Origin of the sequence: Streptomyces sp. NBC_00631 (assembly GCF_045206895.1) — a bacterium.
Lineage (GTDB): Bacteria > Actinomycetota > Actinomycetes > Streptomycetales > Streptomycetaceae > Streptomyces.
This window is the reverse complement of sequence record NZ_CP107734.1, coordinates 1-57,671: the sequence shown is the minus strand read 5'-3', so window position 1 is coordinate 57,671 and position 57,671 is coordinate 1. Positions and strand designations below refer to the sequence as shown.

Genomic DNA, 57,671 nt, shown 5'->3' with positions numbered 1-57,671 from the left:
CGGCCAAGCTGTCCTGTTCGAGGACCAGGCGGACTACGAGTACCTCGTGGGCGGTCCCCAGGGCCCCGCCGAGGGATGGATCAACAGCGTGACCATCCGGTCGACCGGACGGGCGCTGGCCTATGACGTGCGTCCGTTCATGCGCCGGATCAGCCCGACGCCTCTGCTGATGGTCGTCGCCGACGACGACCAGACGACTCCGCCCTCGCTCGCTCTGGAAGCCTATGACGCGGCGCTTGAGCCCAAGGAGCTCATGATGATCTCCGGGGGACACTACGGGGTGTACTGGCCCCACCTTTCCCGGGACCTCGTCACCGATGCCGCAGCCCGCTGGTTCGAGACCCATCTGGGCAAGGGCACGCATTGAGTGATGGCGGGGCGGAGACCGGCCGGCGAAGTCGCCCGGAGGTTCGGGGGCGGCCTCGTCGGCGGGCTCGCGGCCGGAAGGCGACGCCAGTGGTCGGCGCGTGACGCGGCAGTTCACCGCACTCGTCGCCGAGCGTGCTGACGCCGCACGCGACACGGCTCCGCGTCGGATGGCCGACGGCGTATCCGTCGCGCTGCCGAGATCTCGCGGGAGTACCGGCGCCGGCAGGCACAGGCGCTGAAGGGCGCACTGCGAGGCCGACCGAAGATGAAGGCGGATGGACGCGCAGATCGCGGAGAGGGTTTTCGTCATCACGGCGGCGGTAACGGGATCGGGCGGGAAGCGCTGCCCGGACTCGGCAGCCCGAAAAGATGCGGCCGCCACCGGCCGGGCATCACCGCATCGTGGGGCACCCCGGATGTGAATGACGACGAGCTCCACCCGGCGCCGGGCGCCAGCGGGCCCCTGGTCCATCCCCGAAGGCGGCCGGTCAGCCGATCAGATGCAACCCGTCGCCGAAGTCGATGCGCGCGAGGTCGGCGCGCGAGACGATACCGAGCTTGGGGAACACATTCGCCAGGTGGTGACCCACCGTGCGGGGACTGATCAGCAGCTGTGCCCCGATCTCCCGGTTGGTGAGCCCCTGCGCGGCCAGCCGTGCGACTCTCAGCTCCTGCGCCGTGAGGATGGCGGCTGTGTCCCGGGCCGGTGCGGAGTCGCGGCGCGGGTGCTGCCCGGCCAGCTCCAGTTCGGCCCGGGTGCGGGCGAGCAGGGGCGCCGCGTCGAGTCGCTGGAAGGTTTCCGCGGCTTCGGCGAGCTGTGTCCGGGCGTCGGTACGGCGGCAGGCCCGCCGCAGCCACTCGCCGTACAGCAGGCGGGTGCGGGCGTGGTTGAAGGGCCGAGACGCGGCTCCGGGGACCTCCAGCGCAAGCCGGAACTGCTTCTCCGCATCGGCCCCCGACGCCAGCAGTGCGTGGACGAGGTGCGTCGCGGAGATCGCCCACGCCGCCTCGGTCCGTTCGGCCCAGCGTCGCAGCAGCCGCGCCTGTTCCTTGGCCGTCGCCCGCTGACCGGCCTGGAGGGCGGCCTCGGCGGTGTCCGGCGCGGCGAGCACCGCGACGGTGGCGTTCGCCGCGTGGTGCCCGTGCTCGCTCAGCCGGACCAGGCGGTCCAGCGCCTCCTCGGCCCGGCCGGCGAAGAGCGCTGACATGCCGAGGTTCCACTCCGCGCAGGCGTTGAAGACGCGCACCCCACGCGGCACCCATACCTCGACGAACCGGGCGGCGATGTCCGCGACGGTCTGTTCATCGCCTCGCGCGGCCGCCAGCCATCCGAGACCGGCGCTGCACTGCGCCGCCAGGTGGTCGTCGCCGGTTTCCTCGGCCACCTGGATCCCCTCGAGAGCGTTCGCCGTGGCCAGGGTCCAGGAGCCCTGCGCGATGTCGAGCGCCACGGTCTGGGCCAGCGTCTGAGTCAGGGCAGTGACCTGGTCCGTGTGCCGCAGCATGTCGGTCTCGCGGCGGAGCGCCTCATGCAGGGCCGACTCGATGCCCCAGGCCACCGCCAGCGGTGCCGGTGGCATCAGGAGCCAGGACCTGCCGCTGAGCCCGGTGAGGACGTCGGCGACGGGGGCCACGATCTGGTCGCGGTCATCGGCGCCGCCGCCCCGTTCCTCCGTCCACCACTGCCGCAGCAACGGCAGCAGATCGGCGTCCGGGAAGTTCCCTCGCGGGAGCCGCCGCTCGAGCCGCTGAAGCGCCTCGCGCTGAAGTGCATCATGACTGGCCGCCCATGCCGCCCGCAGTGCCATGTTGCCGAGCCTGAACGCCTGCCTGGGATCGGCCACCCGTTCCATGTCCCGGGTCAGCTGACGGCAGGCGGTCTCCAGATCGCCGTGTGCGTACTCGATCAGCCCGCGCAACCCCTCGCTGAGATCGGCGACCGTGGATGCGGAGGAGAACTCTTCGGCCCGCTCCAGCATTCTCCGCGCCACATCGCCGTGGCCGGCCTCCCAGGCCGCCCTCGCTCCGTGAGCCAGTCGTCTGGCCGCGTCGACCGTGGAGGGGGACAGTTTCGCCGCACGCCGCAGGGCACGGGCCGCCGTGGCACAGCCACCGCGCGCCCACGACCGGTGGGCCGACTCCTCGAGCAGCCGGGCCACCTCCTCGTCGGGTCGGCCCACGGCGTCCCAAGCCGCGGCGAGGTGCCAGGGGCGCAGCTCGTCGGCGTGCTCACCGGTCAGTACGGAGGCGAGCGCGTGATGAACGGCCTGGCGGCTCGCCGGCGGCGCCTCCTCGTAGACCACCGCCTCCATCAGTTGGTGGCGGAAGCGGAGGCGGCCGTCCGAGCGCGTGGTGAGCAGGCCCGAGTGCAGAGCCTCGTCCCACGCGCTCGCGTCGAGGCCGAGCACAAGTCCGGCCTGCCACATGGCGTTTCGGTCGCTGCGGTCATCGGCGGCGGCGAGAAGGAGCGCGGTGCGGGCAGGCGCGGACAGCTTCTCGATCCGGGCGCGGAAGGCGCGGCGCAGGCGTGGCCCGACGGCGATCCGCTCATCGGCGAGAGGGTGCGTCGAGATGTCGTCAGCCGCCACGGACGTGGTCAGCTCCTGGAGTGCGAGGGGATTTCCGGCTGCCGCGCGGATCGTGCGGCGGATCACCGCCTCGTCCGCGTGCGGAGCGACGGCACGGGCGAGGAGCCGGGCGTCCGAGTCGCCCAACTCCCGGACCTCCAGGGGCGCCAGACTCTCCCAGGGGCCGTCGACGGGGTCGTCGTGTCCGGTCAGGAGCATGACGACGGGTTCGTTGCGCAGTCGGCGCGCGACGAAGGCCAGGCACTGTGCGGACGGCTCGTCGAGCCATTGGGGGTCGTCGGCGATGACGAGCACCGGCCGTTCCCTGGCCAGCTCGCCGACGAGCGTCAGTACGGCCACCCCGATCAGGAACCGGTCCGCCATGTCGTCGCTGGTACCGAGCGCCCCGTTCAGGGCCTTGGCCTGCGGCTGCGGGAGGGTGCTGATCCGCTCCTTCACCGGCCACAGCAGTTCGTGCAGCGCGGCGAAGGCCAGCTCCGACTCGAGACGAGTACCGCGCCATCTCAGGACGGTGAAGTCCGCAGCGGCTGACTCGGCCACGTATTCGAGCAGGGCGGTCTTACCGATGCCGGGTTCGCCCCACAACATCATGGTCGCTCCGGATCCCTGACGGGCGCCGTCAAGGATCCGGTCAAGGGCTGCCTGTTCTTGGCGCCGTCCGTACAAGTCCATTTGCTTGAAAGCTTAATGGGTTGCGGTAGCCCGGAGCCACTGCCGGTGACCCTTCACGATATCAGCGCACATCTTGACGGACATGGTGACCGATCCGTTTTCCTCGCTTCCTTCGTAGCGTCGGGCGTGATCAGTGCACTCGCGCCCCACCGCAGGGGGAGGACAAGGTGACGGCGATCCGGTCGGGAGCGTCGGCAGGACAGTGGCTCGGCTCGTCGTGACCGACGCCGTGATCGCCGCGGCGGCCACGGACCCGAGACCGAGGCCGCGCCACACCGCCGTCCCGCCCGCCGGCCGCGTCAGCACGTTATGCCGCCCCGCCCCGCCCGGCTCTCGGCAAGCAGCGCCGCGCACCCGGCCGGCTGACCCACTCGTCCGTCAAGCCGATCGGGGCCTCGAAGCTGCAAGGAAAAGCACGACATGACCACGGGTCTGCCAGACCTGGTCCTGGGCGTCGTCCCTGCCGGCTGAGGGCGCCCCGACGCACACGCCTGCCTGACAAACCGTCAGCATCACCTTTGGAGCGAACGATGACGCAACCCAGCACGATCAGCGTGGAGCGGCTGACACCGGGAATCCGCACGATCACATTCTCGAATCCGCCGGTGAATCTCATTGTCGGGGAGACGGTGTACCGACTGGTCGAGGTCGTCACGGAGCTGAGTGAGGACCCGCAGGTTCAGGTTGCCGTCTTCACCAGCAGCACACCCGGCTACTTCTTCAACCACTTCGATCTCGACCGGGTCGCCGACTTCTTCCCGTCCGATCCGGAGGCGACGCCGGCATGGATCGATCTCGTGATACGGCTGTCCACGGCTCCGTTCATCAGCATCGCGTCCATCCGCGGACGGACCAGGGGCGGCGGGGACGAACTGGCCCTGGCCTGCGATCTGCGCTACGCCAGCCGCGAGCACGCGGTGTTCGGCCAGCCCGAGGTCGGCGGCGGGATCCTTCCCGGCGGCGGGGGCACGGAACACCTGCCCCGCCTCATCGGACGGGACCGGGCACTCGAAGCCATCCTCAGCAGCGATGACTACGACGCCGACACGGCGGAACGCTACGGATGGGTGACCCGCACCGTCGCCGACGCCGAGCTGGACGGTTTCGTGGACGGTATGGCAACCCGGCTGGCGTCGTTCGACAAGGCGGCGCTGGCAGCCGCCAAGGCGCAGGTCAACCGGGCGACGCTCCCGCCCGATGCCGACCTGCGGGCGGCCTACACGCAATTCCTGAGCTCCCTGACCTGGCCAGGCCCCCAGGCATTCCAGTCCCGGTTCGAGAAGCTCCTTGCCGAAAAGGGTCCCGAAGAGCTGGAACTCCGCTTGGGCCACTACCTCGGCATCGCGCGTCAGGAGAGCCGGTGAACACCGACCGCGAAGACCCGTTCCCGACCAGCGGGTGACGCCTCCGGGTCACCTACGGCGCCACGATCGCCCCCACGTTTCCGGACCATTCACGGATCTTGCCCGGATTGCCGGGCGTGACCACTTGCCATTGGCTGACGATCGCCATATGGTCGTACGAACGTAAGACATACGGATGTAATGCAAATCCAAGGGAGCTCGTGATGGTGGCAACTCGACCGGTGGTGCTCGTGACGGGTGCCTCATCGGGGGTGGGCAAGGAGACGGCCCGCGCCTTCGCCGCGGCGGGTTTCGAGGTGATCGGAACCGCTCGCAACACCGCGCGGGTCACCGCGCCCGCCGGGGTGGGCTACCTCGACCTCGACGTGACCAGCGACGAATCGGTCGCCTCCGTGGTCAAGCAGGTGATCGACCGGTTCGGGCGTATCGACGTCCTGGTCAACAATGCCGGCGTCGGCGCCAACGGCGCCGCCGAGGAGTTCTCCGTGGCCCGGACGCAGGAGGTCTTCGACGTCAACGTCTACGGCATCATGCGGATGACCAAGGCGGTGCTGCCGCACATGCGCGCGCAGCGGAGCGGACGCGTCATCAACGTCTCCTCGCTCAGCGGGTTCGTCCCCAGCCCGTTCATGGCCATCTACACCTCCACCAAGCACGCGGTCGAGGGCTACTCCGGGTCGCTGGACCACGAGGTCCGCGAGCACGGCGTGCGGATCCTGCTCGTCGAGCCCGGCCCGATCAACACCCCCTTCGGCGACCACAGCGTCCAGGGCGACACCCCCATGCCGCTCTACGCGTCGGGACGGCGCACCTTCGACGAGGTGCTGGCGACAAACACCAGCGGCGGCGACGATCCCGCCACCGTGGCCAAGGTGATCGTCGCGGCGGCCACCGACAAGAAGCCGAAACTGCGGCGCACCGCCGGCACGACCGCCGCCGGCATCAGCGTGTTCCACCGCGTCCTCCCGGCCCGGATCTTCGACCGCATCGTCCGCCGGTTCAACCGGATGCCGAACTGACGCCCACCTTCCGCGCCCCCGAACCCGCCCGAAAGTGACGGCGCGTCTTCGACGAGGTGACAGCGGATGCGGTGAAGGACGGCGATGACCCCGTCGTCATCGCCGAAACGATCGTCACGTCGGCCGGCGACAAGAATCCGAAGCCGCGCCACACCGCCGGCCCGGGCCTCACGCGTCACCACGGCCCGCCACCTAGTCCCCGCCGGAACGTTCGACCGGCGGATCCGCAAGAGCAACCACCTGCCCACCTGAAACCCGGGTGCCCCTGACATCCCAGGTGCCCCTGACATTCCAGACAACCATTGATGTACCGAGGAGAGTCATGCAGCAGCAACACCAGCACACGGCCCGGCGCAGTACATCCAGCGCAAGGCGCTTTCTGAGGCGGAACGTCGGCATCGCGCTGGCGGTCACCGCGACGGCGGCCGTGCTGGTCTCGGCGCCGTCCGCGTCCGCATGGACGGGAGGCTCGTACGGTGGGTCCGTGGTCACCGATGTACGGACCGCGGCGACGTTCGACTTCGCCGCCGGCGAGGTCCCCGAGAACATCACCGCCAACCCCGACGGATCGGTGACCCTGTCCATGCTCGGCAGCTGCGCGGTGTGCGAACGCACCCACGGACCGGAACTGATGCGCATCTCGCCCTCCGGAGAGCGCACGGTGCTCGTCACCGGGCAGGTGGGTGAGGCGATCAGCGGCAACGCCCGCGGCAGTGACGGCACCGTCTACTACGCGTTGTGGGCCCCGGGCAACGCGGCCAGGAACGGCGTGTACAAGCTACTTCCGGACGGTACCCCTCAGCGCGTCGCCGCTCTGCCCGCCGACTCGGGTCCCAACGGGCTCGCCTTCGACCCGGCCACAGGCACCCTCTACATCGCGGACAGCCTCAAGGGCATCATCTGGTCCGTTCCGGTCTCGAGCGGATCGGCGACGCCGTGGCTGACCGACGCCGCTCTCGCGCCGGTACCGACCGAGGCACTGCCGATCGGCGCCAACGGGCTCAGGTTCCACAACGGCGCCCTGTGGGTCAGCAACTTCAACAAGGGCACCCTGCTGCGCGTACCGATCACCCCCGCCGGCGCGCCCGGCCCCATCCGCCAGGTCGCCGGCGGCCTGCCCAACATCGACGACATCAGCTTCCTCACCCCCCGCTCCGACATCGTCTTCGCGGCACAGAACGGCTCGTCCTCGAACAACGGTCCGGACAGGGTCGTGGTCATCTACCCCAACGGCACCTACAAGGCCGTCCTGACCAGCGCGGACGGACTCGCCTCCCCCTCCGCGACCGCGGTCCGCGGCGACCGGTTGTACATCACCGACGGCGGGGTCCCCGAGCCCCACGACGCGAAACTGCAGACCGCCAGGATCAACTTCCCTGCTCTCCTCGCCCACGCGGCACACTGACCTGACCAGGCTGGCAGCCGGGGCGCAAGCCCCGGCCTCCGGCTGCCACGGAGGGAACACATCGTGCGGTACCCGAAAGAACACAAGCAGGAGACACGGCAGCGGATCATCACGACGGCCGGCCGCCGCCTCAAGCGCGACGGCATCGACGGCTCCGGTGTCGCGACCCTCATGAAGGACGCGGGCCTGACCAACGGCACCTTCTACGCCTACTTCACGTCCAAGGACGACCTCGTCGCCATGGCGGTCGCCGACCAGATGCGCGCACAGCACGAGAACATCGTCGCGCAGGCAGCACCCGGCCGCGCCGGCCTCGAACAGATCATCCGCTGGTACTTCTCCACCGACCAGCGCGACACCATCGACGACGGCTGCCCCAACGCCGCCCTGCTCGACGAGATCGCACGCTCCACGGATCCCACCAGGCAGGCCTACACCGACGGCGCGCTGGTCCTCATCGACGGCTTCGCCGCCCGCCTGGCACCCCACGATCCGCCGTCGGCGCGGCTGCAGGCACTTGGCCTCCTCGGCATGATGGCCGGGACACTGCAACTCTCCCGTGCCCTGACCGACCGGCAACTCGCCGACCAACTCCTCGAACAGGGCATCCGCAACGCCCTCGCCCTGATAGATGCCGAACAGCACAACTGAGACGCCATCCGCGTACCGATCAGAAGCTGGTCCAGCCGAACAAGGTCGGCGGCTCCCTCGGCAACCGCATACGCGTCACTCTCGACGGCGACCACCCGCCGGGTGGCCAGACGATTCCACACCCCCTCGATGAGGACCCGATGAGTACTTTCCACCCCGATCTCAGACGAGGTCGTTTCATCCCCAATGTGTCCTACGGACGGCTGTCGTCGCGCCTCGTGCGGAGAGTGAAGTGGCGCGCGATCGATCCAGGACCGGACGTCACGGTCCAGGAGATCACTGTGCCCGGGCCCAAGGGCGCACCGTCCGTCTCGCTTCGCGTCTTCCAGCCCACCGGCCTGAAGGCAGCGGCTCCGGCGCTGCTCTGGATCCACGGAGGCGGGCTGATCTTCGGCGCTCCCGAGCAGGACGACCGTACGAACATCGCCTTCGCCCGCGAACTCGGCATCACCGTCGCCGCGGTCCGCTACCGGCTGGGGCCGGACCATCCCGCGCCCGCCGCGGTCGAGGACGCCTACGCCGCGCTGCGCGGACTGGCCGAGCGCGCGGGTGACCTGCACATCGACATCGACCGCATCGCGATCGGCGGTGCCAGCGCAGGCGGCGGAATCGCCGCGGCCCTCGCCCTGCTCGCCCATGACCGGGCCGAGATCCGCCCGGTGTTCCAACTGCTCCTCTACCCCATGCTGGATGACCGCACGACGACGAGAACCGACCTGAAGAGCCTCAAGGTGCGCGTCTGGACGCCCAAGAGCAACCGGTACGGCTGGTCGTCCTACCTCGGCGACGCCGTCGCGGGCCCGGACGTCTCCCCGTATGCGGCCGCGGCCCGCCGCGAGGATCTCACCGGTCTTCCCCCGGCCTGGATCGGCGTCGGCACCCATGATCTCTTCCACGACGAAGTCGTCGAGTACGCGCGCCGGCTCAGCGACAGCGGCGTCCCCTGCCATCTCGACGTCATCCCCGGCGCTTTCCACGGCTTCGACCTCGTGTTCCCCAAGGCCGAGATCTCGCGGGAGTTCTGGCGCCGGCAGGCACGGGCCCTGCAGGGCGCACTGTGGACCGACGGAAGGTGAAGGCAGAGGGACCTGCAGATCGCGGAGAGGGTTTTCGTCCTCACGGCGGCGGCAACGGGATCGGGCGGCAAGCGGTGCCCGGACTCATTTCCCGCGGTGAGCGCGTAGCTGCCGTCGACCTCAGCGAGAGCGGGCCGGCGAGAGACGGCCCGGCTCGCGGCTGGGGCGGAGGGCCTGGCTCACTACTCACTCTCTCAACGAGTGACGGTGGTCAGACTCTGAGGTGTCGTCAACCTGACCAAGGCGTTCCTGCTCGTGTTCCTCGAGCGTCCCAGGGCCAGCCTGGTGAACGCCGCCACTATGGGAGGGTGGTGCTCCCCGGCGGTATCGCCACCGCGTCCTGGCCCAACTCGGCGATCAGCATGCCCGGTGCCGCCGGAAGATGAAGGCGAAGCAGACAGTGCCGTGCCCGCCGACAAGCACATCGTCGAAGCGGGCGAGAAGGACAGCTACCGGGTTCGCATCGGCCGGGACCCCCTGCTGCTCGACTGGCTTTCGCGGCTTGTGCGACAGCGGACCACCGTACTGATCGCCAACAAAAGGGCTATCCGGTGCTGCGTGCGGCGCTCACAGTGCCGGAACGGGGAAGAACAGGGATGCCTGTGCACCCGCTTCCCCGGTCCGCGCGCGCCCCGTGGCCCGCTCCGTCGTCCGAGTCTGGCCGTTGGCGAAGACGAACAGGCGCAGTACCAGGAAACGCCCGGTGCCGGCGAGCCCTGCGGCGGCGAGGTAGACGACCTGCTCGTAGAGCGCTCCAGCCGACGGCTGCACCGTGTGCAGGATGAGCACCGCGACGGAGGTCACCGCGTAGGCGGCCGTGGCCGATCCCGCGGACTGCCAGTGCTGGCGCCATCCGGCGTGCCCTGTCTTGAAGGTGAAGCGTGCGTGGAGCTCCGTGCCGAGCGCAGTGGAGGCGACGGTGATCAGCGCGTTCGCCACAGCCCAGGGCATCAGTCCTGCGAGCACCGCCACGGCGGCGCTGGACGCGACCCCGACACCGCCACCGAACAGGATGAACCGGGCAAAGGAGCCGAGTGGACCGGGCGCAGTCAGACCGTGTCGCGCCGCAGCCGCATCGGCCTTCGCCTGCTCCGCCTCCCGTGCTTCGTCCACCGTTACCGGCGTCAGCTTCGATGCGACCAGCGACTTCACGGGAAGTCCCTTTCGGATGGGGAGGGTGAACCTCCTGAACCGGCGGGGCTCACACACCTCTGCCGCCCGACCGCTTCCGTTAACATTACGACCATACGACTACAGCTGCCGGCCCCTGGCAAGAGGCTGGCCGGTTTTAGATTATGACCGTCCTCACATGGGCGACGCGCGACCGGAACACGGCTCGCCCATCAGTTGGCGGCGGAAGCGGAGCCGCCCGTCCGAGCGCTTGGTGAGCAGACCCGAGTGCATCGCCTCGTCCCACGCGACTGCGTCGAAGCCGAGCACAAGTGCGGCCTGACGCATGGTGTTGCGGTCATCGGCGGCGGCGAGAACGAGCGCGGTGCGGGCAGGCGCGGACAGCTTCTCGATCCGGGCGCGGAAGGCGCGGCGCAGCCGTGGCCCGACGGCGATCTACTCGTCGGCCGCGTATTCCAGCAGGGCGGTCTTGCCGATACCGGGGTCACCCCACAGCACCAGCGTTGCCCCGTCGCCTTGCCGGGCACCGTCAAGGATCCGGTCAAGGGCTGCCCGCTCCTGGCGCCGTCCGTAAAGGTCCCTTGACAGCTTCATGGCTGCTGCCGCCGGGGTGCTCGTGCTACCTGCGTTCCAAGCTTCGCCATCTCCGTGACCGACACGATGACGGATTCGCTTGCAGCTCGCTGTCCGTAGAGTCGGACGTGGTCAGCGCACTCGCGCGCACCGTGGGAGACGACATGGCGACCGCGTTCATCGAAACTGGAAGCAAGGACAGGACCGCCGGGCCGGCACGCCCCCTGCGCACAGAATGCGTCGCCGTCTTAGGAGGAGCGTGACTCGCGCGAGCGCCGGAAACCGTCGACCACAGCCAACTCACCGGAGGACCACATGGGCACGTCGCGAAGTAGCTCGCAGCCCGCAGGACACATTGCCGTCGAGGGCCACACCGGGGTGCTTGTCGCTCGTTTCCACGGAGGCCCGCATGCGCTGTTCGATCCCGAGATGTCCAAGCAGCTGAAAGAGTTGGTCGAGCGTGCAGACCGCGATCCGGACATCCACGCGGTCGTCTTCACCGGTACGCATCCTGACCGCTTCTTGAGTCATTCTGATGCGCGCTGGCTACAAGAAGGTGGCACTGGATTCCCGCCGATCAACACGCGCGTGGCCAAGCTCGTAGCGCGCCTGGGGAGGCTCATCAACCGAGTGCCGGTTGTCAGGACGCTCGCAGGGAAGACCCGGCTCAAGTCGCTTCTGCAGCTCGACAGCTTCCATGCCACCTTCCTGAAGATGAACGCAAGCGGCACCATCTTCGTTGCGGCGCTCAACGGTTCGGCACTTGCCGTCGGCGCGGAACTGGCATTTGCCTGTGATCTGCGCATCATGGCAGACGGGGATCATGCCATCGGCCTGACAGAAGTCCTGCTTGCACTGACACCGGGTGGCGGCGGCTCTCAGCGACTGCCTCGTCTGATCGGTACTCAGCAGACGTTGCTCGCCGTTCTCGAAGGCAGGCCGTTCTCGCCCGCAGAGGCTCTCGCGCTCGGTGCGGTCGACGAAGTGGTGCCACAGGAACAGGTCCTCGCACGGTCGATCGAGCGCGCAGAGTATCTGAGCCTACGCTCGAAGAAATCCCTCGGAGCCATCAAGCGATCCATCTACTTCGGCAGCTCTCTGTCGCTCGAGGACGGCTTGCAGTTCGAGCACGCCGAGTTCCTGGTCAGAGATCAGTCGAAGGAAGGTCAGGCGCGGCTGCTTCATTACATCGCCACCACGGACGCCACTGGCGAGCTCCCTCTGTTGGATCGTGAGACGTACGCGCGAGCACGCGCCACCGGGGGACTCCCCAGCAAGTAGACCGGGTCGATGTGGTGACCTCGCCCTGATCGGCGGTTCATCGCCTCGAAGCCTTGCCGAAGCCAGTGTCGGGACACATACGGAACGGTGCGACGGCCGAACAGCCGACACGTGTCGAGGGCGGCGATGACGGCGAAGCCGTACGAAATGTGGAGCGCCGCCGCCGATGACAGCAGGTTGTCTCCAGTGGAGGTGACGGTGGAGATGTCGATGGAGACCACGGGGCGGCTGTTGAACGCCGCCGGGACCTGTCCGACGACGGCATGCATGTCAGTCCCGGCAGCTGTAGTTCTTGATGGTCCGCCCTTGCACATCACGGTTGACCGAACTGGGGCGCCTTGGGTGCCCGGAGTTCCCGATGCCTTCGGCGGACATCTGGCGTTGTCTTCTGGTGGGTGTCGTCAGGGCCCTCGCCCCAAGCTGTCGCTCCGTCCCCGGTAACGAACACCTGCAACGCCCCACGCACCGAGGCACAGCGCCGTGCCCGCGGGCCTTCCAGGGTGTCGGACAGAGCTCCACCGGGGCCTCCACAGTGAGGGACTCCGGGGAGTCGCAGGTGAGCGCGGACCGAACGGCCCGGCCGTAGCCCTGTCGGTCAGCCCCGGATGCCATGAGCATGGAGATCCGCCGGCCGCCATGAAGCGGCACCCGGCCACATCGATGATCTACCGCTCCCCGCTTGCACTTCCCTCGTGCAACTTGCTCCCACTACCCAAGACCACTTGCCAACCGTCCACCTCCACGCTTAATATTACGACCATACGACAATGGGCTCTGGAGGCCACAATGACTACAACAACTCGGCCGGTGGCACTCGTGACAGGTGCGTCCACCGGTATCGGAAAGGCGGCCGCCCTCGCGCTTGCCGCAGCGGGTTTCGAGACGGTGGGAACGAGCCGGAGGACGTCGGGAGCCGACCGTCGTGACGGCGTGACGTTCCTCGCCCTCGACGTGGGCAGCGACGATTCGGTCGCTGCCGCGGTCGGGCAGGTGATCGAGCGGTTCGGGCGGATCGACGTCCTGGTCAACAACGCGGGCATCGGCTCCTCGGGTGCGTGGGAGGAGAACTCTCTCGCGCAGGCCGAGCGCCTCTTCAACACCAACGTCTTCGGTGTGATGCGCATGACCAGGGCCGTTCTCCCGCACATGCGCGCCCGGGGAAGCGGGCGCATCATCAATATCTCGTCCGTCCTCGGGTTCCTCCCCGCGCCCTACATGGCCAACTACTCGGCGTCCAAGCACGCGCTCGAGGGGTACACCGAGTCCCTGGACCACGAGATCCGCGAACACGGGGTCCGGGCCCTCATCGTCCAGCCGGGCGGCACCAAATCCTCGTTCGAGGCGAACACCGTCGCACCCGACATGCCCATGCAGATCTACGCGGAGCAGCGGCGCATCGCCGACCAGGTGGCGTTGGCGGTCAACGAGGAGGGCGACGACCCCGAAACCGTCGCGAAGGCAATCGTCGCGGCCGCCACCGACTCCAAGCCGAAGGTGCGCTACACCGCCGGCCGGCAAGCCCGGCTCGTCAGCGCGGCGCACCGTATCCTTCCCGCCGGCGTCTTCGACGGACAGATCCGCAAGACCAACAAGCTCCCCGGCTGAGATCTGCACACAGTGAACCGCCCCGGGATCGGTGGAGGCTCTGATGTGCCCCGACTTGTATGGAGTCGCGTCGCTGGGTTTCACGCTATAGGCGGTTGCTGCAACTCGTACTGGACTGGGGTGAGCATTCCCAGTGCGGAGTGCGAGGCCGGCGCCGATTCTGCCAGCGTCCCGAATCCGGCGCCAAACCCCTCTCGCACGCCACCTGCGGAGTTCCGCCCCCATGCCGGACCCATCCATCTGCGCAGGTCAGAGCGGATCCAGCGATCGCCGACAGCAACGGCGTTGAAGTCACGAGCAGCGGATTCAGTCCCGTGGCCCAAAGCCCTGAATCCGCACCTTGCTAAGACGTTTCCGCAGGTCACAGGCGTTCACGGTGGGGCGGGTGGGACTCGAACCCACGGCCGACGGCTTATGAGTCCGCCTCCGTCACGCCCTGACGAGGGGCCTGCCGTGCGCGCGGCGGGGCGCTCGCGCGTCGGTTGCATCGCAAGCCGAAACCCCCCTGGTGTCGCACAGATCCCGACCTCGACGGCATCACAGAAGCATGGATCGGTTGCGATCACCGACTGAGCCGCTTAACATTATGACCGTAATTTAATGAGCTGGCCCTCTCAGCCACGCCATTGGCGCTCTGGTCTTCACCCCCCTCCACTTCACCAGGAACTCTCCATGGACCTCTCCACCAGCACTGCCCTCGTCACCGGAGCCAACCGGGGCTTCGGCCGTGCCCTCGCCGCAGAACTGCTCGCCCGCGGCGCCACCGTCTACGCCGGCGCCCGCAACCCCGACCAGATCGACCTGCCCGGCGCCAAGCCGATCGCACTCGACATCACCGACCCCGCCTCCGTCGCGGCCGCCGCCAAGGCCACCGGCGACGTGACCATCCTGGTCAACAACGCGGGGTCCTCCACCGGCGCCGACCTGCTCACCGCCGACCTGGACGACATCCGCCTGGAGATGAACACCCACTACCTCGGCACCCTGACGGTGGCCCGCGCCTTCGCACCCCAGATCGCGGCCAACGGCGGCGGGGCCATGCTGAACGTCCTGTCCGGCCTGTCCTGGGTCAGCTTCCCGGAACTCGGCGCCTACTGCGCCGCCAAATCCGCGGAATGGTCACTCACCAACACCCTGCGCGTACAGCTCGCCGACCAGCACATCCGCGTGGCCGGCCTGCACGTCGGCTACATGGACACCGACATGGTCCGGACCATCGACGCGGCCAAGTCCGACCCGGCCGACATCGCCCGGATCGCCGTCGACGGCATCGCCGCCGGCACCTACGAGATCCTCGCGGACAACGCCGCCCGCCAGGCACAGGCCGCCCTGGCCGGAGGCGTCCCCGCGCTCTACCCGCAACTCCCCTGAGAAGCGACCGCCCAGGAACCCGCACCGAGCCGACTCGATACCGATGCCCGCTGTCGCACGCCATGCCGTCACCCGCCGGCGTCCACGTCCATTGATCCGTCGCCCAGTACGTCTGCCCAGGGAATGTAAGGAACGCCATGAAACAGCAAGGCAAGCAGCGGGTTCGGGGCGGCAGCGCCGTCTGGGCCGTGGCCATCACCAGCATGGCCGGATTCATCACCGCGCTCGACAACCTGATCGTCACCACCGCCCTCCCCTCCATCCGCAAGGACCTCGGCGGCGGCCTCGAAGACCTCGAATGGACGGTGAGCGCCTACACCCTCACGTTCGCGGTGTTGCTCATGTTCGGTGCTTCCCTCGGCGACCGCTTCGGCCGCCGGAGGCTGTTCGCCATCGGGCTCGCGATCTTCACCACGGCCTCGGCCGCCGCAGCCCTCGCACCGGGGATGGGTGAACTGATCGCCGCGCGGGCGGCGCAGGGCGTGGGGGCCGCGATCGTGACACCGCTGACGCTCACCCTGCTGTCGGCCGCCGTCCCCGCCGAGCGGCGCGGCGCGGCCCTGGGTGTCTGGGGCGCGGCCAGCGGCATCGCCGTCGCCACCGGACCGCTCATTGGCGGCGCACTCACCGAGCATCTGTCCTGGCAGTGGATTTTCTGGGTGAACGTCCCTCTCGGCCTGGCGCTGATCCCGCTCGCCCTGCTGCGGCTGGACGAGAGCCGCGGCCCGAACCCGACCCTCGACCTCGTCGGCACCGTTCTGGCCAGCGGCGGTCTGTTCGGCATCGTCTACGCCCTGGTGCGCGGCAACGCCGACGGCTGGACCAGCACCCCGGTGCTGGGCGGCTTCTTCGCGGGTACGGCCCTGCTCGTCGGCTTCGTCTTCTACGAACTGCGCGCCAAGCATCCGATGCTGCCGATGCGTCTCTTCCGTCACCATTCCTTCAGCGCCATCAACGCCGCCAGCCTGCTGATGCTGCTGGGCATGTTCGGGTCGATCTTCCTGCTCAGCCAGTACCTGCAGACCGTCGGCGGCTACTCACCGATGCAGGCCGGCGTGCGGATGCTGCCCTGGACCGCCATGCCCATGATCGCCGGACCGCTGGCCGGGGCACTGTCCGACCGCATCGGCGGCGCACCCGTCGTCACGGCGGGCATGACCCTGAACGCCGTCGGCCTCGGACTGTGGGCCATCACCGTCGAGCCCCACGAGGCCTACACCCACATGCTGCCCGCACTGATCGTCTGCGGCATCGGCCTGGGCATGTTCTTCGCCCCCAGCGCGAACCTCGTCATGAGCACCGTCCGCCCGGAGGAGCAGGGCATCGCCTCCGGCGCCAACAACGCCATCCGTGAGGTCGGCGGCGCCATCGGCGTGGCGTCGCTGGCCGCGGTCTTCTCCGCCCAGGGCGGCTACGGATCCGCCTCACTGTTCGTGGATGGGCTGATCCCCGCGCTCTGGGTCGGAGCCGGTGCCGTCGCCCTGGCAGCGGCTGTGGCGTTGCTCATGCCCCGGCAGCGCAAGGCCGACGGCCCGGCTGCCGGCCTTGCCGCGGGAGGTGCTCCGGCCGGCGCCCCGGCCGCGACCTGAAGCCCGGACCGCGGGGCGGCCCCGCGGGTTACGGCGGGGCCGCCCCTCAGCTGCCCTGCCCTGCCTGCCCTCCAGGAGGGTTCGTCGTGCGGGGTCATCACACCGTGGTCGAGGCCCCTCGGACAGCGCGCCTTTCGGGTCGGCGCTCGACCGGCTGAGGGGCACCGCTTCCCTCACCGTGGGGTCACCGGTTCGTCCTGTCGGCCAGGAAAGGCGCAAGGTGCGCCGACAGCGCCCCCGGTTGCTCCTCCGGGATGAAGTAGCCGCACTCCGGGATCTCGGCACCGGTGACGTCATCCGCGTACTCGCGCCAGATGTCCAACGTGGGCAGGCGGGCCGGCAGCCCCACGGATCCCCACAACGCCAGCACCGGCATGGTGAGGCGATGGCCCTCTGCGGCGTCGATGTCATCGAGGGCGATGTCCTCCTCGATGGCGCGGTAGTCGTCGAGACTCGCACGAAGAGCACCCGGTCGGGAGAACGAGCGTACGTAGCCGTCGACCGCGTCGGCTGTGAGTCCGTGGCGGTTGTAGGTCCACCGCTCGAAGAAGTACTCAAGATACCCGCGGATGTCGGGTCCCACCAAGCGCTCGGGCAGATCGGGCCGCATGTGGAACAGCCAGTGCCAGTACCCGGAGGCGAGCGAGGCGTCCAGGCGGCGGAACATCTCCCGGGTGGGAACGATGTCGAGCACGGCCAGTCGCTCCACCTGGTCCGGGCGGTCCAGCGCCCAGCGGTGCCCCACGCGAGCGCCGCGGTCGTGGCCCACGACCATGGCCCGCTCGAAGCCGGGCAACGTCGCCAACTCCTCCTGTTGATGACGTGAGGGACCCCTTTCATCCGGTAACGAGACCGGCCTGACACCCCTACCTACCAGAAGGACCCGGACATGAGCGCATCGCGAAACTCCTCACCCCCCTCACGAACGTCGTACAGGTTCGCGCCGACGCGCTCCGTGCCCGTTGACGGGGTGGACTTCGTCCATCGGCAGCTCGGTCCCGAGGACGGCGTGCCGCTGATCCTCCTGGTTCACATGGCCGGAAACCTGGACAACTGGGATCCGCGCGTCGTCGACGGACTCGCCGCACGACGCCGGGTGATCACCTTCGGAAACCGCGGGGTGGGCGGGTCGGGCGGCTCCACGCCGGACACGATCGAAAAGATGGCCGACGACGCGGTGCGGTTCATTCGTGCCCTCGGCTTCGACCAGGTCGATCTGCTCGGCCTGTCGATGGGCGGCTTCATCGCACAGGTCATCGCGGCGGAGGAACCGCGCCTTGTCCGCAAGGTCGTCCTCGCGGGCACCGGCCCCGCCGGAGGGCCCGGCATCGACAAGGTCCCGGCGCTGGCCATCCAGGCCACGGTCAAGGGCGCCCTGACCCGCCAGGACCCGCTGCTCTCCCTCTTCTTCACCGACACTGCCGGCGGTCGGCAGGCCGGGCGCGCCCTGGTGGAACGGCTGAAGGAGCGCACGGACAATCGCGACAAGAACGTCTCGCCGCCGTCGCTGCGCGCCCAGCTGAAGGCCGTCAGACGATGGGGCCGCCAGACACCGTCAGACCTGTCGTCAATCCGCCAACCGGTCCTCGTGGCCAACGGTGAGAACGACCGGATGGTGCCCAGCCAGAACACAGTCGACCTGGCCGCTCGTCTGCCCAACAGCGAACTTGTCCCTCTCTACCGTGACTCCGGCCACGGGGGGATCTTCCAGCACCACGAGGACTTCGTCGCAAGGGTGCTCGGCTTCCTCGAGTCCTGAGCTTCAATCGGACACACGCCGGTGGCACCCAGCCCGATCCCGACGAAACTGCCCTGAGCCACGACGCCGCGCGAACTGCGACCGGCCGAGATCGAGGAGATCATCGAGCGCTTCGCCACGGCCGCGGCCGTGTGCGAGACAGCCGGCTTCAACGGCGTACAGGTGCAAGCAGCCCACGGGTATCTCATCTCGCAGTTCCTGTCACCGCTGTCGAACCGGCGCGACGACGGCTGGGGCGGCGATCCCGAGCGGCGGATGCGCTTCGGTCTCGAGGTCGTCCGCCGCATCCGCGGCCGCGTCCGGCCCGGCTTCGCGGTGGGCATCAAACTCAACTCGGCGGACTTCCAGCGGGGCGGATTCACCGAGGACGAGTCCCAGGCCGTGCTGGCCGCGCTCGCCCACGAAGGCGTCGACCTCATCGAGGTCAGCGGCGGTAGTTACGAGTCCATGGCCATGAGCGGCTCGGCGGCCCCCAGCACCAGGGCACGCGAGGCGTACTTCCTGGAATACGCCCGCACCGTTCGCAAGCTCGTGGGCGACATCCCACTCGCCGTCACAGGCGGATTCCGCACCCGCGATGCCATGCAGCGAGCCGTGCAGGCCGGCGAATGCGACGTGGTCGGCATCGGCCGGCCGGCGATCACCACCCCGGACGCGGCCCGGCTCATCCTCGAAGGGCAGGCCGAGACACTCACGGCACACCAGGCGCGCTACGGCATGAGAACCCTGCTGGGCAAGATCACCGACCTCAAGGTCCTGGACGGGGTACTGGACATCAGCTGGCACACCGACCAGATACATCGCCTCGGCAACGGCCTGCACCCCGACCTGAACCGCGGCAGCCTCGCCGCAACCCTCGCCATGGTGCGGCGAACGGCCGAAGCTCGTTCCGCGCCAGGCGAGGCGGGTCGTGAACCCCTGCGGCTTCCACGGTCGGAGCCCGCGCTGAGCCCCTCGGGACAGGCTGCGCCACCCACGGAGCATTTCGCCGTCGGCTCCGACAGCGGTGCCTGCCTGTTGCCTGAACCCGGCTGAGACCGACGCGAACCCACCGATCCGTGATGACGGTCGTGTCGCCTCCGTGGGAGACGGTCCTGAGGGCTTGGACGGCGGTCTATGTCGCCGACGTTTCCTCCACGGTCAGCACGATCTTGCCGGTGGTGCGGCCGGTCTCGCCCAGGGCGTGGGCCTTGGCGGCCTCGGCGAGCGGGAAGGTGGCCTCGATGTGGGGGCGCAGGGCGCCGGTTTCGACGAGGTCGGCGATGGCCCGCATGCCGGCGCGGTCGGCCTCGACGAGCAGGGACTCGTAGCGGAAGCCCCGCGCGGCGATGTCGGCCAGTTCGGCGGGGTCGATGGGCAGCGGAAGGATCGAGACGAGGGTGCCGCCCGGGCGCAGAACGGCGAGGGAGCGGGCGCGGGCGGCGGTATCCAGCGAGATCGAGTCAAGGACCACGTCGATGTCCTTGACGGCCTCGGTGAAGTCGACCGAGTGGTAGTCGATGGCCTCGTCCACTCCCAGGGAACGCAGGAAGTCGTGCTTGGCGGCACTGGCGGTGCCGATGACGTACGCGCCGCGGGACTTGGCGATCTGGACGGCGAGATGGCCGACGCCGCCGGCGGCCGCGTGGATGAGGACCCGCTGCCCGGGCTGGATGTCGGCGGTGTCGACGAGTGCCTGGTACGCGGTCAGGGCCGCGAGCGGCAGCGCGCCGGCCTGGACATGGTCGATACCGGCGGGCTTGTGGACGAAGGCGCGGGCCGGGCCGGTCACGTACTCGGCGTGGGAGCCGACCCCGTGGGGGTAGGGCAGCATGCCGAAGACCTCGTCGCCCGGCTTGAACAGGGTGACGCCGGTGCCGACGGCCTCGACGACTCCGGAGACGTCCCAGCCCAGGATGAGGGGCAGTCCGGTGACGCTCATGGGCTGGGCGCGGTTCCACCAGTCGGTCGGGTTGACGCCGGCCGCGCGGACGGCGATCAGGATCTCACTCAACCCCGGCTCGGGGCGGGGAAGTTCGACTTCCTTGAGTACCTCGGGGGAGCCGTGGGTGTCCTGGCGGATGGCGCGCATGGTGGGGGTATGGGGATTCGTCATGCGTCCACCCTCGCGGCCTGCCACTCCCTGGCGCCATGGCATGAATGCCAACTTTCAACGGGATCACGCCATGACGTGCTTTCGCCGATGCATTGCACCGGCCCAGCCCGGCTCGCCGTGTCCGGCGGCTTCCGGTTGACATGGCAACGGTGACGGATGCGGAAGCAGGACCATTCACGGAGACCTCGGGCTATGCCGTTTCCTGGCGCGCTGCAGGCCGTTCAGGCGGCGGTCACAAAGGACCTCATGCGTCCCGTCCGGGCGAAGACGGGCTCCACGCATGCCCGGACCCGTATGTGGGAGCGGTCGTGTTCATGCTTCCAGACGCACAGACCATCGTCGGGCGCACGGCGGGTTCGACACCTTCGACCCCCTCTTGGACCCGGTGGCGGCGCCTGACCTCTCACTGGACGGCGACCGCCTGCCGGCAGCCGAGCCGGCCAGGGCCACGCATCCGGCGATGGGACCCCACCGCTCGCGTGCCGCCGGGAAGGGCGGAGACGGCGGGAATCGTGTCAGCAGACCGCGTGATTCGCCCAGCAAGTTGCGGTCACTGTCCGATAGCATGGCGTGAATTCCACTTTCGACGGGATCACGCCATGGCATCCACTCACCGAGTCGTCGTCCTGGCCGCAGACGGGGTATACCCCTTCGAACTGGGTATTCCCAGCCGGGTCTTCGAGGCCGCGGACGGCCGCTACGAGGTGTTCACCTGCAGCGTCGACGGCCTACCGGTACGCACCAACTCCGACTTCTCGGTCACCGTCGAGCACGGCCCCGAGGCGCTGCGCACCGCCGACACCGTCGTCATCCCGCCCTTCGTCGCCCCCGACGCCACGGCGGAAGTGCCGCAAGCCATGGTCCAGGCGCTCGCGTCCGTGGCACCAGGCGCCCGCCTCGTATCGATCTGCACCGGCGCCTTCGTCCTCGCCGCCGCCGGCCTCCTCGACGGCCGGCCCGCCACCACCCACTGGATGGTCGCCGACCTCTTCCGCGCACGCTTCCCACACGTCGCACTCGATCCCGACGCCCTGTTCATCGACGACGGAGATGTGCTCACCTCCGCCGGTGCCGCCTCCGGGCTCGACGTCTGTCTGCACATCATCCGCAGGGACCACGGCAGCGAAGTCGCCAACCAGGTGGCCCGCAGATGCGTCGCACCCCCGTGGCGCGACGGAGGGCAGGCACAGTACATCCAGCACCCGGTACCCGAACCCACGGCCAGCGGAACGGCCACCGCCCGCCAGTGGGCCCTGGAGAACCTCCACGAGCCCATGACCCTGGCCGACCTCGCCGAGCACTCCCACATGAGTCTGCGCACCTTCGCCCGCCGCTTCACCGAAGAGGTGGGCATGAGCCCGGGACGCTGGCTGATCCAGCAGCGCGTCGAGCGGGCACGGCACCTCCTGGAAACCACCGACCTGGCGGTCGACGACATCGCCGGCCAAGTCGGCTTCGCCGGCGGCACATCGCTACGCGAACACCTGCATGCCACCATCGGCGTCTCACCGCTCGCCTACCGGCGCACCTTCCGCGGCGCCCTGTCCCCCACCCACTGAGCTGTTCTTCCCTCTGCGACTCCTGGTGCAGCTGCTGCGGCAGTCCGCCCTCACCGGTCAGCTGCAGCCCTTGACATGAGTCGACTTCACCGGCCTGACGACTCGCAGGGCCCACAGAGGCAGGCCGCCGAGCCCCTTGGGAGAAGCGCGAAGGTGCCCCCGAGCCGCAGCCCAAATCCCGGGGCATTCTGGCGCGCTTCAGCCTTCAGTGGCAGCCAGGCGGTGATGAATGCCATGTGCTCGGCGAGGCCGCTCATGCGCATACAGCACAGCTACTTGCGACTTACGCAAGAAGGTCGCTTCGCCCGCTGCCCATCACGCAAGATCCCGCCCGCGCCGGGCCTGCGACACCGTCACTCACCGGGCGTCTGAGTGTCGCTGCAATCGCCGGCCTCGGCAACATCGCGTTGGTGGCCGCAGCGGGCGCCGGGGGTCGACTATGCCCATGATCTCGCACGGCCCCCCACCAGCGCCGATCGTGTGCGGCATCATGGTGGGGAACTCGGCAGCCTGGTTGGTCTTGATGCGGAACCGGCGGTGGCCGCGCATGAGAATGGCGGTGCCCGACAGGACCACAAGCCATTCGCGGGGCCTGAACGGCATGCCGCCGCCCGAGATCCCCCTGCGGTTCACCGTTCAGCCTGACGGATGGCCGCACGGTGACGGCGCGCCGGGTGCTGGTGGCCACCCGCCTGCGTGACGTGCTGCCCGAGGGGCCCGGGCCTGGCCTGGCACTGGGGCCACGGAGTGGTGTACTGCCCCTACTGCCACGGCTGGGAGGTACGCGATGAGCCGTTCGGCATCCTCGCCACCGGCCCCGCCTCGGTTCACCACGCCTGACTGTTCGCCAGCTGACCGACGGCCTCATTGTCTTGAGCTGGTCTGATTGCGATCATGGAGCACTATCAGACCGTCGCGAACCCCAGCACCAGCGGCGCCACGGCAACGAGCATGATGGCGGCCGGGGTGGCGCTTCCCTTCTTGTCGCCTCCACGGAGATGCGTGATCACGGCGCCCAGGAAGTACAGGACGACACCGATCGCCGCCGCGATGCCCAACGGTCGGTAGGCGATGCCGGCGAGCAGCCCCACAGCGCCCGCGATCTTGACCAGACCGAGCGGCAAGAACCAGCTGTCGGGCACCCCGAGTGCCTTGAGCCCCTCTGTGATCTTCGGGTCGCGGGTGATGTCGGGAACGGCAGAGAAGACCAATACCAGGGACAGCACGACAGCGAGGACGACATAGGCGATGAACACGGAGAACTCCGAAGGGGGAAGGGAACCGTCGATCGGTCCAGGAATGCAGGGGCGGCAAGTGATGAGCCGCGGCCACGTGACTGCCTCGTGTCCCGGGCACTGCTGTGGGCACGGGCGGGGTGCTTCTGGTGATGCCGAGCGGGAGCGGCCGCAGCCGTTCGAGCCGGTTCACGAGGGCTGACCCGATCCACCTGGGCTGGCGTCTTTACCTCAGGTCAAGCCAATGGTTTTGGAGGTCGTCGTCCTGCATGGTGATGGTGCGCTTGTTGAGGGCGTTGGTCGTACAGGTGCTCGACGCCAACGTCAGGACGGTCAGCGGCGACCCGTCGTACCAGTTGACGGTGGAATACTGGTCATTAGGCTTGGTGCCCTGGCGGCCGGGAGCCTCGTTGGTGTGGGCGCGGAGCTTGTCGTCCTGCGTCGCCCACGAGCCGTCGTTCCCCCCGTCAAAGGAGTAGCAGACGGTGAGCGAGCCCCTGACGCTGCCGTGCTCGCCGTCCGCCTTGTAGTTGGAGATGCCTTGTCCGGTCACGTACGCGCCCGACGTTACGGCTGAAGGGATGAAAGCGGATCCGTCACCGTGTCTGTCACGGAGTTGCCTGCGATGTGCTGGCTTCGTGTCAGTGACGGTCGTTCAGGAAGAATCATGTACCTGCTGGTGGTCGGCCTGTGGCTCTGGTTGGGTGCCAGTGCTGTCAACTGAACCGTAGGTGCCACCGAAGTCGGTGATCCTCCTGGACTGCCTGCTGCGCCTCATGGGCTGCCCTCCGGTGCGACGTCCTGGTCGTGCGCGCGACGGCCGACCGGCACAAGGAAGCGGCCGGCGGCTGATGGGAGGCGCCGGCCAGCTGCTCGTGGTGGTGCTTGAGGACGTCACGGGCCGCGAGGACGTCGGCCGGGGCGAGAGTGCTCCAGTACGCGTGCGCGACGATCGCCGTGGCGAGTTTCGACTTCCCGCGCCCGTAGCCGGGTGATCTCAGCCGCGTCCTGTGGATCCCAGCCGGGGGAGGCAGGGCGGGACGCGTGCCGCCAGACGCTCCGTTGCGGCCGCTTTGCCCATGTCCCTGGCTGGAGTGAGTGGGAGGGCGGGATGGGCGGCGCGGCCGCTGCCGGGGATCGGGGCAGGCTCGCTGGTGTTGCGCGCCGGGCCGCCGACGGTGCGGCGGCCGGGGCCAGGAGTCGTCGGGGGCGGAGTCGGTGATGTGGTCGAAGCCGCGAATCATGGGGGTCAGTTCCTGCGTGGCTCCGCACAGCGTGCACAGCCGGGTGTCCGGGTGCTCCGCCGCGTCCAGGGCGCGGTCCACATCGAGCAGCGCCGCGCCCGCCGGTGCTTCCTCGCAGTCCGGAGCGTGCAGGACGGAGCGAGCCGGGCCGCGGCCGTCGCGCAGCTTCGCCAGCACCCACTCCGAAGGCCGGCGCTCCCCGAGACCTCACGGACCGCCGACTGCGGTGACCGCTCCAGCTTCTCGGTGACGACCTGGTCGTAGTCGACGCCGTCGACCGGCCGTACGTGGTCGGGGGCGCGCACCCATACGCGGTACTCCGCCGTTTCCACACTGCCGTCCTGCTGGTGAAGGGGCGGTGTTCCAGCCCTGCGCTATTCGGTGTGCATCGTTGATGCCGTGACCGATGAACCGCGAGCAAGGCTGCGAGGGTCTCACAAAGCGGCGTGCGTTGAGCAGTGCCGCCCGTGCACACTCCACGCATGCGTGCTGACATCGCCGTACCGCTGCAGAAGAAGGCTCTACAGCACGTCGCGGCTTCATGCGGAGGCGAGCCGTAGGGATGAGGTATCCCGATAGCGGAGGGCTGACCGCTGAAGGACCGAGTTCGGCGTGAGCGGGTCCGGTTGGCGGCCGCTGATCTGATCGAGACCGGGGCCAGTGACCGGGAGGTCGCCCGGCAATTCAGAGTGACGCGTATGTCGGCGAACCGCTCGCGGCGGGCCCTGGTCTCCAGAGGTCACGGCGGTGCCCGCTGCAAGCTCGATGCAGGTCAACTGCGGTGACTGGAAAACGGTATTGGATGTCGGCCCAGCTACTGTCGGCTGGCCTGACCAGTGTTGAGCCTGGCGAGGATCGCCGAGGTCGTGCGCCGCGGTTCGGGTGGAGCACACCCTGGCCTGGATGGACCTGCTGCTGCACCGCATCGGCTGGAGCGTGCAGGTCCCCTCCCGCAAGGCGACCGAGCGCGACGAAGAGAAGATCGCCACCTGGAAGGACGAGCAGTGGCCCGTCATAAATAAAGAGGGTGGCGGACCTGGGCTCCTGGCTCTGGTTCAAGGAAACAGGAGCCTTCAAGTTGCGCGCAATCTTCACCAAGCGTGCTGCCTCTTCACGCAATTTCAGCTTAATCACATCCTGAACTGCGAGCGTCGGGGTCGAGTCGGAGTCTGCGAACCTCGACGCAACTGAAGCAGCGGACCGCGACGGCAGCGCGATGACGGACGCGGTGACGGATTCGCTTTCATTCCTTCCCCCCTAGGGTCGGGCGTGATCGGAGTACGCCATATCGGGGACACCATAAGTCCCCAGTGAGGAGAGGCCTATCGGTGAATGTGAAAGAGCGTTTTGTCCCGGCGAGGTTGTTTGGTTCGAGGTTCAGGTGTCGCGCCAGTTCGGAGTGGATTCGCTGGTGAGTCGTCGGCTTATGAGGTCGATCATCGCGATGTGGATTATGGCTTCGGACCGGTGGGGGTGGGTCTCGTAGTCGCGCGTGAGCCGGCGGTGGTGCATGAGCCAGCCGAAGGTCCGCTCGACCACCCAGCGCCGGGGGAGCACCTTGAACCCTTTGACGCCGGGGTCGCGTTGGACGATTTCGACGTCGATTCCGAGGCGGGCGCCGTGGTCGATGACTTTCGTACGGTAGCCGGTGTCGGCCCACGCCTTGGTCACGCGAGGGGCTGTGGCGGAGATCTGGGTGAGCAGGTGGATGCCGCCGGTGTTGTCGGAGACACTCGCTGCGGTCACCCAGACGGCCAGTAGCAGGCCGAGGGTGTCGACGCCGATATGGCGCTTGCGACCTGCGATTTTCTTGCCTGCGTCGATGCCCTGGCCGGTCGCTGGCACGTTGGCGGAGGTCTTGATGCTCTGCGCGTCCAGGACACATGCGCTCGGCTCGGCATCCCGGCCTTCGGCTTCGCGCGCCAGGCGCCGAAGCAGGCCGTTGAGCCGGTCGAAGACACCTTCCTTCTGCCAGGCGGCGAAGTAGCCGTAGACGGTTTCCCAGGGTGCGAAATCGTGCGGCAGATACCGCCAGGGGATGCCGGTGCGGTCGACGTACAGGATGGCGTCCATGATGCGGCGCAGGTCGTGCTCGGGTGGGCGGCCGATGTCCAGGCCCTTGCCTCTGCGCTCGGCCCGCCAGGCGGTGAGGGTGGGGCCGATCAACTCCCAGCGGGCGTCGGACAGGTCGCTGGGATACGGGCGCTGTCGCGTCATGTTTCGGTAGTACCGTCGGGCACGACGCATCCCCAGGGCGCAAACAGCGTCAACCGGGGGCGCTTCGGGATCAGACAGGAGCGACTCGACTCAAACGGTCAGACATATGGCGTCTCCTGTCGCACAGGCCGCATCGACCACTCTCGCCTCGGCAGTCGCAGACCTACTCGCCCTTCGAAGCGCCACCAAACAACCTCGCCGGGACAAAACGCTCTTTCAGTGCCTGTTTCTGAGGCTGACATGACATACGAACGGTGAGTTGATGTCACCGTGCCGGTGCGTCAGCCCGTCAGGGCTGACGCACCGGGTCGATCGTTGACGCGAAGGTGGCCACGATACTGAGGCACACCCGAGGCCGTAGGCCAAGACTGCCCGTGAGGGGAGCTTCCAGGCCTGGGCGCTTGGCACACGGCGTGGTTTCCCGGGTGGCCTCAGACGAGTCCGCGCTCGGCGAGGCTGCGGCCGGTTTCCTCGATCGTGTCGGGGATCGAGTGGAGTGGGCGGGCCAAGAGCGCCTCGGCGGGGTTGTGGTCGAAGCGCTGCGCCGAGCCGATGAGCCACCGGTTGTCGCGCAGCTGAGGTTCGAACACGCTCGCGGCCCAGGTGAGCCATGTCGGCATCGCCCGTGTGGGGATCTTCCCGCTCGCCTCGGGAAGCCTCTCGCGGAGCACCGAGGCGACCTCGATGAGCGAGGACGGGTCGGTCGCGACGATCGTGCGATGTGCGCCCGCCGTTTCGGAGGTCATGGCCTCGATGTGCGCGTCGGCGACGTCTCGCACGTGGACCCACGGGAGCCGCAGGTCTGGGACCATCGGCAGGGCGCCGGCCATGATCTGCTGGATCGCCGAGACCGAGGTTCCAGGGTCGTCGGAGAGGAGGGGCCCGATGACCGCGCCCGGATTGATGACGGCAAGCCGATCGCGCACACCGCGTCGGTCGGCGATGTCCCACGCCGCGCGCTCGGCCCGGACCTTCGAAACCACGTAGACGCCGAGGCCGCGGCGGTCGAGGGGGGTCCAGTCGGATGCCGTGAAGACGTGATCTCTGCGCGCCGGAGCGTACTGCACCGCCGCGAGAGACGAGGTGACGACCACGCGCTCCACGCCTGCGTCGAGCGCCGTGCCGATTGCCCGCGTCGTGCCCTGTACGGCGGGGCGGATCAAGTCCTCTGGGTCCTTCGGCTTCGTCGTGACGAAGGGGGAAGCGACGTGCAGGACGAACCGGCAGCCCGCGGTCGCGGCCGCCCATCCCTCGTCCGACAGTAGGTCGAGCTGCAGGATCTCCAGCAACGTGTCGTCTGCGCCTGCCTCCGCCATCGCGGCGCGAACCTCGGCAGCGCGGGCCGGAGACCGCACCGACCCGCGGACCGCGTATCCGCGCCGCAGAAGCTCTGCCGCTGTGTGACCACCGATGAACCCCGAGACACCCGTGACAAGAACCGTGTCCGTCATATCTATCCCAGCGATCGCCCTATCTTGACAGTGAGCAGTTTACGAGAGGTCTGCTCACTGTCAAGATGGGGACTTGATGACGACCGAAGAATCGAGAGCCGGCGATCGCTACCACCACGGCAACCTGCGCGCGGCGCTGCTCGACAGCGCGCTCGAAGTGCTGTCCGAGAGCGGTGTCGCCGGGTTCAGCATGCGCGAGGCCGCGCGGCGGGCGGGAGTGTCGCAGTCCGCTCCCAAGCACCACTTCGGCGACGCACGCGGGCTGCTCGGTGCGCTCGCCACGCGCGCCTACCGCCAGCTCTGCGACCGGCTGGAGGCGGTGGAGGTCGTCGGGCGCGATGTACGGGAGCGGGTCGCGGCGCTCTCGGCCGAATACGTTGCGTTCGCCCGGGACAACCGCGCGCTGTTCGACCTGATGTGGCGTATGACCCAGTTCGACTTCAACGATCCAGACCTGGTCGAGCAGAAGCACCGGGCGCTCCGCGCCCTGGACCGTGGCCTGCGGGGCCAGGATGCGCAGCTACCGGACAGTGCGGACCCCGCACTGGTGCCGAGCTACGCAGTGTGGTCACTCGTGCACGGCTATACAAGCCTCGCACTGGAGGGCGCGATCGACGAAGACACCCCAGATCCGTTGACGAGTGACTTGCTCCCCGCGATGCTGCGGCTCCTCGATGTGTCCCCGACCGACGGTGACCAGAAGACCGTCGCAGCTAAGGGATCATGAGACGTGATGAAGCCGCCGGCAGGTGTCGACGGCGGGTGGGACAGTGTGGTCAGGGCCGCGATGTCGCGCCGGTGCGGGCCAAGGTGATGGCCCTGGCCTTGAGAACGATCAGTCCCGCTGGGCGGGCCTTGACCCGGAATCTTGGACACGGGTTATGCGGCTGGAGCCACGTTAGTTGATGTTGTGTCGAGTGCTGTCTCGTAGGCGATGGGACTGCGTTGTCCGAGGCGGGAGTGACGGCGTCGGGTGTTGTAGCGGTGAAGCCAGCGGAACGCGTCGAGGCGGGCCTCGCGTTCGCTGGACCAGGTCCTGCGGCCCTGGAGCGTTTCGCGTTTGAAGGTCGCGTTGAAGGACTCGGCAAGCGCGTTGTCCGCGCTGGAGCCGATCGCGCTCATGGACTGGCGGACGCCGGCCTGGCGGCAGGCGTCGGCGAAGGCCCGGCTGGTGCATGGGGCTCCGTGGTCGGTGTGCATGACCGCTCCGGCGAGGCTGCCGCGGGTGCGTTCGGCGGCGGCCAGGGCGTCGGTGACGAGGCCGGTGCGCATGTGGTCCGCGATCGCCCAGCCGGTCAGGCGGCGTGAGGCGAGGTCGATGACGGTGGCCAGATACAGGAACTTCCCGCTCTCCAGCGGGAGATAGGTGATGTCGCCGACGTACTTCGTGTTCGGCTTGCTTGCCGTGAAGTCGCGGCCGATCAGGTCTGGGGCCTTCGCCGCGGCCGGGTCCGCAACAGTGGTGCGGTGCCTGCGGCGCAAGCGCACGCCCGCCAGTCCGGCACCCCGCATCACCCGCGCGATCCGCTTGTGGTTGACCCGCTCACCCGCCTCGCGGAGCTCGGCGGTGATCCTAGGGACGCCGTAGGTGCCGTCCGACTCGCGGTGCACGGCCCGTATCCGGGCGGCGAGGCGGGCGTCGGCCGCCTGCCGGGAGGCCCGGATCGCGGCCGTGCGACGCCAGTAGTAGAAGCTGGAGCGGGCGATGCCCAGGATGGTGCACAGCCGCTTCACGCCGTGACGGCGCTGATGGTCGGCGACGAACTGGAAGCGGTTCACCAGCGCGTCTCCCCGGCGAAATACTTCGCCGCCTTCCGCAGGATCTCGCGCTCTTCCTCCAGCTCACGGACCTTCTTGCGCAGAGCGGCGTTCTCCGCCTCCAACGGTGCCGACGGCTCGGTCGGCACCTCCGCCCGGCGCCCCCGGGGCCGGCTCGCTCCGGCCGCCCGGACCCAGTTCCGCGGGGTCTCGGGGTTGATTCCCAGATCGGCGGCGACCTGCCGGATCGTCGCCTCGGGCCGCGACTGGTACAGCGCGACCGCGTCCGCCTTGAACTGCGGCGGACGGTTCTTCATGACCACGAGATGTCCGTTCTCAGATCCTCAGGATCCAGTGTCTCGTGTGTCCAAGATCAAGGGTCAAGGCCCCCAGGCGTGTGAGCGTTCGACGACCCAACGCCGGGGCAGAACGACGAACCCGGAGGCGTCCTTCGGGCGGCTGACGGTCTTGACCGTCAGGTTCAGGTAGGTCTTCGCCCAGGTCACGAGCTGTCCGGCATAGGCCGAGTCGGCCCAGACGATCGTGATTTCGGGGTGCATCAGCCGCAGCCGGAACAGCACTTCCTTGGCCGCATTGCGGTCGGTCGTGTCGGCCGGGGTGACCATCACGAACAGCGGCAGGCCCTTGGTGTCCACGACCAGGTGCCGCTTGCGGCCGTTGATTTTCTTGCCGGTGTCGTAGCCGCGGGAGTCCTTGCCGACGGTCTCGGCGGCCTTGATCGACTGGGAGTCGATGACGGTGGCGACCGCGCCGGGCGCCTTGCCCATCTCGCGGCGGATCCGTTTGCGGAGCTGGTCGCGGATCTGTCCGACGATCCCGGCGGCGGCCCAGCGGGCCATGAACCCGTAACACGTGCGCCAGGGCGGGAAGTCCTTGGGTAGGGCCCGCCACTTGCATCCGGTGTCCACGACATAGCAGATCGCGTCCACGATCTCCCGGCGGAGATGCTTCTCGGGACGGCCGCCTGCCTTCGTTTCGCAGGCCGGTGTCGGCAACAGGGGCTCGATCAGGGCCCATTCGTCGTCCCAGGTGTCGGAGGGGTAGCAGCGCCTGCGCGGCAACGTTCATCCCTCCAGGACGGGGGCGGGGCCGGCCGCGAAGCGGCCGTCTTCGCCTGTCAGGCTTCGATGTAGTCGGCGATCACGTCGAGCGTGGACTCGACCGAGCTGAGCTGGGTGTTCAGGTGCTTGATCCAGCGGCCCTTGGGCTGGAGGACGGCGTGCGGGGCGACGACCCCGGTGATGAACCGGCGGATCTCGGTGAGCTTCTCCCGGATGATCGAGACCTCGTATGCCTGGAGCTCGGCCGCGTCCGAGCAGAACTTGTAGCCGTCCGCCCGGGTCCAGATCAGGGGCGGCCAGCCGCGTTCGGCGATGGTGTCCCGCAGGCAGGCCAGGCCCGCGTGGGTCTGATGGGGCGACAGCTCGCTGGATCTGACCAGCTGGTGGAAGGTCAGACCGGCCGGGCGGGCCTCGGAGAGTACGAACCGGACGGTGTCGGCGTGTCGCTGGGCGGCGGGTGATCTGCGCGCGGAATCGCGGGGCATCGCCTACTCACCTTGCAGGAGGCGGGCCAGCTCGCCGTCGACGTCCACCTTGCCGGTGTCGACGGCCGTCTCGATCCAGTCCAGGGTCGCGCGGACGCGGGCGACGTTCTCGTGCACGATGACGCGTTCGTCGTCGCCGAGCTGGCGGTCACGCATGCCCGGGACGACGCGGCCGGCCGCCGCGACGAACGCGTGGCAGGCGGTGACCAGGTCCAAAAACTCCACCGACCGGTCGATGTTGCGGATCGCGGGGGCGACCGGGCTGGTCTCCTCGAAGTGTTCGCGGGCCTGCCGGCCGCGTTCGACCTGGGCGTGGTTGACCTGGTGACGTGCGGTGTCGTCCGACATGGCACGGAAGGCAACATCCGGGCGTCGGAGCAGGCCGGTGGTCACCTCGGCGGCGACGTGATCGTCACGGGTCAGTTCCTCGACGACCTTCACCTTGTCCGCCTTTGCGACCCGGGCCACGACCTCGGGGCGGCGCAGGAAGTCCGGGGCGACGGCGGCTGCGACCTTCTCCTCACGGGTCAGTTCCTCCACCACCCGGACTTTGTCCTCGTCCTTGACCTGCGCGACAACCGCCGGCCTGCGCAGGAGGTCACCGGTGACCTGGGCCGCGACCTCCTCGTCCTGGGCGAGGGTGTGGATCGCGCTGACCTTCTCCTGCGGGGTGACGGGCTTGACAACCTGGCGGCCCGTCCGGCGCTTGGCGTCGTCCGGAGTCCACCGGGACCTGCCCTCGGGCGGGGTGAGGATGGTGGCCCACCGTTCCTCGTCGTCGGCGATGCCCGCCAGGATGTTGTGGACGGTGAAGGACACCCCCGACACCCGGCGGTCCTCCGGCCACCTGGACGCGGTCCACCGGGCCGTCTTCACCGTCGAGTACGACAGTCCGATGTCCTCGGCCAGGCGGAACAGCGAGTCCTTCACCGTGAACAGCTCGTCGGTCGGCGCGGAGCCGCCGTGTTCACGCATCGGCTCGACCTCAAGTGCGTAGTCGCCGATCGTGAACTGGATGCGGCTGGACGTCTCGACCAGTTTCCGCAGCTCAGCCACGATCTCCGCATAGCGGTTCGCACTGACACTGCCGACCTTTTCGGTCGCCTGGATCTCTTCGGGCATGGCATTCACCACCCACCGCGGGACCGGGGCACGGCCCCGCGGCCGTGGCAAGACCCGGCCCGCTTCCTGCGCTGAGAGTCAGACCGTAAATGTGATGATCATAACGAACGATCGCAATTGACCGGAATCTGGCCGGAGTTGCGATTTGGATGCGTTCGCGATGCGGTCACTGTGAGCGTTCAGCGAACGATTCCTTCCGGGCCCTCCAGGCCCTCGTGACGCACCGGGGCGAGCAGTAGACGGCGTTCGACCGCCGGTCCACCCCCGCCACCCAAGTGGCCCCACACTCGGGGCACTTGGCCCGGCCGGTACCGCTCAACTCTGCGGCCACCCGCTTGCGCAACCGGCGGCCCCGGCGCCACTGCCTGGCACGACAGGCCGCGGAGCAGTACACCGCATCCGGCCGTGCTTCCGGCCTCAGCCGTTCACCGCAGCCTTCGCACACACGCTCTCGGGCCTGCCCGGCGTCCTCGGACACCCCGCCAGCCTAGGGCCCAAAGCTACTCAAATCCGGGGATCAGAAGCAGGCACTCAGGAACAGGCGCTCACGGTGGCCTCCCGAGGCGGGGCGCCTCGGGAGGCCATCACGTGATCGGTGCAGGCGGCTTGGACCGGCTGGTCAGTGGTGGCGTGCTGTCGTTGCCGAGCCGGTGCCGTCTGCGGCCCGTTGTGGGGGTTGGGGGTTATGCCTCGATAGTGACGGTGGCGTTTCCGGTGGCGATGGGCGGGGTGCCGATCCGGATGCCGACGCGTACCGCGCCGGTCGGCGCGTCGGATTCGACCTCCATCTCGGGGTAGAAGACGGTCCACTTGCCGCCGTCCAGGTCGAGGGCTGCGCCGGGCAGGGTCAGGGTGCGGTTGCCGTTGGAGCGCTGCCCGGTCAGTTCGGTCTCGGCTGTGGCTCCTTCACGCCAGGTCATCACCCGGTTCTCGGTGAACCACAGGCCCTCGGGAGCGGTGAAGACGATGTCCGCAGACCCGAGGCGGGTACGTCCGGTGTTGGTGAGGGTGAACACGGCGGGGTAGGCCCATTGCTGGCCGGGCCGGACCCGTGCCTGGTCGAGTTTGCTCTGGACGATGCGGAGGGTGGGTTCGGCCGCGGTGCCGGTGACCTTGGCCAGGATCTGGACGGGGGAGCGGCGGCCGATGCTGGCCGAGCCGTCGCTGGTGAGCCCGGGGGCGGCGTCGGGCTGGGCGCGCAGGCCGAGGCTGTAGATGAGGGTGCCGGCGTCGGTGTCGGTGGTGTTGAGGTGCGGGTTGTCGCGGATGACCAGGGTGCGGCCCAAGTCGTAGAGCTCGTGGTCGAGTTCGCCGGTGATGGCGCCCTGGACGGTGTCGGGGTAGGTGTAGGTGGGCCGGCCGGTGAAGACGAAGCCGGTGGGTGCGGTGAAGCGCTGGGTGATGATGCCGGGGTTGACGGGCTGGCCGACGGGTGAGACGTAGCGCAGCAGCAAGCGGGCACCCTGGCCGGGAGCGGTTTCGGGGATGTTCTCCTGGTAAATGGTCAGGGCCCGTTCGTCGGCGACTGGTTCGGGGACGACGACGGTGACGGGCAGGGTGAAGCTGTTGTCCTTGAGGTTGAGGTCGCCGCCGTACTGGATCTCCAGGGTGGACTCGTATGTACCCGGTTTGGCGGTGTCGAGGGCGCGGACGCGGAACACGCCGTCCAGGGTGCCTTTGCCTGGGGCCAGGTCGGTGCCGGGGAAAGTGCGGGTCAGGCGCCGTCCGTTGTTCTCCCGGGCGCTTTCCAGGCCGTCGGCCAGGGTGAGGACGACGGTGATGTGTTCTCCGCTGGCGATGGCGGGGCCGCGGTTGTGGATGCGGGCGCCGAGGTCGAACTCCTGGCGGCGGGGGACCATGACGGGCAGGACGAGCTCGCCGTACAGGTCGGCGATGGGCGGGGGTGGCGGGGTGATCGTGGCTGCTGCGAACACCTTGCGCACGCGCTGGTTGGAGCCGTCGGCGATGTACAGGTCGCCGGAGGGGGCCACGGCCACGCCGTAGGGGTAGTAGAGCTGCTGGCCCACCGCCGGTCCGCCGTCGGCGATGTACCCGGCGACGCCGGTTCCGGCGACGGTGGTGATGGTCCCGCCAGGTGTCACCTTGCGGACGCGGTGGTTGTGGCCGTCGCTGATGTAGAGGTTGCCTGCCGCGTCCACTGCCACGCTGGCGGGGTAGTGCAACGATGTAGCGACGGCGGGGCCGCCGTCGGCGACGTACCCGGCGGTTCCGTTGCCGGCGACGGTGGTGATGACGCCGTTGGGTGTCACCTTGCGGACCCGGTGGTTGTAGCGGTCGCCGATGTAGAGGTTCCCGTCGCCGTCTACCGCCACCCCCCAGGGGTGGTAGAGCTTGGTGGCGACGGCGGGGCCGCCGTCGGAGACGAACCCGTTCTGGCCGTTGCCGGCGACGGTGGTGATGATCCCGTCGGGTGTCACCTTGCGGACCCGGTGGTTGTTCTGGTCGGCGATGTAGAGGATTCCCGACCGGTCCACCGCCACTCCGAGCGGGTAGTGGAGTTTGGTGGCGACGGCGGGGCCGCCGTCGGAGACGAACCCGGCCTGGCCGTTGCCGGCGACGGTGGTGATGATCCCGCCGGGTGTCACCTTGCGGACCCGGTGGTTGCTGTGGTCGGCGATGTAGAGGTTGCCGGCCCCGTCCACCGCGACCGCGTAGGGGTTGTTGAGACTGGTGGCGACGGCCGGGCCGCCGTCGGAGACGAACCCGGCCTGGCCGTTGCCCGCCACCGTGGTGATGATCCCGCCAGGTGTCACCTTCCGGACCCGGTGGTTGCTGGCGTCGGCGATGTAGAGGTTGCCGGCCCCGTCCACGGCTGTGCCGTAGGGGTTGTAGAGCTTGGTGCCGACGGCCGGGCCGCCGTCCACGACGAATCCTGCTTCGCCGTTTCCGGCTGCGGTGATGATCGTTCCGTCGGGGAAAGCCGCCGGAGCGGACGTGGTGGTCATCGTTGTTCCTCCTGGGGGGGGTGCGGGGCGCGTCCCGGGCCGCTGTTTCGGCACGGTTAGGTGCGTCCCGGGCCTTTATGACCGCGTTCGGCTGTGTGCGACGCGGAGTGGGAAGGGGACGCCGGTGCATGCGGCGCCCGCAGCGGCGGCCGGGGAAGTGGGGGTTACGTGATCTCCAGCCGGGCGCCGGGCGTGTGTTGCTTTCCGGGCGGCCGGAAGGCCAGCCGCTCGGACGCGAAGGGGACCGGCATGCCGGGCAGGGCCGTCCCGGCCCGGCGGCGTGGGAGCAGCTTGCACACGGACACTCCGGCCATGAGCAGGGTGGTGGCCGCCACCACGGTGGCGAAAGTGTCGAAGCCGGAACGCCGCCGGGAGGCGAGCGCGGACGCTCCGCCGGCTCCCAGCGCACCGGCCAAGGGCACGCCTGCGTACACGGATCTCCCGCCTCATCTCCCGTCCGTCAACCTCATCCACCACGGTCGGCGGGGCGGCTATCGAGGACGGCGCTGCGGGCAGCGCAGGTTTCGTCAGGTCGCGCACCAGCGCTCCTCACGCCGGCGGACCATGTCCCACAGGGAACGGACGTACACGGCGTGCTGGAACAGGTCGTAGACCAGCTCGATGGCGAGCGTGCCCGCCAGCATTTGGGCCCGGTAGCCCGCGCCGCGGGCGGTGACGACCTTCTCCGCGACGAAGACCAGGCCGACCGCGACCCAGAACGGGGAGAACTCGGGACGGCCGCGGGCCAGCATCCAGCCGGTGAAGAACAGATACAGCGCCAGGGCCAGCACCGACAGCCCCATCAGGGCCTGGCGCACCATGTACGGGGCGGTGACCCGCGTCCAGCCGTAGTCCCGCAGGTTCTCCAGCGCCCCGCGCTGCCAGCGCATCCGCTGATGCCACAGCTTCGGCACCGTGGTCATCACCTCGGTCACCACCCGGCAGCCCGCAGGCGACACGGTGCGATACCCGATCGTGCGCACCGCCTTGGTGATCTCGTCGTCCTCGGTCAGCGAGGCCAGCGAGTAGTACGAGACGCCGCCGCCGATGACACCGTCCAGGCGCGCCTGCCTGATCTTTCGCAGGGTCGACACCCGGAACAAGGTCGCGGTTCCGGTGAGCACATCGGCCCGGTAACCACGCCGGGCGATCTCCCGGGCATAGCGCTGGAACTCGATCCGCTGCAGAACACCGAGCAGCCCGCCGCCCCGCTCGCCGTAGAAGATCCCGCCGACCGCTCCCACATCCTGGGCTATCGCCTCGAGGGCACTGGCGATGAACGACGAGGCGAGCGTGGTGTCCGCGTCCTGGACCAGGACGAGATCGTGATCGGCCAGGCCGTCGAAGAGCCGGTCCAGGGCCTGGTTGAGGGCCCCGGCCTTCTTATGGCGGTTGCCCACGGACTCCACCACCTGTGCCCCGGCCCGCCGTGCAAGGTCCGCGGTCAGATCGGTGCAGTTGTCGGCGACCACCACGATCCGGTCGGGCGCCCGGCTCTGCGCCCGCAGAGCGGCGATGGCCGCACCGACCCGGCCGGCCTCGTTGTGCGCGGGGATCAGCGCGACAATCCGCACCGCCGCCATACCGCTGGGAGATGGCCGCACGCGGGCAGGATCGTTGCGTCTTCGCATAACCGTGCTCCTGACTGCGCGCACGCGTCACCGAACGCACAAAGGGACTACAGGGGACGCGGCCTGCATGGACGTGCCAGCCCCCTTGCTCCTGCGCTGCCCGGGCAGCGCGCGGCAGGAGGCCGCAGCCACAGCGGCCATGGGCCGCCTTCAAGGGGTGGTGTCCAGCGAACCGCCGGGCAAAAGTTCACCCGGCATATGCAGGCCTTCCACCAGGAGCGCGGCTCGCAGGACCCGTCACCCGACCGGGGCTGGGCCTGCTGGAGCACAGAACCGGCACGTTTTACGCTCCGGCGCACTACCCAGGCAGGTACGCGCCCCGCCACCTGGGTCACTTTGGCCAAGGTCGTCGAACGCGTCGACGACTACCTGGACACGGCCCTGCCCGCCCCCACCGCCGCCCTCAAGGTGTCCTTTCAGGACCACCAGGCCCAGCTCGCCCAGGCCATGAAACAGGAAGCCGCCCGCGCCGACCTCGCCCAGGCCATCTCCACCGCCCGCCAGAAGATCACCCTGCTGCGCCGCGGCTGACCGAAGGTCACCTGCGGGTGGTACACCGCCGCCCGCCCCGAACCATTTCCTCAGCGGCACCGGATCCATCGCCACGGCCAGCACACGCCGGCCGGATCCGGTGCCGTGCCGCTGGCCCGAACCCCCCGGTCCGCCCGTGGTACCGGAGCCTGCCGGCGACCCGGTGGACGCGACCGGTCAGGTCGTCGGCCCGGACGGTTCACCGCGCAGCAGGTCTGGGCGGGTGTCGGCCAGGGCGAAGGCCCGCTGGAGGCCGGCCACGAGGACGTCGTCGATGCGGTAGTGCCGTGCTCGTTCGTCCCGCTGGAGGAGCGGGCCGGCGCCATCCGGGCCGACGCGGCGCTGCGCCGCCTTAACGCTGGTCAGGGTGCCGCCGATCTTCGACGGCGGGATCGGGTTCGTCGGGCGATCGGCGAAGTGGTGCTGCACGTCCTCGTAGGAGGCGGTGCCGCCCAGCTCGGTGATCCGGCGCAGGACCGCCCGGGCCCCGGGCACCAGAGAGGCGATCATGTGGAACAGCAGCTGGTCCGTCCAGCCGTCGACGAGGTCGTTGTCGGCGAGGTCCTGCGGGCCGGGGCGCGGCTCTGCGTCCGGCGCGTCCGGCCAGGCGGCAGGGACGCCCGGGCGCAGCCCGAACGCGGCCTGGACGGCGGCTATCGCCTGCTCGTAGGTGTCCGTCTCGGTGTCGATCGTCAGCCGCACCCGCGCTCCTCCCGTGACCGTTGCCCCATGATCCCCCGTCGACCGCCATCCTCTGTCCACAGAAGAGCCGGCGGACACCTCCGCTCGCGCGGAGCCGACAACCCGAACCGCACCGACGGCCAGGGCGGCTACGGGGCACCTCCGCTCGCGCGGAGCCCATGGCCATCAGATGGTGGGCGGTGATGGCGGCCTGCGGGACACCTCCGCTCGCGCGGAGCCGACCCAGCGGTCCACCATCTGACGGCCGGCGTGGTCGGAACACCTCCGCTCGCGCGGAGCTGACCTGAGCCAGAACAACGAGACGCTGACCTCGACCGGGGCACCTCCGCTCGCGCGGAGCCGACACCCGACTGTGGACAACCCGGGCTCTGACGGGCGGGACACCTCCGCTCGCGCGGAGCCGACGTTGTCCGTTTCTCGAATTGGTCGACGGGTTACGGGACACCTCCGCTCGCGCGGAGCCGACTCGCGACAGACCGTGCGCACGGCTATCGGCAACGGGACACCTCCGCTCGCGCGGAGCCGACGCGTTCACCGAGCCCGCCCCCTGGACCCAGAACGGGACACCTCCGCTCGCGCGGAGCCGACCGTCCACGCGGCGAGCGTGCTGCGGATCAGGTCGGGACACCTCCGCTCGCGCGGAGCCGACTCCTTGCGCAGCCGGTTCCGCTCCCCGATCAGCGGGACACCTCCGCTCGTGCGGAGGTGTCACGATGCAGCGCCGCGCCCTGCAGCACGAGCGCCGGTCCGCTCCGCGCCCGCGGAGGTGTCCCGAACGTGGACGCGTGGGACAAGTCCATGGCGAAGTCCGCTCTGCGCCCGCGGAGGTGTCCCGAACAGGGCCTCCACCTGGATCACCACGGATCCGTCCGCTCCGCGCCCGCGGAGGTGTCCCGGACGCCGGCGAGATAGCGTGCGCCGGCCTCGCGTCCGCTCCGCGCCCGCGGAGGTGTCCTGGAGACGCACGAGCTGCGCCGCTGGCTCGGGCTGTCCGCTCCGCGCCTGCGGAGGTGTCCCGAAGGCGTGGGTGGCAGGCGGCGGCGATTTGAAGTCCGCTCTGCAGAGGTGTCCCGTACGGAGCCGGGTCGAAGCAGGCACTCTAGGCGTCCGCTCCGCGCACCGCGGCGTACGCCTCCCGCTTTGTCTGCCTCCGGGGAATGGCCGGCCGTCTGCCTGTGTTGTGGAGGGTGTGGTTGTGGAGGGGACAGTGTCCCCGGGCCTCACCTATTGCCTATGAGGACGATCGTTCGGCTGATGCCTCATGGAGCCTTTCGCCGCGTAGGCGACCGCCCTTCACAACCACCCGCACGTCGACGGCCCGCCCTGGATCTTTACGGGGTGAGCCGTCTGAGTGCGCTCTAGGTCCAGCGCATGCCGAGTTGGTCGAGTTCGGCGCGGCGCTGTTCGCTGAGTTTGGCGGCGCGGCGGCGGGTGTTGTCGAGGAACGCCCCGAGCTTGTGCTCGACGCCGTTGACGGCTTCCATGTGCTTGCGGGGCACGGACAGGTGGCCTTCGCGGGCGTGGAACTTGCGGGCGGCGGCGAGGTTTGCGGCCCACCGTGCGTCCTGCGTCCGCGACGCCCCCGGCACCGGCTCACCTTCCGCCGGAGGCTCGATCCCGACCGACTCCAGGAGCCACTGCTGTGCGGGCATGAGCTTGTCCCACACAGTCCGCTGCCCTGCGATCCAGGCGCCCAGGTCTTCGCCCTGGACGATGAGTTCACCGGGTCCGGCCGGGAGCGTGCCGCCTGCCTTCCGGTGGGCGAGGGTGAGCCGGTAGGAGCGCTGCCAGCCGATGTCCCATGCCGTCGGGCACCACCCGGGGTCGAGGTCAGCGAGAGTCTCCACACGGGCCTCTGACAGTTCTCCGGCGTAGGGGACGGTTTCCCCGGCCGCGCGCCGTTCGGCGTTCTCCGCCGTCTTCCTGGCCGCTGCACGCTGGTTCTTCAGCCACACCCCGATGGGGAAGCTGTCCCCGCCGAACACGGCTCCGGTGGGCGGGAGAAGGTGGCCGTGGGCGTCGGTGTAGGCGCGGGCGACGGTGAGTCCGGCCTCCCACGCGGACGCCTGCACCGACCACAGCATCCCGAGCGCCTCGAGCTCGGTCACCCGTGCGGCTTCCAGGGTCCCGGCCGCGTAGTACTTTCGTTGATCCGCGATCCACACCCCCAGCGGATGATTTCCGGCCGCGCCCCACTCCTCGGGCGACACCCACGTGTAGGGCACGCGCAGCTCGGTGCTGCCGGTCTCGCGCAGCCACCGGGTGGCCACCTCGATCGCGCGCCGCCAGTACGCGGCTTCGGGGTCGATCACCCGCAGCCTGACAAACTGCGCGAGGGCAGCGGGATCGCGTTCCTCGCTGAACCTGAGCACCCCGGCCGCCGCCGCACCCACCCGCGCGACCTCCTCCAGGACGCCGTCCTCCTGATCCTCGCGGTCGTCGTCCGTGTCCGCTACTGGGCGGGCGTTGCGCACGCGGGGGTCGGCGAGCGCTTCGATGGTGTCCGTGTCGTGGGCTCTCAGCGCTCCGAGGATCTTGGCTAGGCTGCCGTAGGCGCTGGAAGTCAGCAGCTCGTTCGGGTCCTCGTCCGCGCCGAGGAAGACCGGGACGATCAGCGTGGCCAGCTTCCCGACGCCGGGCCGCATGCGCAGGGCGCGCCCGACCATCTGCACGATGTCGACCATTGAGCCGCGGGCGTCGGCGAACAGGATTGCGTCGCAATCGGTGTCGACGCCCTCACCCAGCACCCGCACCGACGACAGCACCCGAAGCTCGGCCCGTACGTCCGTGCCGTCCGGGCCGGGGCCTGCGAGGTAGTCGGAAGCGAACTCCTCCAAGACCAAGTGGCGGTGCGCGGGTGCGTGCTCGCCGTACAGCCATGCCGACCACACCTGCCCGGCGGGCGGGAACGTCTCGGGGTTGTCCTCGGCGAGCCGGGCCGCCGTCGCGGGGACGGCGGCCGCCATGGCTTCCGCCTCGCCGACCCTGCTGTGGAAGGACAGTACCCGCCTGAACCGCTCCTCGACGGCCGCCCGCATGAGGCCCGTCTGCACTGCCGCGAGCCGGGCCCCGCGGACCGCGTCGGAGCCGGTCGCCTCGGTGGTGAGGGCGGCGTAGAGGTCGGGGTCGCGGATGTCCAGGCACAGCACCTGGTACGGCGCCACCAGGCCCATCCGGATCGCCTCACTGAGCTTTAGCTTGTAGGCGACCGGTCCGAACACCTCGGAGTCGTCGTCCATGGACGCGACCAGCCGCGGCCGCTCCCCCTCCGCCTCCCAGATCCGCGCCGTCGCCGTCATGTACAGCCGCCGTACGGCGGGGACTTGGGTCTGGTCGTGCACGGCCGCCCACGGCTTGAGACCGTCACCACTTACGCGATGGGCTTCGTCCACGACCATCAGGTCCCACACCCTCAACCCGGCGGCGTGAGCCCGCTGGAGCGTGCCCATGCCCACCGACGCGTACGTCGCGAACACCGTCACGGTCTCGGGGCCGGCCGTCCACGCGATCAGTTCGTCCGGGTCCGTCGTGCACGGCAGACCCTGACTGTCCGCGCCCCGCAGCGAGCAGACGCCGATCATTGCGCCGTGACGGCCGCCCGCCCGCCACGCGGCCGCCATCTGCAACAGCAGGTCCAGCGTCGGGACCAGGACCAGCACCCGCCGTGCGGACAGGCGGTCGGCGGCTGCCACACCGATCAGCGTCTTGCCGGACCCGGTTGCGGCGATGACCTGGGTACGCAGACCCTCGGGCGGGATCCCTGCACCGGGCTGCTCCGAGAGATGGCGCAGCACCGCACCGACTGCCTCGACTTGATGCGGGCGAAGCGTGACGGCCACGATGGGCGTCCTCCTGGTCTGGTGAGCTCTGGTGACTGGGTGGGCGGCCGTGCGCTGGGACGTGGACGGCCGCCCTGCTATGTGCAGGGTGCGGCGCCGTGCTGGGTGCCCGTGGATGTCGTGAAGCGCCCGCCCTCGGTCCTGCGCGCTCCATGCCGACCGCGCCCGGGGCGCGCCTCGTGCGCCGCACGGACCTGCGCCGCCAGATACAACGACTGACCGCTCCGGCCGGGCTCCCGTGCCACAGCGGCGATGCCCCACCGCGACAGCTGCCTGCGGGCCGAACCAGTCGCCGATTCCCCCGTGAACCCCAGGTAGTCGGCCACCACGGAGACGGTCCACAACTCCTCTGACGCGGGCGCAGAGAGGGCGGGGGGAGGGTCCGTGGTCATCAGCACGCGCCCTTCGGGGAACTGGGGAAAGACGTCTTACAGACACCATAATGCCTCACAGCGAGTTATTATGGCGATGCTTTCGGAAGAGCCGCCGGACTTTCCCCTCCGCCTGTTGCCGTACAGGACGCAAAGCGGCCCCCACAGCGCCACACGGGCGATCAAGGAAGGAAGTCCCGATGGACCGGGACACGAACAACACCGCCGGCCGCGCCGCGATCGACGCTCTGCTCGCCGGAGTCCGGGAGGAAGTCCCGCTGCTGCGCCCGGAACTCCGGCGCCAACTGCGCGAAGACGTCGGCCTGTCGCGGGCTCAGGTGGCCCGCGCGGTCGGCGTGAGCGCGTCGACGCTCAGCGGCTGGGAAGCCGGCCGTGACCCGAGCGGCGAGGCCCGCGAGCGGTACGCGTACTTCCTGGAGCAGGCACAGGCCAAGCTCGACACCCGCACGGCCACTGCCGCCTCCAGCCCGGCCGCGACCACCGGGACCACCACCGACGACGGCGACCAGGACCTCGGCGACGACGGTGACCTGCTCGCCGCGCCCCAGCCCTGTGTGCTGTGTGGGCAGCTGGCCCGCCACCAGGTCGCCGGGTTCCCGCAGCACCTGGACCCCGCCGAGTGCACCACCACGGCTTCGGCCCCGCAGCCGGAACCCGCACCCGCGCCGACGGCCGCTCCGGCTGCCGGCGCACGTGATCGGGGCTGCGCCGCGTCGGCACGGCCTGGCTCGCGCGGGGTGAGGGTCGTTGCGGCCGGCCGCCGGGTACGGCCCGCCGACGCCCCCGACCCGCTGGCCGGGCGGATCTCCTCGGCGGTTGAGGCCGCGCTCGGCGAGTACGGCGGGGACGTCACGGGCGCGACGGCGGCGCTGGTGAAGCGGGCGATCCCGGACGCGATGGCGCTCCTGGACCAGGCGCGCAAGGGCGGCCGGTACGATGTCGTCGCGCACCCGTGGCTGCCGGACGTGTTGCGCAAGCAGAGTGCGCGCGGCGCCGACCAGGTCTGGGAGGCCCGCCCTAAATGGACCCGGCCCGAACTCCCGGCCGGCGTCCACGAGGTGACCGCGCTGGACATCAACGGCGCTTACCTGTCCGCGCTCAAGACGTACCTGCCGCTCGGGCAGCTGGAGCACTCCGAGGGCGACCAGCACGACCGGCGCCGGGCCGGTGTCCACCTGATCACCCCGCCCGACTGGGACCACGACGCCTACCTGCCCAACCCGATCGGCAGCCGGGACGAACCGGGCCCGCTGTGGGTGACCGAGCCGACCCTGCGCCTGCTGCTGCGGGTCTCGGGACCGAAGTACGGCCTGTGCGACCCTCCCGTGATCCACGAGTCGTGGACGTCCGGGGCCACCGAGGGGCTGCTGGAGAAGTTCCGGATCACCCTGAAAGACGCCCGGGACCAGGCGATCGCCGACGGCGACGACGTGACGCTGGAGTACGTCAAGGCCATGTACTCCAAGTTCGTCTCCACCATGGGCGAGTCGAACTACAACCGCGAGCTCTACCGCACCGACTGGATGCACCTCATCCGCAGCCAGGCGTTCGCGAACCTGTGGTGGAAGGCCCACCGCGCCTACGACGAAGGCCTCATGGTCGTCCGCGCCATGGGCACCGACGAACTCCACGTGGCCGGCGACTGGCAAGCTGTCTTCCCCGAAGGGCGCGGCGTGACCGAGGTCAAGGTCAAGGACGTCTACACCGTCGGCGACGCCGGCATCCCGACCCCGGAAGAGGCCTGACATGCCCGAGCGCAACCTCGACTTCGGCAAGTTCGGTGCGCGCGGCATCAAGGGCCATGAAGCCGTCGCCCGCCAGCTCGACGCGCTCGCCGGCTACGTCGCGACCCCGATCACCGCCCGGCGCGGCCTGCTCGCCCGCCTGCACTACCTCACCCGCACCGACCACGCCCGCGCCGCCGCCCGCCAGGCCGGCCTCACCGCAACGCCCCGCACGATCCGGGCCTGGCTCGCCGGCACCCGCTCCCCGTCCCGCGCGAACCTCGCCGCGATCGAGCAGGCCTACCGCGCCGTCCGGCGGGAGAACGTCGCCCGCTACCTGCTCGCCCGCCTCAACCGGGAGGGGCGCGGCACCCGTGTGGAGTTCCACCCGCTCAACCAGTCACAGGTCTCCCGCCCGCACCAGCGGCCTGTGGAGTTCCGGACGCTGAACGTGCGGCACTGGGACCGGATCGTCGCTGCATGGGCCGCCGACGATGACGAAGCGCTGGACACCGCGTGGGTTGACGATGCGGTGGTCGACCTCGGCTCCCAGTGGGGCCAGTACGAGTTCGTCACCAACATCGGATTCGCCGCATGACAGCGTGCTGCGCACCGGTGCCCGACCAGCGAAGTCGCCGACTTGGAAAAGATCTTGGGCCAAGGTGACGGAAACCGTGCTGCTGCTCCGTCATCCCTTACAAGCCAGGGTTTTCCGCCCCGGCCCATCGGACTCGGTGCCTTCTCTGGGACACGGGGGCCGAGCCGGTCGTACCGAGAAGGGGGCCGTCGATGAAGATCGGCGACCACTTCGACGACCCGCAGGAGGACGGAGAGCCCTCAACGTCTCCGTTCACCAGCGAGTCCCCAGACCCGGAAGCCACGCCGGGCCTGAACTCTGGACGAGAGATAGCCACTCGCGCCACAGAGGCGATATCCCCGGAAGCCTGTGCCGACTTCGTTAAATACTGCGAAGAACACACGGCAAGTTTCATCAGGGTCGCTCACCGGATCACTGGCAACCTCTGGGATGCGCAGGATGCGGTCCAGGACATATTCCTTAAGTTCTGGAAAAATTGGCCCGCTCCGGAATTCAGGATTCGCATTTTGAACAACCGGGGCTATGCGTACAGATCCATCGCTAATGCGGCGATCGACACGATCCGAAGCGGAAAGTCCCGGCAAGAACGAGAAGAAGAAGATGCCAGGAAAGTAATCGTCGGGATCGACGAATACTCACGCGTCGAGGACGATGACAGCTTTAACAGGATGCTCGATGTCCTGCGAACCTTGAATCCGACTTGGCGTCTGGTTATCCACCTGCGCTACGCGCAGGAACTCAAGATCGCAGAGGTAGCAGCAGTCCTCCGTATCTCGGAGGCAACTGCACGCCGCTACGAGAAAAGGGCCCTCAAGGCTCTTGAGGAAGCCTACAAGAGGAACTAAGAGAAGGGAGGAAGCCATAGTGAACATCGCAGAAAAGCTCACCTTGGCGCTCAACTCCCGATCTTCCTCAGGCGACCGACCCGACCCCGAGCAATTCCTTGATGAACTCTTCTCAAAGATAGGGATTGCTCGGGGCACGGCAGCCTGCGGTGTAGCAAGGGCAGTTAGCTGCCCGCAGCCAGCCGGGGCCGAGGAAGACAACCAGGAGGCATGGCTCGTTCCCCCGAAACCGGAGGACCTCCTGGAAGAGCTGCGGGGCCTTCTCCCCACAGCTGCATCGGAAGAAGAGCAGGAGAAGGGGAAGGGAGGTGTCCTAAGGAGGATCGCGGAGATCGTTGAGCAGGTCGACGACGAAATAGCAGCATTCGCGTGGTGGCTCCACGCGGCAGACGCTGGCGACGAAGTGGCCGTCGAGATTGTCGATGAACTTGCCCTCGATCCATCTGCTGAACGACCCAGCGTTCTGCAGAGCATCCACCAGCTTCAGAGCTCAATACGCTGAAAATCTCAGCGCGCCAGTCCGACTTGTGGCGCCGCTAAAGCCACAAGTCTCGATAGTGGAAAGATGATAGTGATCAATCAACGCTGCCTAAGGAGACCTAGTTACTCCAATCAGGTAGTGAACCGATTGTTCGGGGGTACGTCGATCCCTGATCCCGGCTACAGGGGGCGTGGCCTTCTAGGGGGAAGGCCCGAACTAGCCAGCAATCACGTTTAGGGATCGACGTAACGCAGAGGGCTCGGACACCACGAGGGGTGGTGTCCGAGCCCTTCATAATTCTTGACTCGATTGAAATATTTTAACCCGTGGCTCCGTCCTCATAATGAGACCGAGGAGGAGCCTCATGAACCATCCGGCAAATGCTTCACCGCGAGAAAAGAGGCAGCTTCGATGACCCTGCTTCTTATCGTCGCTCTCGCACTCGCGGGCGCGGGCGTATATATCGCCTACCGAAATCCGCGACTGGGAGCAGCCATTCTAGTAGGGCTCGGCATCCTTACGGCGCTCTATCTTGTCTGGGAGAAAGACCCGAGCGTCTTTCAGACAAGCGTGCCCCCGGTACCGACCCCGGCCGAGGCACCGCCCGCCGGCCAGCCACAGATTCCGACCCCCATCACATCCTCAACTCCCACACGGGCGACCACTGGTTAGGTGTGCTGCAACATCGCCACCGAGAACTGGTTCTGTCCGCCGAGCCGCACTACCAGCACCCACACACCAGATCCTCCGGTTGTTGTGAAGGGCCTCCAGGCGGCCGAGCAGGGTGCCCGCGTAGACACCCTCGGGCTGGTAGTGGGGTTTGACCGTGCCGTGCATGGCCACCGCCCACTCGGGGAACGTCCAGTCCGCGCCGCCGCCCGCGCGGCCGGCCTCACCGTCACTGACCGGACCGGACCGGACCGGACCGTCCAGGCCTGGCTCGCCGGCACCCGTCGCGCGCAAGCCTCACAGCGATCGAGCAGGCCTACCGCACGGTCCGGCGCGAGAACGTCGCCCGCTACCTGCTCGCCCGCCTCAACCGCGAGGGGCGAGGCACCCGCGTGGAGTTCCACCCGCTCAACCAGTCACAGGTGGACCGCCCGCGCCAGCGTCCCGTGGAGTTCCGGACCCTGAACGTGCGACGGTGGGACCGGATCGTCGCCGCGTGGGTCGCTGGCCGAGCAGGAGCTGGACGACGCGTGGATCGACCAGGTCGTCGACCTCGGTTCCCAGTGGGGCTAGTACGAGTACGTCACCAAGATCGGGTTCGCCGCATGACGGCGCCTTTACAGCGGGCCCATCACCCCACAGGATGGGAACTTCTGTTCTATCGATGGGGTGATGGGAGCCGCACGGAAGCCGGATGGTTGGATGCCGGTACCGGTCGTGAGCCGTCTCGTTGGGCACGACAAGCCGCAGCGGTTCGGGCGGACAGGTCCGGTTCGAGGGGATGGAGGGCCGGCCGTGGGTGATCGCAGTTCGATCGAGTGGACCGAGGCGACGTGGAACCCGACCACAGGATGTGACCGCGTTTCCGAAGGCTGCGACAACTGCTACGCGTTGACGCTTGCGAAACGGCTGAAAGCGATGGGCTCGCCGAAGTACCAGGCTGACGGCGACCCGCGGACGTCCGGGCTCGGTTTCGGGCTGACGGTGCATCCAGACGCGCTGGCGGTGCCGTACGGGTGGAAGAGCCCGCGCACCGTGTTCGTGAACTCGATGAGCGACCTGTTTCACGCCCGGGTGCCGCTCGACTATGTGCGCCGCGTCTTCGACGTGATCGCGGATACCCCGCAGCACACCTACCAGGTCCTGACCAAACGGGCGCGGCGCCTGCGGCAGGTTGCCGACCGGCTGGAGTGGCCGGAGAACCTGTGGATGGGCGTCTCGGTGGAGAGCGCGAAGGAACTGCCGCGCGTGGACGACCTGCGGCAGGTGCCGGCGAAGGTGAAATTCCTGTCGTGTGAGCCGCTGCTGGGTCCCTTGGATGGCCTGGAACTGACCGGCATCGACTGGGTCATCGCGGGAGGCGAATCCGGGCCGGGGCATCGGCCGCTGGACGAAGCATGGGTGACCCAGATCCGTGACACCTGCCAGCGTGCGCAGGTGGCGTTCTTCTTCAAGCAGTGGGGCGGCCGCACACCGAAGGCCGGCGGCCGCGAGCTCGACGGCCGTACCTGGGACCAGATGCCGCTGCCAGTTGCCGTGTGAGCGGTCCGGGCACAGCGATGCCCGGACCGGCCCGTCATGCGGCGGCACTCCTGGGATGGACCGTGATCTCCCGGGTCCTCTTCACACCCGCACCGTCGCTCGGCGTCTTGCCCTGCTTGTGCAGGCGCTGTACAGCTTGGCGCGCCGCCGGCTCGGTCACCTGCCCGTAGAAGTCCCCGAAGATCTCCAACGTGTGGTCCACAAGCTTCACCGGTTGCCGGCTGCGCAGCAGAACCTTCTCCAGGTTGTCCGCGATCTTGGGAATCGCCCCCAGCGCGATCTCCTTCGGGTCCGGGCGCATGGGCCACAGCGCCAGCTTCCCCTCGCTCTCCTCGCGCGCATCCAGCGTCTTCCACCATTCGTCCCGCGCCCGGGCGACCGAATCGCCGAACACCCACAGGCCGTACTGACTGCGCGTGGCGAAGACCAGCCGATAGACAGCGCGTTTGTGCGCATCGTGGGAGACCGGTACCGACTGCACGAACATGCCGGTGCGCTGGGCAAGCAGACGGGAGTACTCGGCCGCCACAGCCTCGATGGCGTCCTCAGCAGCACCCTCTTTCGCGGTGGGGGCAGCGGCTTCGGCGAAGTACTCACGCCACCAGGGGCCGCCACACACGTCGTCAAAGCGCTGCAACGACCTCTCGTTGCCGTTGGGGGAGCGGACGTGACCACCCAGGCGCCACACAGCCATCATGCTGAAGTTCATCAGCAGCTCGGTCGGCGGCTTCTTCTGCGGCCGCTGCCGTGCCAGCACATCCACGAGCCGGCGCTGAGGCAGAACCAGCCCGCACGGGTCCAGGAAGAGGAACAGCGGCGCGCGCGCAGCCCGCTGAACCACGCTGTCGAGAACTGTGTCAACCTCGCCGCGGCTGGCATGGGCCACCACCTTGCTGGCCTGGTAGTGCTCGACAACCTGGTTCAACCGCTCGAACGACTTCTGCTGGGCCTCCGTAAAGAAGCACTCCATGGTGATTCCGTGCCGGGCACGGAAGTAGGAGGCCACCCGCAGGGCGATCTCCGCCGAGGCAGGCTCGCCGTTCTCGTAGCGGCCCTCACCCGCGTACCCGTCCAGATAGACCACACGCTTGTCCTGCGACTGAGACCCCGTCATGCCGCCGAACTGAGGCAAATAGCGCTTCAGTAACTCGTGCTTGAACACGCTCGGCAGAGCCTTGTCTTTCCAGTAATCCCCACCCGTTCCGCTGGACATAGAGCCCCCACTCCACCACGGCTCAACTAACCGTTTTTAATGCATGGTCAGCCACCCACCCGAACCCGACAAGAGGTTCATCACGCCACCCGCCCCCCAGCAGCAGCGGCTACGCCGGAAAAGATCACGCAGCCCCTGCCCCCGGTTCCCGACGTAGCCCGTTCGAGTGAGCGCCTACCTCAGTGCCCGAAGCCGGCGCAGATGGCAACAGCCCATCCCCGCTCCACCTGCGCAGCGGTACCGTGAGAGCACACGCCCGTACCGTGCCTGGAGGCTCTGATGACCGACCAGCCGGCTCCCGCCGACGGAGTCGTCCGGCAGCGGCTGGAGCCCGCGGCCGCCGACGCCGTCCGCGCGTACGCGGCTCAGACCCGCGAACGCGCGGACCAGTTCGCCGCCGTCCTGGAGGACATCGCCGAGAACGGCCTGCCCGCGGTCGAGGACTGCACCCCGTGGGAAGAGCTGCGCGAGGCGCACCTTGCCCGGCTCGCCGCGCAGCGGCCGGCCGTCGCCTGATGCCTCAAGGACACGGACCCCGCCGCGCCCGGATCGCCTTCTCCGACGCCGCCGCCAAGCAGCTGGAGAACATCACCAGCGAGGCGGACATCCACGCCCTGGACCGCGCCCTAGTCGTCATCTCCGTCGACCCCGACGCCGGCCAGCCGCTCCCCGGCGACACCACCGGCCCCCAGCTGCGCCAGTACACCGACGATGTCGAAGCCGTCCGAATCCTGTACTTCGTCACCGCCCTGCGCACCGTGGTCGTCGTCGCCTACATAGAGGTCTGATCCACGCTGCTGCTCGGCGGCGCCACCGAAGTCATCTCCGACGACTGGCCCCCTATACCGGAAACCACACCGGCACTCTCCCACGCGGTCCCGGAGCGAATAGTGTCCGGCATACGGCGATGAAGAACCCCACCGGCACGTCGAGGACCTTCGCCAGGTGCGGTACCAGGTCGGGGCGCGGGCGGGCGGCTCCCGTCTCGTACTGGCCGACCGCCGCCGGGGGCACAAGGTGGTCGGCGACGTCTTTCCCCTGCCGGATGCGGTTCATGCCGCCTGTCGACCCGCCCAGCAGCTTGCCGGATATAGGCAGCTGGCAGCTGGTGTTTTCTTCGGCTGCTTCTCTCAAGGCCACGTGTCCGTGACATCCGCTTGGCGAACTTCACTACTTCCGACTTCGGTGAAGGCCACTCTGTAAAGAGAATGCGACATGTCAAGTTCACCCCATGCGTTAGCAACCAGGTGCGAAGTCTGCCACTCATGCCCGATGGGCCAGCAGAAATAGTTTATGCGCATACCGTAGATCTCTTGAACTGCGTTTCCCTGCACCCATACACAGTGAAGTGATCGGTTGTGTTTAGTGGGGTCTCGAAGTTGCAGAGCCCACGGGGTCTTTTTCCGGTAAGGCGAAGTGGACCAATCTGACGTTACGTATACTTTGGGTGCCAGCAAGAGGAGTGCCCCGTAGTCCCAAGGTGAATCAATGCACGCCATGTCACGGTCTCCTGCTGCACTCCACGGCGTGGACCAGCAGGGATCCCGGATGTAGTTATCTGGGGTACCACAGCGCCAAGCGTTGAGATCGCCGCTTCCGTGGGAGTCTGAAGTACATGTGGCCCCACTAATGCTCTCAGTTACTTTGAAGGGAGGAACTAGTCCTCCCTCCTCATCAAAAAGGCGGATGTAATGAACTTGTGTTGACCGTTGAGGCTTTGTGGCGGAACACGTCACAGCGACTTGCTGAGCTACCACCCCAACGATCGCCACAATGATGACTCCCAGCAGCTTCTTGATGTGGCCAGTCACCCATTGGGAAAGCTGCGACCAGTGCTTTTTATGAGTTGGGGGTTCAGGGGCATTTGGTGTCGGCACGCTAGATCATTACCATCTTCAGCATGAACGGCTGCCGTCACGCAGAAACATCACCTGCCCGGCACGCCGATGCCTGGACCTGCTGCTGAAGCCACTAAGGGCTGTCCCACATTGAGGGGGCGGCGAGCGGCTGGCTCGGCCGGGACGTAAACCGCACGGGCGAGTGGCTATCTGTGGTGCTCAGGCCGGGCCGCCAGGACCGGCGCACTGCGTCGCCCGCTGCTGAAGCGCATTCCTCTCGCGAGCACCACGTTCCTCGGCCCTGGGCAAGCATTGGCGGCCCATCCGTGCAACCGCTCCTTGTTGGCTTGGTCCCGCGGGGCGAGAGCACCGTGATGTTGGCTTGGTCCCGCGGGGCAAGAGCACCGTGATTTGCGCGTACCTCGTCGCCACGGCCTGCCGCGGGGCTATCTCACACTCTGGGGGTCACCGTCACCAGCGTGAGATGAATGCGGTGGCCGCCATGAGGCCGGTATGGGTTCGTTCTTCAGGTTCCATGACTTCTCACGGTCGCAACCGTGAGAGTCGGTGTCGGCAGCCGACGGCTGCCGACACCACATCCTCAGAACCCGAAAGGGCAGGCGTTCACAGCTCGAAGAGGACCGGCTGCGAGCGCATCGGCTCACAAGTGGTCAGGCGATGATGGGGGGGATGTGGAAGCCTGGCCCTGTCCCTGGCCCTGTCCCCGTCCATGGGCTGTTTGTCCCTGTCCATGGCCAGTCGAGGAACGGCGGCGCGATCATGTTTGCTTCGACGCCAGGGGCCGCATTTGGGGCACCTACAGCGGCGGCTTCGGTGCGGTCGATGGGCGGCGCCTGCTGCGGCATATTGAGTGCGGCGGCTGGTCGGCGCCTTGCCTCGGCACGCGTAGTCTGATACATCATGATCATACTCCTTTCGTTTTGCCGTCGTGCCCGATGAAAAATGGGCGTGTGGTCTCTTGTGGTGCTCAGCTCGGGGAGCCGGGCCGCCAGGACCGGCGTCGCCCCGTCACCGACCGCTGAGGCGCAGTTCTCTCGCGATCACCGTGTTCTTCACGCCCCGCGCAAGCCATCGGCGGCCACAGCATGCGCACCCGCTCCCTCGATGCCTCGCCTTGCGGGGTGAGACCACCGGCCTGAGCATGCCGTTTGGCTACGGCTTACCGCGAGGATCTCTTCCGCCGCCGTTGGTGCCGGCAGCCGCCGGGCCGCCGGCACCACGTTCCTCAGAGGCCGAGCCAGCCCAGAACGTCACCGACGGCGCCAGATCCAGGGATTGCGTGCGACAGGTCGTCCACGAGGCCGCCGAAAAACGACCCGAGGCCGTCGGCTTGGACGCCACCGGCAGGGGCAGCGCCTGCGGTGCCGGCTGCGGAGCGGTAGACGGGTGGCGCCTGCACGGGCATGGACAGGCCGGCCGGCCTGCGTTCCGTTTCCTGGTTGAAACGAGTGTCCACCACGTTCATCTCCTTTCTGATCATTCAGGAGCCCGCCAATGGAGGATTGTGCGGGAGGCACCTGCATCCCCGTGAACGATGGGGACTCCGATGCGGCCACCAGCCTCCGCCGGGCCCGTAGTGGAGATGTTCCCTGCAGCGTTCGAGGAGCGTCACGGCCGCGTCACCGCAGCATGCCGGCCAGGTGTTAGGCGGACAGCAAGCCTTGCAGGAGGCTGGTCATCTGCGGCGAGGGGCTCACACGGAGTTCCCGCAAGAGGAAGTCGGAGTAGTGCTGATAGCGCCGTACGGCGCTCGCTACGTTGCCCTCCGCCAGATGGATCTCGATCACGATCCGGTGGGCGGTCTCCCGGAGGGGGTCGATGGCGATGGCCGCAAGCGCAGCCTGGAGGGCAGGAAGGTATTGCTCTGCCGCCAGCAATCGCTGGGCCAAGCCTTCGAGGGCGTAGAGGCGCAGCTGGTTCCAGCGTTCACGGTCCAGATCCAGCCACTCGTCGTTCCAGTCGGGCAGTAGTTCCCGCGTGAGGTCGTCGATGAGCGCTTCGGCGTCGCGGGGCGGGCCCAGGCCATCGACGATCTTCCGTGCGTCTGCGCCGACCGTGTGCAGATCGACGCGGACTAGGGGCGAAAGCCGCAATCGTTGCCCAAGGCAGTCAACGAGGGGGACACAGCCGGTGCGTCTTCCCTGGCATAGAGCTGAGCGCAGATTGGCGGCGGCCCGGTGGCAGGGGTAGTCGGGCCACATCTGCTGTGCCGCGGCACCTCGATGGATGCCGTCGCTCTGCAGCCCCAGGAATGCCAGCAAACGCTGAGCTCCGACAGGCAGACGCACCCTGTGACCAGAGCAGACGAGCTCAAAGTCGCCCAGCAGTTCGAGGGATACTTCGTTCGAAGTTTCGTTCAGCAACACATCCTCACTGTGCAACTGGCATGTGCCACACGCATCCGGGTGTAGCCACCTCTTTCCCGTCAGCCGCAGGTCCGCGGCCGTGTCCTCAAGCCCTCTGAGGCGTTCCGCGATCGTTGTCCGGCCTGCGTCAAGAACACATGAATGATGCGCGGGCAACGATCGCGGAACGCCTCTTGCACCGTCCGGACAACGCACGCCGCACAGGGCTGGCGGATGCTCACGGACAGAACAAGGCAAGCGAGTGGGAGTTGGGATGGAAGCCCGGTCCGTACTTCGAGGTCTGGAAGCCCCTCAGGAGGAGCTCCTTGGCAGCACCGAAGTGTGCGTTGCCATTCTCGACGGGCCAGTGGAGCTGTCCCACCCCTGCTTCGAGGGCGCCGACCTGACGAGAATCGACACACTGGTGACCCAGGCTCCCGGAGCCGGGCCGATGTCTCTGCACGGCACCCTCGTCACCAGTCTGATCTTCGGACAGCCTGGAACGGGCGTGACCGGCATCGCCCCACGCTGCCGGGGACTGCTGTTGCCGGTGTTCCGGGACGGGGACGAGGCCCGGGTCCCCCAACTGGATCTGGCCCGGGCCATCGAGCGCGCCGTCCAGGAGGGCGCCCACATCATCAACGTCAGCGGCGGTGAGCGCGTTCCAGACGGGCAGCCGGACGAACTGCTGGGACGAGCCCTGCGACTATGTGCCGAGCAAGGGGTCCTCGTCGTCGCGGCCGCCGGCAACGACGGATGCGACTGCCTGCAAGTGCCCGCTGCAGTGCCAAGCGTGCTCGCGGTTGGGGCAACCGGATCCGACGGCACACCCCTGCAGATCAGCAACTGGGGGACCGACTACGCCATGCACGGCGTCGTCGCCCCGGGGGAAGCCGTTGAGGGCGCCGCGCCCGGCGGCGGACGGGCAGCTATCACGGGCAGCAGCTTCGCCACACCTCTGGTGGCTGGCGTGGCCGCGCTGCTCGTGGCAGCACAGCTGCGGACCGGGCGCCCCGTCGATCCGAATGCGGCCGGCGACGCCATCCTCACTACCGCCTCGGTCCCCGCGTGCCGGCCCGCCGAAGCGCCCGCCTGCCGCCGCTATCTCGGCGGAAGCCTGAACGCCGCATGCGCATACGGCCTCATCAGCGCAACAGGAGACACAGCCATGACGAACCGCGACGCAGCCACGCCTGACACGAGCCCCGTATTGTCCGGGCCGACCGACACGGCAAGGAAGGTTGACGACGCAGCTGGCGCGGCCGGCGGGTCGGCCACGCTCGGCGAGACCGGCGCCCCCGGTGACGTTGCGACCGCGCACGACGGTGCATCCGGTGGGCAGTCTTGGGCGGCTGCCGCCGAGCCCGTGGCCGCCAGGCTCCCCAGCGAACAGAACGCCGGTGTGCAAGTCGCATGCGGAGAAGAAGGCACCACAGAGGGCACCCCGGCCACTGCCGCGGCCAGCAGGCCTGAGCAGACCGCGCCGATCGCGCAATCGACCGGGACATCCGCTGGGGGGAACTGGTATGGCCAAGGAGGCCGACTCCCAGGGGTAAGTCCCTCATGCGGTTGCGGGGGGAGCTCCGCCTCGGAATGCCAATGCGAAAGCAACGGCAACGGACCGCAGCGGCAGCTGATCTACGCCATCGGAACCCTGGGGTTTGACTATCAAACCGAAGCACGCAGGGACACCTTCACCCAGCAGATGAAGAACCCCGTCATCCGGCAGGGCGACACAGACATCGAATCGCCGGCGAACCCCCACGACGGGCGTCAGCTCGCCGACTATCTTGCGGAGAACCCATGGGCGTCCGACAAGGTCGTCTGGACGTTGAACCTGGACGCCACGCCCGTCTACGCCCTGGAGGCCGAGACACCGGTGGCCATGGACTGGAACGAACCCATCGACGTTGACGTCGACGGCGAAAACGTCACTCGAGAGCTCCGGAATCTGCTGAAGAACCTCGCACACCCACCAGTCTCCGTTATCTACCGGAAATTCCGTGATGTGCTGCGGGGACAGATGCTCAACGACAACGAACACGACTACGTCTCGCGCGTGTCCATCCCTGGCGTGCTCACCGGACGAACCACCCGCCTCTACTCAGGCCAGGTCGTTCCGGTGGTCGAGGTCAAAAGCCGCGGTGTTTACGCCTGGAACGAAGCTCGGCTCGTCGAGTCCATCCTGGAAGCGGTCAATACAGCGGCCAGCAACTCCGAAGAGAGCGCGCTGCCGGACAATGAGGTACGCGATCACGTCAAAGCGTTCCTCAACAAGGTCTACTACCAGTTCCGCAACCTGGGTCAGAGCTCGGCCGACCGCGCTATGAACTTCGCCGGGACCAACGGCTTCCTTTTCGGGTCCACCATCAAGCAAGGCCTGCTGGCCCCAGGAATCACCCACCGGGCCAGGCGGTCCGACGGCACCTTCGAGCAGCCCCGCCTGGGCGCACTGGACACCATCCGCGTCTCTAAGAGCCCGTACTGCCGTCCCGGCTCGGACTGCCAGGACGTCGAGGTGAGCTTCTTCGACCCGGAAAACGACCAACGCGCCAAATACATCTACCAGATGACGATCGACGTCAGCGACGAACTCCCCGTCACCCTGGCACCCGTCCACCAGTTCCTGGACCGGTAGGCACCCATCCGTCCCTAGGAGCACACAATGACCGACAAGAGGCCGCAACCGACCAATGCGCTGCCCATCCAGTCCCGCCCCATCCACCGAGACCAGCGTTCAGAGCCGACGGCCGACTCGTACGGTACTGGTGTCGAAGCCTCCAAGACACGGTGCGCCGACATGACCGGCCCTGCCCGGCAGCTGTGCTACCAGGTCCTGTATGGGGTCTCCACATGACGCGGCCGGCGACGACCGCTCCGGCCGGTCCAGCGAGCAGTTGGGGCACGCCCACCCACAGGCCTGCTGAGAAACCAAATCCCTCACCAAGGCAGGTACCTCGGTCTCAGGCACCGTCGCCTGGCACGCCAAAACCACCCCGAGCTTCCCCGGGCAAGGTTTCCGCGGAAGCGCCCTGACTATGTGATCTCTCAGCGGTCGGCGGGTGGCCCACACCCGGCAAGCGGCCGCAATCCGACCGTAGCGGCTCACTTCAAAGGAGCTAGCCATGCGACTCGACCTGCCAGCCCAGACGAAGGCGGTTGACCGCCGCGATCCGCAGGAATCCCCCCTCCTCCCGGTGAAGAAGAGGGTGATCGACGGCACCGTCACCGTGATCAAGGTGAAGTCAGATCGAGGCTATGGACCCGAACCGGGCGACCCGCCAGCAGCGTTGAACCTGAACTCACGCGGCTGGCACTGCCGGTCCGGCTCCGCCTGCACATGGATGGGACGGATCTGACCCCAAGCCGCAATCGTCCTAAAGAGGAATCATGCATCAGAGCGTCAGGGATGCCTTCATTCCGTTCAACGCGCCACTGGAAGGCCGTGTCCAGTTCATGTACCTGGACATCAAGAGCCTCGTCTCAACCGGCGTCGGCAACCTCCTCGACGCCGACGATCCGCAACACTTCGGGACCAACCCCAACCCGTTGCCGGACATCTTCACACTCGGCTGGCACGACAAGGACACCCTTGCCCCAGCCACGCGCGCCGAGATCCTGCAGGAGTACAAA

47 protein-coding genes and 5 pseudogenes (1 of these 52 running past the window's edge) are annotated in these 57,671 nt (G+C 68.4%); 29 read left to right on the top strand and 23 right to left on the bottom strand.

Annotated elements, in window-relative coordinates; genetic code table 11:
- Positions 1 to 367: the end of an alpha/beta hydrolase gene (locus OHB00_RS00260; RefSeq protein ID WP_406430041.1), read on the top strand. 590 nt of this gene lie to the left of the window's left edge; 367 of the gene's 957 nt are visible here — the last part of the coding sequence; its start codon lies beyond the left edge, outside the window; it ends in the stop codon at positions 365 to 367.
- A gap of 490 nt (positions 368 to 857) precedes the next feature.
- Here the strand turns inward: OHB00_RS00260 and OHB00_RS00255 are convergent, their stop codons facing one another.
- Positions 858 to 3,629, bottom strand: coding sequence for a helix-turn-helix transcriptional regulator (locus tag OHB00_RS00255; RefSeq protein ID WP_406430039.1), 2,772 nt, complete (start codon positions 3,627 to 3,629; stop codon positions 858 to 860).
- 530 nt (positions 3,630 to 4,159) lie between these two features.
- Between OHB00_RS00255 and OHB00_RS00250 the strand changes: the two genes are divergently transcribed.
- From OHB00_RS00250 to OHB00_RS00230, 5 genes are all read left to right on the top strand, one after another.
- Entirely contained in the window at positions 4,160 to 4,993 is an 834-nt protein-coding gene (locus OHB00_RS00250; protein ID WP_406430037.1) for an enoyl-CoA hydratase/isomerase family protein, read from the top strand.
- 203 nt (positions 4,994 to 5,196) lie between these two features.
- A complete protein-coding gene (locus tag OHB00_RS00245; RefSeq protein WP_406430035.1) occupies positions 5,197 to 6,012 on the top strand; it encodes an oxidoreductase in 816 nt (271 codons plus the stop codon).
- A 322-nt stretch (positions 6,013 to 6,334) separates the two neighbouring features.
- Positions 6,335 to 7,417, top strand: a complete 1,083-nt coding sequence (locus OHB00_RS00240) for an SMP-30/gluconolactonase/LRE family protein (RefSeq protein ID WP_406430033.1) — start codon at positions 6,335 to 6,337, stop codon at positions 7,415 to 7,417.
- A gap of 60 nt (positions 7,418 to 7,477) precedes the next feature.
- On the top strand, positions 7,478 to 8,068 hold the full coding sequence (locus OHB00_RS00235; protein WP_406445543.1) for a TetR/AcrR family transcriptional regulator: 591 nt from the start codon (positions 7,478 to 7,480) through the stop codon (positions 8,066 to 8,068).
- Between the two features lie 281 nt (positions 8,069 to 8,349).
- On the top strand, positions 8,350 to 9,144 hold the full coding sequence (locus OHB00_RS00230) for an alpha/beta hydrolase (protein WP_406430031.1): 795 nt from the start codon (positions 8,350 to 8,352) through the stop codon (positions 9,142 to 9,144).
- A 567-nt stretch (positions 9,145 to 9,711) separates the two neighbouring features.
- Here OHB00_RS00230 and OHB00_RS00225 read toward each other — a convergent pair.
- A complete protein-coding gene (locus OHB00_RS00225) occupies positions 9,712 to 10,197 on the bottom strand; it encodes a hypothetical protein (RefSeq protein ID WP_406445541.1) in 486 nt (161 codons plus the stop codon).
- A 513-nt stretch (positions 10,198 to 10,710) separates the two neighbouring features.
- Entirely contained in the window at positions 10,711 to 10,869 is a 159-nt protein-coding gene (locus OHB00_RS00220; protein WP_406430029.1) for an ATP-binding protein, read from the bottom strand.
- Between the two features lie 408 nt (positions 10,870 to 11,277).
- Between OHB00_RS00220 and OHB00_RS00215 the strand changes: the two genes are divergently transcribed.
- The 4 genes from OHB00_RS00215 (at position 11,278) to OHB00_RS00200 (ending at position 16,694) form a co-directional block, all read left to right on the top strand.
- Complete coding sequence (locus tag OHB00_RS00215) at positions 11,278 to 12,129, top strand: enoyl-CoA hydratase/isomerase family protein (RefSeq protein WP_387538241.1); 852 nt, start codon at positions 11,278 to 11,280, stop codon at positions 12,127 to 12,129.
- A gap of 786 nt (positions 12,130 to 12,915) precedes the next feature.
- Entirely contained in the window at positions 12,916 to 13,734 is an 819-nt protein-coding gene (locus OHB00_RS00210) for an oxidoreductase (protein WP_406430027.1), read from the top strand.
- 672 nt (positions 13,735 to 14,406) lie between these two features.
- Positions 14,407 to 15,105 (top strand): SDR family oxidoreductase, encoded by a 699-nt coding sequence (locus tag OHB00_RS00205; protein WP_406430025.1) that lies wholly within the window; start codon positions 14,407 to 14,409, stop codon positions 15,103 to 15,105.
- 137 nt (positions 15,106 to 15,242) lie between these two features.
- On the top strand, positions 15,243 to 16,694 hold the full coding sequence (locus OHB00_RS00200) for a DHA2 family efflux MFS transporter permease subunit (RefSeq protein WP_406430023.1): 1,452 nt from the start codon (positions 15,243 to 15,245) through the stop codon (positions 16,692 to 16,694).
- A 184-nt stretch (positions 16,695 to 16,878) separates the two neighbouring features.
- Here the strand turns inward: OHB00_RS00200 and OHB00_RS00195 are convergent, their stop codons facing one another.
- A complete protein-coding gene (locus tag OHB00_RS00195) occupies positions 16,879 to 17,499 on the bottom strand; it encodes an alpha/beta fold hydrolase (protein WP_406430021.1) in 621 nt (206 codons plus the stop codon).
- 84 nt (positions 17,500 to 17,583) lie between these two features.
- Between OHB00_RS00195 and OHB00_RS00190 the strand changes: the two genes are divergently transcribed.
- Positions 17,584 to 18,453: an alpha/beta fold hydrolase gene (locus OHB00_RS00190; protein WP_406430019.1), complete on the top strand. Its 870-nt coding sequence runs from the start codon at positions 17,584 to 17,586 to the stop codon at positions 18,451 to 18,453.
- Positions 18,454 to 18,528: 75 nt separating this feature from the next.
- On the top strand, positions 18,529 to 19,488 hold the full coding sequence (locus tag OHB00_RS00185; RefSeq protein ID WP_406445539.1) for a hypothetical protein: 960 nt from the start codon (positions 18,529 to 18,531) through the stop codon (positions 19,486 to 19,488).
- A gap of 79 nt (positions 19,489 to 19,567) precedes the next feature.
- Here the strand turns inward: OHB00_RS00185 and OHB00_RS00180 are convergent, their stop codons facing one another.
- Positions 19,568 to 20,524 carry an NADP-dependent oxidoreductase gene (locus tag OHB00_RS00180; protein WP_406445538.1) on the bottom strand — a complete coding sequence of 319 codons (957 nt, stop codon included), beginning with the start codon at positions 20,522 to 20,524 and terminating at the stop codon, positions 19,568 to 19,570.
- Between the two features lie 623 nt (positions 20,525 to 21,147).
- On the opposite strand from OHB00_RS00180, the gene OHB00_RS00175 reads away from it, so the two are divergent.
- Positions 21,148 to 22,107, top strand: a complete 960-nt coding sequence (locus OHB00_RS00175) for a GlxA family transcriptional regulator (protein ID WP_406430017.1) — start codon at positions 21,148 to 21,150, stop codon at positions 22,105 to 22,107.
- Positions 22,108 to 22,460: 353 nt separating this feature from the next.
- Here OHB00_RS00175 and OHB00_RS00170 read toward each other — a convergent pair.
- Positions 22,461 to 22,695, bottom strand: a pseudogene (locus OHB00_RS00170) (cupin domain-containing protein); the annotation flags it as partial.
- Between the two features lie 50 nt (positions 22,696 to 22,745).
- On the opposite strand from OHB00_RS00170, the pseudogene OHB00_RS00165 reads away from it, so the two are divergent.
- A pseudogene (locus OHB00_RS00165) lies at positions 22,746 to 22,944 on the top strand (NAD(P)/FAD-dependent oxidoreductase); the annotation flags it as partial.
- 68 nt (positions 22,945 to 23,012) lie between these two features.
- Here OHB00_RS00165 and OHB00_RS00160 read toward each other — a convergent pair.
- The 3 genes and pseudogenes from OHB00_RS00160 to OHB00_RS00150 form a co-directional block, all read right to left on the bottom strand.
- Entirely contained in the window at positions 23,013 to 23,363 is a 351-nt protein-coding gene (locus OHB00_RS00160; RefSeq protein ID WP_406430015.1) for a DoxX family protein, read from the bottom strand.
- Between the two features lie 205 nt (positions 23,364 to 23,568).
- Positions 23,569 to 23,895, bottom strand: a complete 327-nt coding sequence (locus tag OHB00_RS00155; protein ID WP_406430013.1) for a hypothetical protein — start codon at positions 23,893 to 23,895, stop codon at positions 23,569 to 23,571.
- 658 nt (positions 23,896 to 24,553) lie between these two features.
- A pseudogene (locus tag OHB00_RS00150) lies at positions 24,554 to 24,930 on the bottom strand (DUF6233 domain-containing protein); the annotation flags it as partial.
- A 282-nt stretch (positions 24,931 to 25,212) separates the two neighbouring features.
- Between OHB00_RS00150 and OHB00_RS00145 the strand changes: the two are divergent.
- The gene (locus OHB00_RS00145) at positions 25,213 to 25,371 is read left to right on the top strand and encodes a hypothetical protein (protein WP_387539885.1); all 159 of its coding nucleotides are present in this window, start codon (positions 25,213 to 25,215) and stop codon (positions 25,369 to 25,371) included.
- Positions 25,372 to 25,489: 118 nt separating this feature from the next.
- Complete coding sequence (locus OHB00_RS00140) at positions 25,490 to 25,777, top strand: winged helix-turn-helix domain-containing protein (RefSeq protein ID WP_406430011.1); 288 nt, start codon at positions 25,490 to 25,492, stop codon at positions 25,775 to 25,777.
- A 186-nt stretch (positions 25,778 to 25,963) separates the two neighbouring features.
- Here OHB00_RS00140 and OHB00_RS00135 read toward each other — a convergent pair whose 3' ends face one another.
- Together OHB00_RS00135 and OHB00_RS00130 are read right to left on the bottom strand one after the other, a co-directional pair.
- Positions 25,964 to 26,803, bottom strand: a complete 840-nt coding sequence (locus OHB00_RS00135) for an IS5 family transposase (RefSeq protein WP_406430009.1) — start codon at positions 26,801 to 26,803, stop codon at positions 25,964 to 25,966.
- A 431-nt stretch (positions 26,804 to 27,234) separates the two neighbouring features.
- Complete coding sequence (locus OHB00_RS00130; protein ID WP_406430007.1) at positions 27,235 to 28,254, bottom strand: NAD-dependent epimerase/dehydratase family protein; 1,020 nt, start codon at positions 28,252 to 28,254, stop codon at positions 27,235 to 27,237.
- 76 nt (positions 28,255 to 28,330) lie between these two features.
- Between OHB00_RS00130 and OHB00_RS00125 the strand changes: the two genes are divergently transcribed.
- A complete protein-coding gene (locus OHB00_RS00125) occupies positions 28,331 to 28,981 on the top strand; it encodes a TetR/AcrR family transcriptional regulator (RefSeq protein WP_406430005.1) in 651 nt (216 codons plus the stop codon).
- A 152-nt stretch (positions 28,982 to 29,133) separates the two neighbouring features.
- Here OHB00_RS00125 and OHB00_RS00120 read toward each other — a convergent pair.
- From OHB00_RS00120 to OHB00_RS00090, 7 genes and pseudogenes are all read right to left on the bottom strand, one after another.
- Positions 29,134 to 30,335 (bottom strand): IS3 family transposase gene (locus OHB00_RS00120; RefSeq protein WP_406430003.1). Its coding sequence is split into 2 segments (ribosomal slippage): positions 29,134 to 30,050 and positions 30,050 to 30,335, totalling 1,203 coding nucleotides; the frame shifts between segments, so codons are not numbered across the junction.
- 66 nt (positions 30,336 to 30,401) lie between these two features.
- Positions 30,402 to 31,094 (bottom strand): annotated as a pseudogene (locus tag OHB00_RS00115) (IS5 family transposase); the annotation flags it as partial.
- A gap of 56 nt (positions 31,095 to 31,150) precedes the next feature.
- Positions 31,151 to 31,579, bottom strand: coding sequence for a RacP protein (locus OHB00_RS00110; protein WP_406430001.1), 429 nt, complete (start codon positions 31,577 to 31,579; stop codon positions 31,151 to 31,153).
- 3 nt (positions 31,580 to 31,582) lie between these two features.
- Positions 31,583 to 32,701, bottom strand: a complete 1,119-nt coding sequence (locus tag OHB00_RS00105) for a DUF6192 family protein (RefSeq protein WP_406429999.1) — start codon at positions 32,699 to 32,701, stop codon at positions 31,583 to 31,585.
- Positions 32,702 to 33,384: 683 nt separating this feature from the next.
- Positions 33,385 to 35,667 carry an NHL repeat-containing protein gene (locus OHB00_RS00100; RefSeq protein WP_406429997.1) on the bottom strand — a complete coding sequence of 761 codons (2,283 nt, stop codon included), beginning with the start codon at positions 35,665 to 35,667 and terminating at the stop codon, positions 33,385 to 33,387.
- Between the two features lie 164 nt (positions 35,668 to 35,831).
- Positions 35,832 to 36,101 (bottom strand): hypothetical protein, encoded by a 270-nt coding sequence (locus OHB00_RS00095; protein WP_406429995.1) that lies wholly within the window; start codon positions 36,099 to 36,101, stop codon positions 35,832 to 35,834.
- Positions 36,102 to 36,194: 93 nt separating this feature from the next.
- Positions 36,195 to 37,250, bottom strand: a complete 1,056-nt coding sequence (locus OHB00_RS00090) for a glycosyltransferase family 2 protein (protein WP_406445536.1) — start codon at positions 37,248 to 37,250, stop codon at positions 36,195 to 36,197.
- Between the two features lie 384 nt (positions 37,251 to 37,634).
- Here OHB00_RS00090 and OHB00_RS00085 point away from each other — a divergent pair, with 384 nt between their 5' ends.
- Positions 37,635 to 37,829, top strand: a complete 195-nt coding sequence (locus tag OHB00_RS00085) for a hypothetical protein (protein WP_406429993.1) — start codon at positions 37,635 to 37,637, stop codon at positions 37,827 to 37,829.
- Positions 37,830 to 38,006: 177 nt separating this feature from the next.
- On the opposite strand, the gene OHB00_RS00080 is transcribed toward OHB00_RS00085, so the two are convergent.
- Positions 38,007 to 38,531, bottom strand: coding sequence for a hypothetical protein (locus OHB00_RS00080; protein ID WP_406429991.1), 525 nt, complete (start codon positions 38,529 to 38,531; stop codon positions 38,007 to 38,009).
- Positions 38,532 to 39,889: 1,358 nt separating this feature from the next.
- A complete protein-coding gene (locus tag OHB00_RS00075) occupies positions 39,890 to 42,370 on the bottom strand; it encodes a Helicase associated domain protein (protein ID WP_406429989.1) in 2,481 nt (826 codons plus the stop codon).
- 571 nt (positions 42,371 to 42,941) lie between these two features.
- Between OHB00_RS00075 and OHB00_RS00070 the strand changes: the two genes are divergently transcribed.
- From OHB00_RS00070 to OHB00_RS00045, 6 genes and pseudogenes are all read left to right on the top strand, one after another.
- Entirely contained in the window at positions 42,942 to 44,507 is a 1,566-nt protein-coding gene (locus OHB00_RS00070; RefSeq protein WP_406429987.1) for a helix-turn-helix domain-containing protein, read from the top strand.
- 1 nt (position 44,508) lies between these two features.
- On the top strand, positions 44,509 to 45,084 hold the full coding sequence (locus tag OHB00_RS00065; RefSeq protein WP_406429985.1) for a transcriptional regulator: 576 nt from the start codon (positions 44,509 to 44,511) through the stop codon (positions 45,082 to 45,084).
- Between the two features lie 191 nt (positions 45,085 to 45,275).
- Positions 45,276 to 45,929, top strand: a complete 654-nt coding sequence (locus OHB00_RS00060; protein ID WP_406429983.1) for an RNA polymerase sigma factor — start codon at positions 45,276 to 45,278, stop codon at positions 45,927 to 45,929.
- Positions 45,930 to 45,948: 19 nt separating this feature from the next.
- Positions 45,949 to 46,431, top strand: a complete 483-nt coding sequence (locus tag OHB00_RS00055) for a hypothetical protein (RefSeq protein ID WP_406429981.1) — start codon at positions 45,949 to 45,951, stop codon at positions 46,429 to 46,431.
- Between the two features lie 846 nt (positions 46,432 to 47,277).
- A pseudogene (locus tag OHB00_RS00050) lies at positions 47,278 to 47,652 on the top strand (transcriptional regulator); the annotation flags it as partial.
- Positions 47,653 to 47,874: 222 nt separating this feature from the next.
- A complete protein-coding gene (locus OHB00_RS00045) occupies positions 47,875 to 48,621 on the top strand; it encodes a DUF5131 family protein (RefSeq protein ID WP_406429979.1) in 747 nt (248 codons plus the stop codon).
- A 34-nt stretch (positions 48,622 to 48,655) separates the two neighbouring features.
- On the opposite strand, the gene tcmP is transcribed toward OHB00_RS00045, so the two are convergent.
- Positions 48,656 to 49,834, bottom strand: a complete 1,179-nt coding sequence (gene tcmP / locus OHB00_RS00040) for a three-Cys-motif partner protein TcmP (protein WP_406429977.1) — start codon at positions 49,832 to 49,834, stop codon at positions 48,656 to 48,658.
- A gap of 279 nt (positions 49,835 to 50,113) precedes the next feature.
- Here tcmP and OHB00_RS00035 point away from each other — a divergent pair, with 279 nt between their 5' ends.
- Both OHB00_RS00035 and OHB00_RS00030 read left to right on the top strand, forming a co-directional pair.
- Entirely contained in the window at positions 50,114 to 50,350 is a 237-nt protein-coding gene (locus OHB00_RS00035) for a hypothetical protein (protein ID WP_406429975.1), read from the top strand.
- Positions 50,350 to 50,622, top strand: coding sequence for a hypothetical protein (locus tag OHB00_RS00030; RefSeq protein WP_406429973.1), 273 nt, complete (start codon positions 50,350 to 50,352; stop codon positions 50,620 to 50,622). Before OHB00_RS00035 ends, OHB00_RS00030 begins: the two co-directional genes overlap by 1 nt.
- Before the next feature lie 2,296 nt (positions 50,623 to 52,918).
- Here the strand turns inward: OHB00_RS00030 and OHB00_RS00025 are convergent.
- Together OHB00_RS00025 and OHB00_RS00020 are read right to left on the bottom strand one after the other, a co-directional pair.
- Entirely contained in the window at positions 52,919 to 53,158 is a 240-nt protein-coding gene (locus OHB00_RS00025) for a hypothetical protein (RefSeq protein WP_406429971.1), read from the bottom strand.
- 178 nt (positions 53,159 to 53,336) lie between these two features.
- Positions 53,337 to 54,059 (bottom strand): BTAD domain-containing putative transcriptional regulator, encoded by a 723-nt coding sequence (locus OHB00_RS00020; protein ID WP_406429969.1) that lies wholly within the window; start codon positions 54,057 to 54,059, stop codon positions 53,337 to 53,339.
- Between the two features lie 253 nt (positions 54,060 to 54,312).
- Between OHB00_RS00020 and OHB00_RS00015 the strand changes: the two genes are divergently transcribed.
- The 3 genes from OHB00_RS00015 to OHB00_RS00005 form a co-directional block, all read left to right on the top strand.
- On the top strand, positions 54,313 to 56,676 hold the full coding sequence (locus tag OHB00_RS00015) for a S8 family serine peptidase (RefSeq protein WP_406429967.1): 2,364 nt from the start codon (positions 54,313 to 54,315) through the stop codon (positions 56,674 to 56,676).
- 487 nt (positions 56,677 to 57,163) lie between these two features.
- Positions 57,164 to 57,397 carry a hypothetical protein gene (locus tag OHB00_RS00010; RefSeq protein WP_406429965.1) on the top strand — a complete coding sequence of 78 codons (234 nt, stop codon included), beginning with the start codon at positions 57,164 to 57,166 and terminating at the stop codon, positions 57,395 to 57,397.
- Between the two features lie 31 nt (positions 57,398 to 57,428).
- On the top strand, positions 57,429 to 57,671 hold a 243-nt coding region (locus OHB00_RS00005; RefSeq protein ID WP_406429963.1), incomplete at its 3' end, for a hypothetical protein.

What these genes read in the sequence shown, in the direction of transcription:
- OHB00_RS00180 (WP_406445538.1), bottom strand. Translation starts at nt 20,524, where the DNA reads ATGCGCGCCATCCGCCAGGACACCCACGGCTCCCCCGAGGTACTCAAG.
- OHB00_RS00140 (WP_406430011.1), top strand. Translation starts at nt 25,490, where the DNA reads ATGGACCTGCTGCTGCACCGCATCGGCTGGAGCGTGCAGGTCCCCTCC.
- OHB00_RS00025 (WP_406429971.1), bottom strand. Translation starts at nt 53,158, where the DNA reads ATGAACGTGGTGGACACTCGTTTCAACCAGGAAACGGAACGCAGGCCG.
- OHB00_RS00060 (WP_406429983.1), top strand. Translation starts at nt 45,276, where the DNA reads ATGAAGATCGGCGACCACTTCGACGACCCGCAGGAGGACGGAGAGCCC.
- OHB00_RS00190 (WP_406430019.1), top strand. Translation starts at nt 17,584, where the DNA reads ATGAGCGCATCGCGAAACTCCTCACCCCCCTCACGAACGTCGTACAGG.
- OHB00_RS00240 (WP_406430033.1), top strand. Translation starts at nt 6,335, where the DNA reads ATGCAGCAGCAACACCAGCACACGGCCCGGCGCAGTACATCCAGCGCA.
- OHB00_RS00210 (WP_406430027.1), top strand. Translation starts at nt 12,916, where the DNA reads ATGACTACAACAACTCGGCCGGTGGCACTCGTGACAGGTGCGTCCACC.
- OHB00_RS00100 (WP_406429997.1), bottom strand. Translation starts at nt 35,667, where the DNA reads ATGACCACCACGTCCGCTCCGGCGGCTTTCCCCGACGGAACGATCATC.
- OHB00_RS00215 (WP_387538241.1), top strand. Translation starts at nt 11,278, where the DNA reads ATGTCCAAGCAGCTGAAAGAGTTGGTCGAGCGTGCAGACCGCGATCCG.
- OHB00_RS00200 (WP_406430023.1), top strand. Translation starts at nt 15,243, where the DNA reads ATGAAACAGCAAGGCAAGCAGCGGGTTCGGGGCGGCAGCGCCGTCTGG.
- OHB00_RS00245 (WP_406430035.1), top strand. Translation starts at nt 5,197, where the DNA reads ATGGTGGCAACTCGACCGGTGGTGCTCGTGACGGGTGCCTCATCGGGG.
- OHB00_RS00035 (WP_406429975.1), top strand. Translation starts at nt 50,114, where the DNA reads ATGACCGACCAGCCGGCTCCCGCCGACGGAGTCGTCCGGCAGCGGCTG.
- OHB00_RS00105 (WP_406429999.1), bottom strand. Translation starts at nt 32,701, where the DNA reads ATGCCCGAAGAGATCCAGGCGACCGAAAAGGTCGGCAGTGTCAGTGCG.
- OHB00_RS00130 (WP_406430007.1), bottom strand. Translation starts at nt 28,254, where the DNA reads ATGACGGACACGGTTCTTGTCACGGGTGTCTCGGGGTTCATCGGTGGT.
- OHB00_RS00030 (WP_406429973.1), top strand. Translation starts at nt 50,350, where the DNA reads ATGCCTCAAGGACACGGACCCCGCCGCGCCCGGATCGCCTTCTCCGAC.
- OHB00_RS00175 (WP_406430017.1), top strand. Translation starts at nt 21,148, where the DNA reads ATGGCATCCACTCACCGAGTCGTCGTCCTGGCCGCAGACGGGGTATAC.
- tcmP (WP_406429977.1), bottom strand. Translation starts at nt 49,834, where the DNA reads ATGTCCAGCGGAACGGGTGGGGATTACTGGAAAGACAAGGCTCTGCCG.
- OHB00_RS00250 (WP_406430037.1), top strand. Translation starts at nt 4,160, where the DNA reads ATGACGCAACCCAGCACGATCAGCGTGGAGCGGCTGACACCGGGAATC.
- OHB00_RS00065 (WP_406429985.1), top strand. Translation starts at nt 44,509, where the DNA reads ATGCCCGAGCGCAACCTCGACTTCGGCAAGTTCGGTGCGCGCGGCATC.
- OHB00_RS00255 (WP_406430039.1), bottom strand. Translation starts at nt 3,629, where the DNA reads ATGGACTTGTACGGACGGCGCCAAGAACAGGCAGCCCTTGACCGGATC.
- OHB00_RS00220 (WP_406430029.1), bottom strand. Translation starts at nt 10,869, where the DNA reads ATGAAGCTGTCAAGGGACCTTTACGGACGGCGCCAGGAGCGGGCAGCC.
- OHB00_RS00015 (WP_406429967.1), top strand. Translation starts at nt 54,313, where the DNA reads ATGGAAGCCCGGTCCGTACTTCGAGGTCTGGAAGCCCCTCAGGAGGAG.
- OHB00_RS00010 (WP_406429965.1), top strand. Translation starts at nt 57,164, where the DNA reads ATGCGACTCGACCTGCCAGCCCAGACGAAGGCGGTTGACCGCCGCGAT.
- OHB00_RS00125 (WP_406430005.1), top strand. Translation starts at nt 28,331, where the DNA reads ATGACGACCGAAGAATCGAGAGCCGGCGATCGCTACCACCACGGCAAC.
- OHB00_RS00135 (WP_406430009.1), bottom strand. Translation starts at nt 26,803, where the DNA reads ATGACGCGACAGCGCCCGTATCCCAGCGACCTGTCCGACGCCCGCTGG.
- OHB00_RS00110 (WP_406430001.1), bottom strand. Translation starts at nt 31,579, where the DNA reads ATGCCCCGCGATTCCGCGCGCAGATCACCCGCCGCCCAGCGACACGCC.
- OHB00_RS00090 (WP_406445536.1), bottom strand. Translation starts at nt 37,250, where the DNA reads ATGGCGGCGGTGCGGATTGTCGCGCTGATCCCCGCGCACAACGAGGCC.
- OHB00_RS00070 (WP_406429987.1), top strand. Translation starts at nt 42,942, where the DNA reads ATGGACCGGGACACGAACAACACCGCCGGCCGCGCCGCGATCGACGCT.
- OHB00_RS00205 (WP_406430025.1), top strand. Translation starts at nt 14,407, where the DNA reads ATGGACCTCTCCACCAGCACTGCCCTCGTCACCGGAGCCAACCGGGGC.